49 protein-coding genes and 2 riboswitches (1 of these 51 only partly in view) are annotated in these 56,089 nt (G+C 67.2%); of the genes, 19 read left to right on the top strand and 30 right to left on the bottom strand.

Annotated elements, in window-relative coordinates:
• Positions 1–10: 10 nt before the first annotated feature.
• From B447_RS03405 to B447_RS03375, 7 genes are read right to left on the bottom strand one after another with little or no spacing between them, the layout of a single operon-like run.
• On the bottom strand, positions 11–877 hold the full coding sequence (locus B447_RS03405; RefSeq protein WP_002936446.1) for an enoyl-CoA hydratase/isomerase family protein: 867 nt from the start codon (positions 875–877) through the stop codon (positions 11–13).
• Positions 870–2,699, bottom strand: coding sequence for an AMP-dependent synthetase/ligase (locus B447_RS03400; RefSeq protein ID WP_002936445.1), 1,830 nt, complete (start codon positions 2,697–2,699; stop codon positions 870–872). Before B447_RS03400 ends, B447_RS03405 begins: the two co-directional genes overlap by 8 nt.
• 14 nt (positions 2,700–2,713) lie before the next feature.
• The gene (locus B447_RS03395) at positions 2,714–3,526 is read right to left on the bottom strand and encodes an ABC transporter ATP-binding protein (protein WP_002925937.1); all 813 of its coding nucleotides are present in this window, start codon (positions 3,524–3,526) and stop codon (positions 2,714–2,716) included.
• A gap of 3 nt (positions 3,527–3,529) precedes the next feature.
• Positions 3,530–4,699: an ABC transporter substrate-binding protein gene (locus B447_RS03390; RefSeq protein ID WP_002936444.1), complete on the bottom strand. Its 1,170-nt coding sequence runs from the start codon at positions 4,697–4,699 to the stop codon at positions 3,530–3,532.
• A 49-nt stretch (positions 4,700–4,748) separates the two neighbouring features.
• On the bottom strand, positions 4,749–5,789 hold the full coding sequence (locus B447_RS03385) for a branched-chain amino acid ABC transporter permease (protein WP_002925934.1): 1,041 nt from the start codon (positions 5,787–5,789) through the stop codon (positions 4,749–4,751).
• Positions 5,789–6,673, bottom strand: a complete 885-nt coding sequence (locus tag B447_RS03380) for a branched-chain amino acid ABC transporter permease (protein ID WP_002936443.1) — start codon at positions 6,671–6,673, stop codon at positions 5,789–5,791. Before B447_RS03380 ends, B447_RS03385 begins: the two co-directional genes overlap by 1 nt.
• A gap of 1 nt (position 6,674) precedes the next feature.
• Positions 6,675–7,508: an ABC transporter ATP-binding protein gene (locus B447_RS03375; protein ID WP_002936442.1), complete on the bottom strand. Its 834-nt coding sequence runs from the start codon at positions 7,506–7,508 to the stop codon at positions 6,675–6,677.
• A 222-nt stretch (positions 7,509–7,730) separates the two neighbouring features.
• On the opposite strand from B447_RS03375, the gene B447_RS03370 reads away from it, so the two are divergent.
• Together B447_RS03370 and B447_RS03365 are read left to right on the top strand one after the other, a co-directional pair.
• The gene (locus B447_RS03370) at positions 7,731–8,810 is read left to right on the top strand and encodes an AraC family transcriptional regulator (protein WP_002936441.1); all 1,080 of its coding nucleotides are present in this window, start codon (positions 7,731–7,733) and stop codon (positions 8,808–8,810) included.
• Between the two features lie 127 nt (positions 8,811–8,937).
• Positions 8,938–10,038, top strand: coding sequence for a methyl-accepting chemotaxis protein (locus B447_RS03365; protein ID WP_002936439.1), 1,101 nt, complete (start codon positions 8,938–8,940; stop codon positions 10,036–10,038).
• Here the strand turns inward: B447_RS03365 and fdxA are convergent.
• Both fdxA and B447_RS03355 read right to left on the bottom strand, forming a co-directional pair.
• Entirely contained in the window at positions 10,035–10,394 is a 360-nt protein-coding gene (fdxA, locus tag B447_RS03360) for a ferredoxin FdxA (RefSeq protein ID WP_002936437.1), read from the bottom strand. The genes B447_RS03365 and fdxA overlap by 4 nt on opposite strands.
• The gene (locus B447_RS03355) at positions 10,391–10,747 is read right to left on the bottom strand and encodes a hemerythrin domain-containing protein (protein WP_002936435.1); all 357 of its coding nucleotides are present in this window, start codon (positions 10,745–10,747) and stop codon (positions 10,391–10,393) included. Before B447_RS03355 ends, fdxA begins: the two co-directional genes overlap by 4 nt.
• Before the next feature lie 129 nt (positions 10,748–10,876).
• Between B447_RS03355 and B447_RS03350 the strand changes: the two genes are divergently transcribed.
• Positions 10,877–11,368 carry an RrF2 family transcriptional regulator gene (locus tag B447_RS03350; RefSeq protein ID WP_002936433.1) on the top strand — a complete coding sequence of 164 codons (492 nt, stop codon included), beginning with the start codon at positions 10,877–10,879 and terminating at the stop codon, positions 11,366–11,368.
• Between the two features lie 61 nt (positions 11,369–11,429).
• Here the strand turns inward: B447_RS03350 and B447_RS21705 are convergent, their stop codons facing one another.
• Both B447_RS21705 and B447_RS03340 read right to left on the bottom strand, forming a co-directional pair.
• The gene (locus tag B447_RS21705; protein ID WP_002936431.1) at positions 11,430–12,317 is read right to left on the bottom strand and encodes a toll/interleukin-1 receptor domain-containing protein; all 888 of its coding nucleotides are present in this window, start codon (positions 12,315–12,317) and stop codon (positions 11,430–11,432) included.
• 16 nt (positions 12,318–12,333) lie between these two features.
• Positions 12,334–13,011, bottom strand: a complete 678-nt coding sequence (locus B447_RS03340) for a hypothetical protein (protein WP_232431483.1) — start codon at positions 13,009–13,011, stop codon at positions 12,334–12,336.
• Between the two features lie 442 nt (positions 13,012–13,453).
• Between B447_RS03340 and B447_RS03335 the strand changes: the two genes are divergently transcribed.
• From B447_RS03335 to B447_RS03310, 6 genes are all read left to right on the top strand, one after another.
• A complete protein-coding gene (locus B447_RS03335) occupies positions 13,454–14,287 on the top strand; it encodes a class I SAM-dependent methyltransferase (protein WP_002936428.1) in 834 nt (277 codons plus the stop codon).
• A gap of 30 nt (positions 14,288–14,317) precedes the next feature.
• Positions 14,318–15,535, top strand: a complete 1,218-nt coding sequence (locus B447_RS03330; RefSeq protein WP_002936426.1) for an MFS transporter — start codon at positions 14,318–14,320, stop codon at positions 15,533–15,535.
• Positions 15,536–15,576: 41 nt separating this feature from the next.
• A complete protein-coding gene (gene prpF, locus B447_RS03325) occupies positions 15,577–16,773 on the top strand; it encodes a 2-methylaconitate cis-trans isomerase PrpF (protein WP_002936423.1) in 1,197 nt (398 codons plus the stop codon).
• Positions 16,774–16,856: 83 nt separating this feature from the next.
• A riboswitch (cobalamin riboswitch) is annotated at positions 16,857–17,058 on the top strand.
• Positions 17,059–17,215: 157 nt separating this feature from the next.
• A complete protein-coding gene (locus B447_RS03320; protein WP_002936420.1) occupies positions 17,216–17,779 on the top strand; it encodes a GNAT family N-acetyltransferase in 564 nt (187 codons plus the stop codon).
• Positions 17,780–17,891: 112 nt separating this feature from the next.
• Positions 17,892–20,693 carry a ribonucleoside-diphosphate reductase subunit alpha gene (locus B447_RS03315; RefSeq protein ID WP_002936416.1) on the top strand — a complete coding sequence of 934 codons (2,802 nt, stop codon included), beginning with the start codon at positions 17,892–17,894 and terminating at the stop codon, positions 20,691–20,693.
• A 112-nt stretch (positions 20,694–20,805) separates the two neighbouring features.
• On the top strand, positions 20,806–21,942 hold the full coding sequence (locus tag B447_RS03310) for a ribonucleotide-diphosphate reductase subunit beta (RefSeq protein ID WP_002936415.1): 1,137 nt from the start codon (positions 20,806–20,808) through the stop codon (positions 21,940–21,942).
• A gap of 123 nt (positions 21,943–22,065) precedes the next feature.
• Here the strand turns inward: B447_RS03310 and B447_RS03305 are convergent, their stop codons facing one another.
• The 6 genes from B447_RS03305 to B447_RS03280 form a co-directional block, all read right to left on the bottom strand.
• A complete protein-coding gene (locus B447_RS03305) occupies positions 22,066–24,201 on the bottom strand; it encodes a putative bifunctional diguanylate cyclase/phosphodiesterase (protein WP_002936413.1) in 2,136 nt (711 codons plus the stop codon).
• 73 nt (positions 24,202–24,274) lie between these two features.
• Entirely contained in the window at positions 24,275–24,949 is a 675-nt protein-coding gene (locus B447_RS03300) for a histidine phosphatase family protein (RefSeq protein WP_232431482.1), read from the bottom strand.
• 190 nt (positions 24,950–25,139) lie between these two features.
• The gene (locus tag B447_RS03295) at positions 25,140–25,931 is read right to left on the bottom strand and encodes a hypothetical protein (protein WP_002936406.1); all 792 of its coding nucleotides are present in this window, start codon (positions 25,929–25,931) and stop codon (positions 25,140–25,142) included.
• Positions 25,924–26,505: an ABC transporter ATP-binding protein gene (locus B447_RS03290; RefSeq protein WP_002936404.1), complete on the bottom strand. Its 582-nt coding sequence runs from the start codon at positions 26,503–26,505 to the stop codon at positions 25,924–25,926. The genes B447_RS03295 and B447_RS03290 overlap by 8 nt, the downstream gene beginning before the upstream one ends.
• Positions 26,502–27,395, bottom strand: coding sequence for a metal ABC transporter substrate-binding protein (locus B447_RS03285; RefSeq protein WP_002936402.1), 894 nt, complete (start codon positions 27,393–27,395; stop codon positions 26,502–26,504). The genes B447_RS03290 and B447_RS03285 overlap by 4 nt, the downstream gene beginning before the upstream one ends.
• 17 nt (positions 27,396–27,412) lie before the next feature.
• Complete coding sequence (locus B447_RS03280; protein ID WP_002936399.1) at positions 27,413–28,681, bottom strand: hypothetical protein; 1,269 nt, start codon at positions 28,679–28,681, stop codon at positions 27,413–27,415.
• Between the two features lie 203 nt (positions 28,682–28,884).
• Positions 28,885–29,092: riboswitch (cobalamin riboswitch) on the top strand.
• Positions 29,093–29,249: 157 nt separating this feature from the next.
• Between B447_RS03280 and B447_RS03275 the strand changes: the two genes are divergently transcribed.
• The 3 genes from B447_RS03275 to B447_RS03265 all read left to right on the top strand — a co-directional run bounded on the left by B447_RS03275 (position 29,250) and on the right by B447_RS03265 (position 33,394).
• Positions 29,250–31,346, top strand: coding sequence for a TonB-dependent receptor (locus B447_RS03275; protein WP_002936396.1), 2,097 nt, complete (start codon positions 29,250–29,252; stop codon positions 31,344–31,346).
• 1 nt (position 31,347) lies between these two features.
• Complete coding sequence (locus B447_RS03270; protein WP_002936394.1) at positions 31,348–32,760, top strand: PepSY domain-containing protein; 1,413 nt, start codon at positions 31,348–31,350, stop codon at positions 32,758–32,760.
• Positions 32,761–32,977: 217 nt separating this feature from the next.
• A complete protein-coding gene (locus tag B447_RS03265; RefSeq protein ID WP_002925909.1) occupies positions 32,978–33,394 on the top strand; it encodes a hypothetical protein in 417 nt (138 codons plus the stop codon).
• Between the two features lie 106 nt (positions 33,395–33,500).
• On the opposite strand, the gene petA is transcribed toward B447_RS03265, so the two are convergent.
• Entirely contained in the window at positions 33,501–34,088 is a 588-nt protein-coding gene (gene petA / locus B447_RS03260) for a ubiquinol-cytochrome c reductase iron-sulfur subunit (RefSeq protein WP_002936390.1), read from the bottom strand.
• A 316-nt stretch (positions 34,089–34,404) separates the two neighbouring features.
• Positions 34,405–35,577 (bottom strand): NnrS family protein, encoded by a 1,173-nt coding sequence (locus B447_RS03255; protein ID WP_002936386.1) that lies wholly within the window; start codon positions 35,575–35,577, stop codon positions 34,405–34,407.
• A gap of 172 nt (positions 35,578–35,749) precedes the next feature.
• Between B447_RS03255 and chrA the strand changes: the two genes are divergently transcribed.
• A complete protein-coding gene (chrA, locus tag B447_RS03250) occupies positions 35,750–36,955 on the top strand; it encodes a chromate efflux transporter (protein ID WP_002936384.1) in 1,206 nt (401 codons plus the stop codon).
• 13 nt (positions 36,956–36,968) lie between these two features.
• Here the strand turns inward: chrA and B447_RS03245 are convergent, their stop codons facing one another.
• Complete coding sequence (locus B447_RS03245) at positions 36,969–37,604, bottom strand: cation transporter (RefSeq protein WP_037982258.1); 636 nt, start codon at positions 37,602–37,604, stop codon at positions 36,969–36,971.
• Between the two features lie 99 nt (positions 37,605–37,703).
• Between B447_RS03245 and cadR the strand changes: the two genes are divergently transcribed.
• Positions 37,704–38,138: a Cd(II)/Pb(II)-responsive transcriptional regulator gene (gene cadR, locus B447_RS03240; protein ID WP_002936377.1), complete on the top strand. Its 435-nt coding sequence runs from the start codon at positions 37,704–37,706 to the stop codon at positions 38,136–38,138.
• Between the two features lie 30 nt (positions 38,139–38,168).
• Here cadR and B447_RS03235 read toward each other — a convergent pair whose 3' ends face one another.
• Entirely contained in the window at positions 38,169–39,449 is a 1,281-nt protein-coding gene (locus tag B447_RS03235; protein WP_002936376.1) for a GGDEF domain-containing protein, read from the bottom strand.
• Positions 39,450–39,580: 131 nt separating this feature from the next.
• Positions 39,581–40,504, bottom strand: coding sequence for a LysR family transcriptional regulator (locus B447_RS03230; protein WP_002936375.1), 924 nt, complete (start codon positions 40,502–40,504; stop codon positions 39,581–39,583).
• Positions 40,505–40,610: 106 nt separating this feature from the next.
• On the opposite strand from B447_RS03230, the gene B447_RS03225 reads away from it, so the two are divergent.
• Positions 40,611–41,504 (top strand): MBL fold metallo-hydrolase, encoded by an 894-nt coding sequence (locus tag B447_RS03225; protein ID WP_002936374.1) that lies wholly within the window; start codon positions 40,611–40,613, stop codon positions 41,502–41,504.
• 967 nt (positions 41,505–42,471) lie between these two features.
• Here B447_RS03225 and B447_RS03220 read toward each other — a convergent pair.
• The 4 genes from B447_RS03220 to glmU all read right to left on the bottom strand — a co-directional run bounded on the left by B447_RS03220 (position 42,472) and on the right by glmU (position 46,673).
• The gene (locus tag B447_RS03220; protein WP_002925881.1) at positions 42,472–42,753 is read right to left on the bottom strand and encodes a helix-turn-helix domain-containing protein; all 282 of its coding nucleotides are present in this window, start codon (positions 42,751–42,753) and stop codon (positions 42,472–42,474) included.
• Positions 42,743–43,075, bottom strand: coding sequence for a hypothetical protein (locus tag B447_RS03215; RefSeq protein WP_002936373.1), 333 nt, complete (start codon positions 43,073–43,075; stop codon positions 42,743–42,745). The genes B447_RS03220 and B447_RS03215 overlap by 11 nt, the downstream gene beginning before the upstream one ends.
• Before the next feature lie 364 nt (positions 43,076–43,439).
• Positions 43,440–45,266, bottom strand: coding sequence for a glutamine--fructose-6-phosphate transaminase (isomerizing) (gene glmS, locus B447_RS03210; protein ID WP_002936371.1), 1,827 nt, complete (start codon positions 45,264–45,266; stop codon positions 43,440–43,442).
• 48 nt (positions 45,267–45,314) lie between these two features.
• Positions 45,315–46,673, bottom strand: a complete 1,359-nt coding sequence (glmU, locus tag B447_RS03205; protein ID WP_002936370.1) for a bifunctional UDP-N-acetylglucosamine diphosphorylase/glucosamine-1-phosphate N-acetyltransferase GlmU — start codon at positions 46,671–46,673, stop codon at positions 45,315–45,317.
• 217 nt (positions 46,674–46,890) lie between these two features.
• Between glmU and B447_RS03200 the strand changes: the two genes are divergently transcribed.
• From B447_RS03200 to ggt, 3 genes are all read left to right on the top strand, one after another.
• Positions 46,891–48,294 carry a bifunctional enoyl-CoA hydratase/phosphate acetyltransferase gene (locus B447_RS03200; RefSeq protein WP_002936368.1) on the top strand — a complete coding sequence of 468 codons (1,404 nt, stop codon included), beginning with the start codon at positions 46,891–46,893 and terminating at the stop codon, positions 48,292–48,294.
• Positions 48,291–49,475, top strand: a complete 1,185-nt coding sequence (locus B447_RS03195; protein ID WP_002936366.1) for an acetate/propionate family kinase — start codon at positions 48,291–48,293, stop codon at positions 49,473–49,475. Before B447_RS03200 ends, B447_RS03195 begins: the two co-directional genes overlap by 4 nt.
• 245 nt (positions 49,476–49,720) lie before the next feature.
• Positions 49,721–51,460, top strand: coding sequence for a gamma-glutamyltransferase (gene ggt, locus B447_RS03190; protein ID WP_002936364.1), 1,740 nt, complete (start codon positions 49,721–49,723; stop codon positions 51,458–51,460).
• Positions 51,461–51,462: 2 nt separating this feature from the next.
• On the opposite strand, the gene B447_RS03185 is transcribed toward ggt, so the two are convergent.
• Positions 51,463–52,065, bottom strand: a complete 603-nt coding sequence (locus B447_RS03185; protein WP_002925873.1) for a LysE family translocator — start codon at positions 52,063–52,065, stop codon at positions 51,463–51,465.
• A 134-nt stretch (positions 52,066–52,199) separates the two neighbouring features.
• On the opposite strand from B447_RS03185, the gene B447_RS03180 reads away from it, so the two are divergent.
• The gene (locus B447_RS03180; RefSeq protein WP_002936362.1) at positions 52,200–53,648 is read left to right on the top strand and encodes an aminotransferase-like domain-containing protein; all 1,449 of its coding nucleotides are present in this window, start codon (positions 52,200–52,202) and stop codon (positions 53,646–53,648) included.
• A 19-nt stretch (positions 53,649–53,667) separates the two neighbouring features.
• Here the strand turns inward: B447_RS03180 and B447_RS03175 are convergent, their stop codons facing one another.
• The 3 genes in view from B447_RS03175 to B447_RS03165 are tightly spaced (at most 37 nt apart) and all read right to left on the bottom strand, a layout consistent with a single transcriptional unit that may run on beyond the window.
• Positions 53,668–54,546 carry a cache domain-containing protein gene (locus tag B447_RS03175; RefSeq protein ID WP_002936360.1) on the bottom strand — a complete coding sequence of 293 codons (879 nt, stop codon included), beginning with the start codon at positions 54,544–54,546 and terminating at the stop codon, positions 53,668–53,670.
• A 37-nt stretch (positions 54,547–54,583) separates the two neighbouring features.
• Positions 54,584–55,924, bottom strand: coding sequence for a TRAP transporter large permease (locus tag B447_RS03170; RefSeq protein ID WP_002925862.1), 1,341 nt, complete (start codon positions 55,922–55,924; stop codon positions 54,584–54,586).
• A gap of 25 nt (positions 55,925–55,949) precedes the next feature.
• Positions 55,950–56,089 carry the end of a TRAP transporter small permease gene (locus B447_RS03165; protein ID WP_002925861.1) on the bottom strand. It continues 412 nt past the right edge of the window, so only the last 140 of its 552 coding nucleotides appear in the window; the start codon falls outside the window, past its right edge; the stop codon is at positions 55,950–55,952.

The raw sequence follows: 56,089 nt of genomic DNA, 5'->3' as shown, positions 1-56,089 counted from the left end.
GGCGCCGCTCCTACAGGGGGTGATGAACGCCTTGCGATGCCGTAGGAGCGGCGCCAGCCGCGAGCCTTTCCGGCTGGCCGAAACGTGCCGGCCGCCGCTCACAGAAGGCACGTACGCCCTCGGCGAAGTCCGCCGTCGCCGACATGGCGAGAAAGCTCGCCTTCTCGGCGGCAAGCGCGCTCGCCAGGTCGGTGGCCAGGCCTTCGCGCAACAGGCGCTTGACGCCGGCCTGGGCCGCCGCCGGCCCTTCGGCCAGCCGGCGCGCCAGCGCCCGTCCAGCCTCAGCGAGCTGCGCCGCTGGTACCACCTCGGCCACCAGGCCGATGTCCTTGGCCTGCGCGGCGTCGATCTGCGGGTTGAGCAGCGCGATCGCCAGGGCGCGCTGCAGACCGACGCGGCGCGGCAGGTGCCAGCTCGCACCGCCGTCGGGCGTGGTGCCGATGGCGCCGTAGGCAAGCACGAAGCGCGCATCGTCGGCCGCGACCAGCAGGTCGCAGGCCATCGCCAGCGACATGCCGAAGCCCGCGGCGGAGCCGCATACCAGCCCTAGCACCGGGCAGGGCAGCCGGGTCAGGCCGGTGACGGCCTCGTGCACCGCATCGATGAGCAGACCGATCTCTTCGGTGCAAGCCGCCTGCGACTGGCCGAGCAGGCTGTCGAAGCGGCGCACGTCGCCGCCGACCATGAAGTGCGCGCCGCTGCTGCGCAGCACGACCACCCGCGGTGGCTCGGCCGCCAGCGACCTGACCGCATCGCGCAGCGCGAGCCCCATGGGCAGGTCCAGACTGTTGCGCGCGGCCGGGCGGTCCAGGCTGATGCAGGCAATGCCATCCTCGCGCTCCAGGCGAACGCTGGCGGCTTGATCGTGTTCAGGCATGGGCGGCCTCGCCCCGGTACATGGCCTCGATCACGTCGGCGTAGGTCTTGTAGATGCTGGAACGGCGCACCTTCATCGTCGCCGTCACCTCGCCGTCGTCGTGGTCCAGCTCCTTGGTCAGCAGGTGGAAACGGCGGATGTGCGAAACCTGCGCAAGCTGGGCATTGCCGCGCGCGATCTCGGCGTCGATCAGCGCGCGTACCTCCGGGTGCTCGACCAGCGAGCGGAAGTGGGTGAAGAGGATCTGGCGACCCTCGGCCCACTTCGCCACCGTCTCGTAGTCGATCTGGATCAACGCGGAGACGAACTTGCGCCCGTCGGCGACGACGATGCACTCCTTGATGTAGGGGCTGGCCTTCATCGTCTTCTCGATCTCGGACGGCGTCAGGTTCTTGCCGCCGGCGGTGATCATGATGTCCTTGAGGCGATCGACGATGTAGAGCTGGCCGTCGCGCGCCTCGACCACGTCACCGGTGTGCAGCCAGCCGTCGCGAATGCTGTCGGCGGTCGCCTCCGGGTTCTTGTAGTAGCCGGCGAACACCATCTCGCCACGGACAAGCAGCTCGCCACGCTCGCCGATCCGGTGCTCGACACCGAGGATGGGCGTACCGACCGAGCCGAAGCGGGCAGCATCCAGCGGCTGGCCGGTGATCATGCCGGTCGATTCGGTCAGGCCATAGACCTCCACCAGCGGCACGCCCAGCGTACGGAAGAACTGCACCACCGCGGGCGGGATCGGCGCCGCACCGGTCAGCGCCACTTTCGCCCGGCGCAGGCCGATGAAGTTCTGCAGTGCGCGCAGGATGATCCAGTACCAGAAGGCGTAGGTGATTCGCTCGCCCGCCGTGCGCTGAGTCGCCGCCTTGTGCGCGAAGGGCGCGCAGGCGGCCATTGCACGGGCGAACAGCCAGCGCTGCAGCGCACCACTCTCCTGCATCTTGATGCTGATCGCCGAGTGCAGCTTCTCCCAGATGCGCGGCACGCCCAGGAACATCGTCGGCGCGATCTCGCGCAGGTCTTCCTGCACGGTGCGGATCGACTCGCCGAAGGCGACCGTGGAGCCGAGGTAGATCGGGCAGAAGGTGGTGAGCATCTGCTCGGCGACGTGGCACAGCGGCAGGTAGGACAGGTGGCTGGTATCCGCCGACAGCCCCAGGCGGTCGGCGATGCCGGGCGCCACGCCGCGGATGTTGGCGTAGCTGATCATCGCGCCCTTGGGCTTGCCGGTGGAACCCGAGGTGTAGATCATCAGCGCGATGTCATCGAGCCGCTGCGCCGCCAGCGTCTGCTCGACCAGGTGGCGGTGGGTGGCCTCGTACTCGACGCCGAGCGTTTCCAGGTCGGCGAACGACAGGATGCGGTCGCGCACGCGCTCGTCGGCACTGCGCAGGCCCTTGGTCTCCATCACCACGATGGCGCGCAGGTGAGGCAGCTGGTCGAGCGCCTCGACGACCTTGTCGGTCTGCTCCTGGTCCTCGCACACCACCACCTCGACGTCGGCGTGGTTGAGCACGTAGGCCACCTCGGGCGACGGGCTGGTCGGATAGACGCCGACCGCGATGCCGCCGACCAGGCCGCAGCCCATCTGCGTCAGCACCCATTCGATGCGGTTCTCGGCGATGACGCCGACGTGGCCGCCGGCGGACAGGCCAAGCGCACGCAGCCCCAGGCCGACGTGACTCGAACGGCGGTAGTAGTCGTCCCAGGTGATGCCCTGCCAGATGCCGAAATCCTTCTGGCGGATGGCGATGCGCGCCGGATGTTGCCGAGCCTGCTCGCGCAGCATCTGCGCCAGGGTCAGCATGGGTAGGGTGTTGTTCATGGCCATCCTCCCGATCACGACAACCAGCGCTTGCGGCGCTTGTAGTGCTTGATGTCGCGGAAACTCTTCATCTCGCCGTGCCCGCCCATGCCGAGATAGAACTCGCGCACATCCTGGTCGGCGGCCAGGCGCTCGGCCGGGCCGTCGGTGACGACCTTGCCGTTCTCCATGATGTAGCCGTAGTGCGCCACCGCCAGCGCCACCGAGGCGTTCTGCTCGACCAGCAGCATCGACACCTTCTGCTCGGCATTGATGCGGGCGATGATCTGGAAGATGTTCTCGACCAGCAGCGGCGCCAGGCCCAGCGAGGGCTCGTCGAGCAGGATCAGCCTGGGCCGCGCGATCAGCGCGCGGCCGATCGCCAGCATCTGCTGCTCGCCGCCCGACAGGTAGCCGGCCAGGCCGTTGCGGCGCTCGTACAGGCGCGGAAAGTACTCGTAGACCAGCTCGTAGTCGGCCTTCGCGCCGCTGCGCCCGGTGAGCGCATAGGTGGCGGAGACGAGGTTCTCCTCCACGGTCAGGTCCTCGAACACGCGGCGCCCTTCCATGACGTGGAAGAGCCCCGCGCGCACCAGTTCGTGCGGCTTCGAAGCCGCCAGCGGCTTGCCTTCGAAGCGGATCTCGCCACGCGTCAGCTCACCGTTCTCCAGCCCCAGCAGGCCGGACACGGTCTTGAGCGTAGTGCTCTTGCCCGCGCCGTTGGAGCCGAGCAGCGCGACGATCTGCCCGCGCGGCACCGACAGCGACAGGCCGCGCAGCACCTGGACCGCCTTGTTGTAGATCACCTCGATGTTGTTCACCTCGAGGACGGATTCGGCCGCACTCATCGCTTACTCCAGCACGATCCAGTCGGAGGCCGGCACCATGCGCTTGGCCTGAACGTCGGCACGGTAGATGCGCCCGACCGGAATGGTGTTGCCGCGGATGGAGATCGGCACGCCGATCAGGCCGCCGGTGTCGAAGTTCTCGATCGAGTTCAACGCCGCCTTGAGGTTGGCCGCGCTCATCTCCTGACCGGCGGCCAGCGTGCGGCGAGCGGACTCGGCATACAGCATGGCCGACAGGAAGCCCTGGATGTAGGGCACGTTCTGGTACTCCGTGCGCATCGAGCGGATCTTCTCCAGCATCGGCGCCGGTGCGGAGTCGTCGTAGTAGTAGTTGTACGGCATCACGCCCATGAAGCCCTCGGCGGCTTCGCCCATCTGCATCACGGTGCTGTTGTCCATGGTCCAGAAGGTGCCCATGAACTGGGTCTGCAGACCCAGCTGGCGCGACTGGCTGATGAACTCGGGGATCGGCCCCAGGATGTAGCCATGGAAGATGGTGTAATCGGCGCGCGCGCGACGCAGCTTGGCCATTTCGGTCGACACGTCGACCGCGCCCGGCGGGGTCATGATCTCGATGGCGACGTTGAGCCCCAGGTCCTTGGCCACGCCGCGGCTGCTCTCGATCGGATCGCGGCCGAACTCGGTGTCCGAGTACACGAAAGCCACTTTGGCGCCCGGCTTCTGCTGGGCGATGTAGCGCAGCAGGATGCCGAACTGCTGGGTGTAGTCCGGGCCGGCGATGAACTGATAGGGGAATTTCTGCGGGTCGTTGAGCTCGGTGGCGAAGGATGCCCCCGACATGATCATGCTGCCGGCGCGGTCGAGTTCGGGGTTGATGGTCTTGCTGAAGGCGGTGGAATCGCCGTAGTAGAAGTTCACCTTGTTCTGGCTGGTGATCTTCTTGAACGCGGCCACCGACTGGTCGACCTTGTAGGCGCTGTCCTCGGGCACATAGCGCAGCATGTGGCCCTCGATGCCACCCGCATCGTTGGTCATCTTGACGTAGTCCTGGATGCCGGCATGGATGCCGATGCCGGCGAAGGCGAACACACCGCTCATCGGGATCGAGCCGCCGATGACGATCTCCTTGTCGGCCGCCTGCGCAGCCGGCAGGCCGGCGGTGGCAGCCAGCACGGCAGTGGCCAGCAGGCTCTTGAGTACGGTTCTTCTCATGCTTGTCTCCTTCTCTTTGTATGTGGTGATGCGGTGAGGCGAGGAAAACTCAGGCGCGGAACGGCCAGAGGTGGAAGAAGCGACGGATGCGGCGCCAGATCTCCTGCAGGCCGAGCGGCTCGAACACCAGGAAGCCGACGATCAGCGCACCGAACACGATGGTGCGCACCGGCGACAGGATCAGCGTGGCGTCGGCCGAAAGCGGCAGCCAGCCAACGATGAGCTTGAGCGCCTCGGGCACCATGGTCATGAAGACCGCACCGAGGATGGCGCCGAGGATGGTGCCCATGCCGCCGACGATGACGGCGGCGAGGAAGAAGATCGACATGATCAGCGGGAAGCTCTCCGGCGTGACCACGCGGAAGAAGTAGGCCCACATGCCGCCCGCCACCCCCGCATAAAAGGACGACAGGCCGAAGGACAGCAGCTTGTAGCGCAGCAGCGGGATGCCCAGCACCTCGGCCGAGATGTCGCGGTCGCGGATCGCGATGAAGGCGCGGCCGATACGGGTGCGGAACAGGTTGGCCGCGCCCAGCACCATCAGGGCGGTGATCGGCACGAACAGCCAGTACAGACGGAACGACGTGTCGAAGCTGACGCCAAGGATCTCCGCCGGCGCCACCGTGATGCCGGCGTGGCCGCCGGTAACCGAGTGCCAGTTGGCGAACACGAAGTGCAGCACCACCGAGGCGGCGATGGTGGCGATCGCCAGGTACAGGCCCTTCACCCGCAGCGAGGGCAGGCCCACCACCAACCCGCCGAGCATGGCGACGAAGCCGCCGGCGAGCAGGTTGAGCAGCACCGGCGTGCCGAGCTTCTGCTCCAGCGCCGCCACCGTGTAGGCGCCGATGCCCATGAAGGCAGCCTGCCCCAGGCTCACCAGCCCGGTGTAGCCGGTGAGGATGTTGAGCCCGGTGGTGCTGGCGATGTTGATCGCGACCAGGCAGGCGAGGTACAGCCAGTATTCGTCGGCGAAGAAGGGGAAGCCGAGCAGCGCGACGGCGAGGACGGCCAGCCAGGCGTGCTGGGTGCGGCTGTCGAACAGCGACTCGTCGTGACGATAGCTGGAGCGTGCGGTTCCGATGCGCATTACAACCTCTCGATTTCGTGGGTGCCGAACAGGCCGTAGGGACGGACCAGCAGCACGACGATCAGGATCATGAAGGTGGCGAGCAGCTTGTATTCGCCGCCGAGGAAACCACCGGCGAGCGACTCGACGACGCCGATGAGGAGCCCCGCGACCAGCGCGCCGAGCACGCTGTCCAGGCCGCCGACGATCACCACTACCAGCACCGACAGGCCGAACACGCCCATCGTCGAGGAGATGCCGCCCACCGCGCCGACGATGACACCGGCAATGGCCGCGATCATCGCCGCCACCGTCCAGGACAGCGAGAAGACCCTGGGTACGTTGATGCCCATCGAATAGGCAGCCTGCTGGTCCGAGGCCGTCGCCCGCAGCGCCACGCCGCCGCGCCAGAAGCGGAACACCGCCAGAGCAACCGCAATCAGCGCGGCTGCGACGAGGAAGCCGTAGAACACCTTGGGCGGCACGAAGGCCTCGCCGATCATCACCGGCGCGCTGGGCATGAATTCGGGCAGGCGGCGCGGCTCGGAGGTCCAGATCAGCTCGACCACGCCGACCAGGATGGAAGCCAGCCCCACGGTGACCATGAACACCGAGATCGGCGACTCGCCGAGCATCGGCCGGATCGCTACGCGTTCGAGCAATGCGCCTGCCATGCCACTACCGATCACCGCGACCAGGATCGCCAGCCACATTGGCAGGTTCATCGCCGTGGCGAGGCCGAAGCACAGGTAGGCGCCGATCATCAGCATCTCACCGATGGCCAGGTTCACCACCCGCGTGGCCTTGTAGATCATCACGAAAGCGAGACCGGTCAGCGCGTACAGGCCACCGGCGCCAAGGCCGGCAAACACGATCTCGGTCAGGAAAAGCCAGTCGAAGTCCATCTCAGGCCCCCACTGCAAGAGGTTGATGAAGGCGCTGGCGCAATTCCGAGACGTCACCCGAGCCCAGGTAAGCCTTGATCACTTCCGGATTGGCCTGCACCTCGGCCGGCGTACCGTCGGCGATGACCTGGCCGAAGTTGAGCACCACCACGTGGTCGGACAGGTCCATGACCATGCCCATGTCGTGCTCCACCATCAGCACCGTCACGCCCCACTCCTCGCGCACGTCGAGGATGAAGCGCGCCATGTCCTCGGTCTCTTCGCGGTTCATGCCAGCGACCGGTTCATCGAGCATCAGCACCTTGGGCCGCATCGCCAGCGCGCGCGCCATCTCGACCCGCTTCTGCAGACCGTAGGACAGCACCGATACCGGCATGTGGCGGATGTGGTCGATCTCGAGGAAGTCGATGATGCGTTCCTCGACCTCCTGGCGCAGCTTCATCTCCTCATGCCGGGCGCGGCCGAAGTAGAACAGCGCATCGAGCACATTGGTGCGCAGGTGGGCGTGGCGGCCGAGCTTGATGTTGTCGAGCACGGTCATGCCGCGGAACAGCGCGATGTTCTGGAAGCTGCGCGCCAGGCCCAGCTTGGCGCGCTCGGGCGGCCGGGTGGCGGTGATGTCCTCGCCCTGGAAGCGGATGCGTCCCATAGCGGGCTTGTAGAAACCGGAGATCGTGTTGAACAGCGAGGTCTTGCCTGCGCCGTTCGGACCGATGACGGTGGTGATGGACCCTGGAGCAACTTCGAAGCCCACGTCGGTCAGCGCCTTGATGCCGCCGAACGACAATGTGAGCCCCTCCACCTCGAGGATCGGATTGGCCTTGCCTGGATGCACTTGTCTCCTCCTGCCAGGCGCCTCGGCAGAGACGTCCTGTGCGTGCTGTGCTTGATCTGCCCGCTGGCAGCGCCACACACGGCGCAGCTCAGCATTGGCGGGGCATTAATTTTTTTACTGCCTCGATTTGCAGTCCATACTAGGCAGTACGGGCCAGGTTGTGGATGACAGAACCGGCCTATTGATTGACATTTCCTGCCAACCCCTCGACACACCTTTGCCATGAGCGAACGCCTGAGTGCCCCCTCCGTCACGGTCTCGATCCGCATGGTCAGCCAGCTTCTCGACCGGCTCGGTGCACACCACACGCGCGCGCTCGACTGCATCGCCCGCGCAGGCATCGCCCCGCCGCTGCTGGACCAGGAGTCGGCGCGCGTGACCGTCGAGCAGTTCGCGTTGTTCTATCGCACGCTGGCAATCGAGCTCGACGACGAGACACCGGGCATGTTCTCCAGGCCGCTGCGCGCCGGCACGCTCAAGTTCCTGTGCCTCGGCATGCTCGACGCCGCGAACCTGCGTGTTGCGCTACACCGCTTCTGCTGGTTCTTTCGCCTGGTGCTGGACGACCTGCACTTCGAGATGGGGGAAGAGGACGGACTGACCCGCATCGCGCTGGTGGAGCGCACCGACCTCGGTCACCACCGCATCCTGATCCTCGAGTTGATGCTGATGCTGGTGCAGGGCATCGCGTCCTGGATGATCGAGCGCAAGCTGCTGTTCGCGCGTGTGGACCTCGACTACCCCGCCCCGGCGCATGCAGGCGAGTACATCAACATGTATGCCGGCCCGGCGCGCTTCGACCAGGCGCGGACCGCGCTCTTCATCGAACCGGCCTTCATGGACGCGCCGATCCGCCAGGACAAGGCCTCGCTATCGGGTTTCCTGCGCAAGGCGCCAATGGACTGGATCCACGTCTCGGTCAGCGAACGCCTGTTCACCCACCGCGTACGCGACCTGCTGGAGGCCAGCCTCGGCCAGCCCCAGAGTGTGGAGGACGTCGCGCGCGCCCTGCACGTCTCGCCACGCACGCTGGCACGCCGGCTCGACGCCGAGGGCACGCACTTCCAGGCCGTGAAGGACGCCCTGCGCCGCGACGTGGCGATCGCCCGCATCTCACGCACGGATCAAGCCATCGCGAGCATCGGCGCCGAGCTCGGCTTCGACGACCCGGCAGCCTTCAATCGGGCCTTCAAGCAATGGACCGGAACGCCGCCCGGCAGCTACCGGAGGCTTGCCTCGACCAATCGCAGCACGTCGGCACGAAAGTCCGGGCCGAGCCCCACGGGCGGGGCGTCGCGCTAGTCAAACTGACATCGGCGTCGTCTTCGGGCTTGCCAAGTACGGCCGGCGCGGGCGTGCCGACATGCCTTGACCGCTCAAAAGATTCATTTGATACTCTTCTTTTAATTCTCCCCGGAAAGAGACGGCCATGTTTTTCAACCGACAGAAAGAACGGCTACGCGCCAGCGAAGCCGAGAGCCGGCTTCTCAAGCAGGCCAATGAGGCCTTGCAGGAACGCATCCACACGCTCGAGTCGGAGCAGACCGGGCTGCGTGCGCAGGCCGAGGCTCTGCGTCGAGAGCGCGCCGTGCTCGACGGCGTATTCTCCAGCCTGGGCAGCTTCGGCGACTCGCTCGGCGGCGTGCGCGAATCCTTTCTCGGCCTCGCCACCACCCTCAACGACGAGAAGACATCGGCGCTGGAGGCGGCTGCGCAGTCCGACAGCAGCCGCAGCGCCTTCGAACGCATCGCCGACAACCTCCATGCCATGTTCGAGCGCATGGGCGAGGCGTCGAGGAACGTCGGCGTCCTCAGCCGCCGTGCCGAGGAGATTGGCGGCATCGTGCGCCTGATCAAGGAGATCGCCGACCAGACCAATCTGCTCGCCCTCAATGCCGCGATCGAGGCCGCGCGCGCGGGCGAGGCGGGACGGGGATTCGCGGTGGTGGCTGACGAGGTGCGCAAACTGGCCGAGCGCACCGCCGGTGCGACCACCGAGATCGCCACCCTCGTGGAGAACATCCAGGACGAGACGCGCGCCGCGCGCGAGGTCATGGAACTCGGCGCCACCGACGCCGGCCGGCATTCGGACGACAGCAAGCAGGCCGTGCACAGCATGAAGCATCTGCTCGAACTGTCGCGCCGCATGGAGCAGGCAGTCACCTCGTCCGCGCTGCTCGCCAACGTGGAACTGGCCAACATCGACGAGCTGACGCTGAAGCTCGAGGTCTACAAGGTCTTCCTCGGCGTGTCGTCCCTGCGCCCCGAGGCCTTGCCGGACGAGAAGCATTGCCGGCTCGGACGGTGGTACTACGACGGCGAAGGCCGCGAGCGCTTTGCCGGACTGGCCGGCTACGCCGAACTCGAGGACCCGCATCGCGCAGTGCATGTGCACGCGCGCCGCGCCGTGGAGCTGCACGCACAGGGCAAGCTCGAAGCGGCGCTGGTCGAGCTGCAGGCGATGGAGAAGGCCAACCTCACCGTGATGCGCGGCCTCGAGCGGATGCTGGACAAGGCCGTGGGCCGCTAGCGGCACGCGGCGCAAAGGGGCTCGGGCGCGCCTGCGGTGTCGAGCCAGGCGCGCTTGTCGGCCACCTTCGCCCAATCGTCGGCATCGGGCAGCGGCGAGTGCGCCTCCACGATGCGCGGCCAGGCCTTCGCCAGCACGGCATTGAGCGCGAGGTACTCGCGCTGGTCAGCGCTCAGCTGGTCCTCGGGCAGGATCGCATCGACCGGGCATTCAGCGACGCACAAGGTGCAGTCGATGCATTCCTGGGGATCGATCACCACAAAATTGGGCCCCGCACGGAAGGCGTCGACCGGACACATGCTCACGCAGTCGGTGTACTTGCAGCGAATGCAGGCCTCGGTGACGACGTGGGTCATGGCGGCGTCTCCTCGAGCAAGGTTTCGATGACCGGGAACAGCTCGCGCTCCTCGAAACGGACATGGTCGATCAGTGCCTGTCCGGCCTCGGCCTCGGCCCCGCCGTTCACCGCGGCCTTGAACAGGGACCGCAGGTGCACATGTTCTGCGCGCAGGCGCGTGGCGAGCGCGCCGTGCCCGTGGCGCTCCAGCATCGGCGCCAGTTCGTCCTCCTCCTCGGCGAAGTGGGCGAGGAGCGCGGCATGTTCCGCGCGCAGTTCGGCTGCCGCGCCGCCGGCGAGCAGATGCCTGCCAAGCCGCAGCGCGGCATGGTGTTCGCGCGACAACTGGACGAGATGGGGGTGGCGTTTCATGGAGAGTCCTTCTGGCGATCCCTTTAAGACACATATTAAATGCATCTTTTAAAGAGTCAACAGAAATGAATCTATTGCTGCTACCATGCGCCCGCTGCATCCCGCAGCACCCCCTGGTGCTTCCTCGCGATGAACATCACCCAGCACACCGACTACGCGCTTCGCCTTCTCATGTACCTCGGGGCATGCCCGGAGCGGCGCGTCACCATCAAGGAAGTGGCCGAGCGCTTCGACATCTCGCGCAGCCACCTGATGAAGGTGGTCACCGAACTGGTGACCAAGGGCTTTGTCGACGGTGCGCGCGGCAAGGGCGGCGGGCTCAGGCTGGCACGTGCACCAGCGCAGATCGGCCTCGGCGACGTGGTCCGCCAGATGGAGCCCAGCTTCGAACTGGTCGAGTGCTTCGGATCGGGATCGCAATGCCTGCTGGCCCCGGCCTGCCGGCTCAAGGGCGCCCTCGGCGGTGCCCTGCAGGCCTTCTTCTCGACGCTCGACCGCCTTACGCTTGCCGACCTGATCGGTGAGGACGGCGAGTTGCACGCCTCGCTTGGGCTCGCCCCCTCAGCGGCGCCGAGCGGACGGCCGACGATCACGATCAGGCCTGCAGTTCAGGACAGGTAGTCACCGCGACGGCGGCCACCACCTGGCGCGCCAGTCCGTGCGTGTCATCGAACACCGCCCGTTATCGACCGGGCACCGTGGCCAGCGCTCTCAATGCCTCGACCAGGCGCAGCACGTCGCCGCGAAAGTCCGGATCCGGTCTTACCGGCAGAGCGTTGCGGTAGGCCAATGGGGCCAGTGGTGCAGGCAGTTGTGCGGCGCTCGGCATGCGCGCCCCCTGCACCAGCAGTGGCACCACGTTCTGGCCGCGCGCAAGTGCCATCTCCACCTCCAGCCTGACCATGTCCTCGGTGTCGTCGATGCGCGGCCGGCCATCGGCGCCGGCCAGCGTCAGCCAGGCCGGGCCGATGACGACGAGCACGACCTCGGACTGGTCCAGCGCAGTACCGATCACCTCGCGGTAGTCGGCACCCGCTGACTGACGCTCGACGTCCAGGAAGATGCGCTCGGGCACGAAGGCCTGGCACAAATGGTCGTGTATGCGCCCGACGCTCTCGCGGCTGTCGTCCCGGCGATAGGACAGGAAGATGCCAAGCGAGACCCGCGGCTCGTCGGCAATCTCGCCGCTTGGCCAGAATGCCAGGCGGTGACTGACGAAGGCGGCGTAGGCCGCCAGCACCGCCAGACAGGCGACGAAGTAGCCGCCGGCCTCGGGGCGTGCGAGCGCAAGCAGACCGAACAGCACCGCCGCCGCCAGAGCCATGCCGGCCGCGACGAAGCCGACCCGACGGGCACCGGGTCGGCGCAGGATCACCAGCCGGCCAAAGGCGAAGGCCGCCACGGCCACCGCCCCACCGGCGGCGCCAAGCACCCACTGCCCCGCCGCACCGGCGTAGGGCAGCAGGCTCAGGCCGCCAGCCGTAGCCAGCAGACTGACCAGCGCCGTCAGCATCGACACGATGCCCAACCGCCGCAGCAGGAACCGACCGTCGCCACGCGTCACCGTCATGCCTGCGCCCCCTTTGCTACTGCGCCAGCGCCTGCCACAACCCCCCCTTCTCCAGATGCACGCGCCCGGGTACATCGCTCGGCGCCCGCACTTGCCCAGCCTCGCGCTCGTCGCGGCGCGCGAACTCATAGATCAGCGCGCTGGCGTAATGCTCGGCCGAGTAGGCTTGGGCGGCGATCGATGGCGGCAGGCGCAAGCCGCCGCCGCCCACCCACTCACGCGCCACGGCTTCGGACGGCGGCTGCGGCGTGGCGGCGAAGTCCTGGTCGGTGACGACGAAGACGATGACGCGGTAGCGCCCGGGCGGCGCGTTGAACAGCGCCGTTATGCGCTCCAGAAAGCTGCGTCCGGCGCCTGCCGAATCCGCACTCCAGCGCGCTGGCGGTGCGAAGGGGCTGGCATCCGGGTGGATCTTCTCGGCGCGCGAGGCAAGCGCGAATCCACCTGGTACGCGGTAATAGCTGCGTTCGACGTAGCCCGCAAGATCGAAGGCGTCCTCCAGATGCTGCGCCGCGCGACCCAGTGTGGCGGGCTCCTGTGGCGCAAGCCAGGCACGTTCGAGCAGGGCGAAAGCCGAGTAGCGCGGCGGCGGCCAGGGGAAGGCAGGCAAGACCGTCGGCTCAGGCCGGCTGGCGGTGGGCGGCGAGCCGTTGGCCGCGGCCGGTGGCCGGACAACGGCCGGGCGGTCGATCACGCTGGGCGGTTCGGGCTCAGCTACGGGCGGAGGCGGGGGCGGTGGCGCCGGCTCATCGATGGCCGGCGCCTCATCCCGCGGCTCGCTCCCTGCAGGTGCTTCATCAGGCGGCGCGCTGGTTTGCGGCAATTCGCCGGCAGAACAGGCGGCGAGCAGCAAGGCTGCGCACAGCATACAGATCACCTGCGTCCAGGCCCGCCAAAGGAGTGCCACTGCCGGGCGAGCCTGTCGGCCGTCCGGACGCTTGCCGGGCACTATGGACAACGGCTCCTTCGCTTGCCATGTCGACATGGATCAATCCTCTCGTGGCTCCTGTTTCAATCTAGGCCAGGATGCCGCCCCGCGCGAGGCCATCGCCCCCGACGCCGGCAGTTGCTGCAGCCGGGCACGGTTCGCCGTACACTTGCGAACCCAAGCCCATGCCGAGCCGCGCGCCTGCCCCATGACATCAGAACACCCCGAAATCCGCCCCGGGCAGTCGATCGAGCTGCTCAAGCAGCTCCACATCCTGACCCGCGACGGCAAGCTCAACCAGGACAGCCGGCGCAAGCTCAAGCAGGTCTACCACCTCTACCAGTTCATCGAGCCACTGCTGGCCGAGGCACTCGCTGCGCGCGCTGACATCCAGCTCGTCGACCACGGTGCAGGCAAGTCCTACCTCGGCTTCATCCTGTACGACCTGTTCTTCCGCCACCAGGCGCCTGCAGGCCGCATCCATGGCATCGAAACGCGCGAGGAACTGGTGATGAGCTCGCGCCGGCTCGCCGACAAGCTCGGCTTCTCCGCCGGCATGCGCTTCCAGCACCTGAGCGTGGCCGACTCGATCAGCTCCGAGCGACTGCCCGCGCACATCGATGTGGTGACCGCTCTGCACGCCTGCAACACCGCGACCGACGACGCCATCCACTTCGCACTCGCCCGCCAGGCCCGCTTCATCGTGCTGGTGCCCTGCTGCCAGGCCGAAGTCGCCGCCGCCCTGCGCCGCAACAAGCAACAGGCATTGGCGCAACCGATCGCCGAGCTGTGGCGCCACCCGATCCACACCCGCGAATTCGGCAGCCATGTCACCAACGTGCTGCGCTGCCTGCAGCTGGAGTCGCATGGCTACCAGGTGAGCGTGACCGAACTCGTCGGCTGGGAACACTCGATGAAGAACGAGCTGATCATCGCCAGCCAGAAGGGCGCACCGCGCCGCCAGGCCGCCGAGCGGCTGCGGGTGCTGCTCGAAACGCTTGGCCTGCAAGAGCTCGCGCCACGATTCTTCACTGGCGCCTAAACCCCGCCCCTCCTCTCCGCCCGACCCGCCATGTTCCGCTCCCTGCGCTCGCCCGACGTCCTGATCACCACGCTGGCCGCGGCCGGTATCCTCATGATCACCATGGGCACGCGCCAGTCGCTCGGCCTGTTCGTGAGCCCGATCAACAGCGCCACCGGCCTGGGGATCGCAGCCATCAGCCTGGCGATGGCCATCGGCCAGCTCACCTGGGGCGCCATCCAGCCCCTGGCGGGGGCAGTGGCCGACCGCCATGGGCCGCGCCCGGTGCTGCTCGCCGCAATCGTGCTGCTTGCCTTGGGCACGGCGGCGATTCCCTTGGTGGACTCGGCCTTCGGCCTCACCATCGCGATGGGTCTGGTGATGCAACTCGGCGCGGGTGCGGCGAGCTTTTCGGTGCTGATCGGCGCCGCAGCCCAGCGCCTGCCGGCCGAGGCGCGCGGCTCGGCCTCCGGGGTCATCAACGCAGGCGGCTCCTTCGGCCAGTTCGTGTTCGCACCGCTGCTGCAAAAGCTGATCCAGACCTTCGGCTGGATCAACGCCCTGTGGGCAATGGCGCTCATGAGCCTGGCCGCGCTGCCGCTGGTCGGCAAGCTCACCCGCGCGGCGCCGCGCGCGGAACAGCACGCCGACGACCAGGGTATCGGGCGTGCGATCGGAGACGCGATGCGCGACCGCAGCTACCTGCTGCTGCACCTGGGCTTCTTCACCTGCGGCTTCCACATCGCCTTCCTCGTTACCCACCTGCCGGGCGAGGTGGACCTGTGCGGCCTGCCGCCTGCGGTCGCGAGCTGGTCTCTGGCCATCATCGGCCTGGCCAACATCTTCGGCAGCCTCTACGCCGGCGCCTGCGTATCGCGCTACCGCAGCAAGTACGTGCTGGCGGCCATGTACGGCTCGCGCGTGCTGCTGATCGCGTGGTACCTGGCGATGCCGTCCGCGCCCTGGGTGTTCTACGTATTCGCCGCCGGCCTCGGCTTCACCTGGCTGGCCACGGTGCCACCCACGGCCACGCTGGTGGGCAAGCTGTTCGGCGTGCGCTACCTCGGCACCCTGTTCGGCCTCACCCTGCTGTCGCACCAGGTGGGTGCCTTCTTCGGCGCCTGGCTGGGCGGGCTGGCCCTGGTGGAGTTCGGCGACTACCGCTGGATGTGGTACGCCGACATGGCGCTCGCCGCGGTCGCCGCGGTCATCAACCTGCCGATCCGCGAAGCCCGTATCGCGCAGCCGGCGGCGGGTGCTGCGGGCTGACGCGGCGGCCCGGCTACGACGACCGAACAGGAGCGTTCGATATGCCCCAAGCAGCGCAGATCAGGATCCCCGCCACCTACATGCGCGGCGGCACCAGCAAGGGCGTGTTCTTCCGCCTGCAGGACCTGCCCGAGCGCTGTCAGGAGCCAGGCGAGGCGCGCGACCGCCTGTTCCTGCGCATCATCGGCAGCCCCGACCCCTATGCCGCTCACATCGACGGCATGGGGGGCGCCACCTCCAGCACCAGCAAGTGCGTGATCCTGGCGAAGAGCAGCCGCCCCGACCACGACGTGGATTACCTCTACGGCCAGGTCGCGATCGACAAGGCGCTCGTGGACTGGTCGGGCAACTGCGGCAACCTGTCCACCGCCGCCGGCGCCTTCGCCCTCCACGCCGGCCTGGTCGACCCGGCACGCGTGCCGCGGAACGGCGTGTGCGCGGTACGCATCTGGCAGGCCAACATTGGCAAGACCATCATCGCCCATGTCCCGGTCACCGACGGTCAGGTGCAGGAGACCGGTGACTTCGAACTGGACGGCGTGACCTTCCCGGCCGCCGAAATCGTGCTGGAGTTCCTTGACCCGTCCGAGGACGGCGCTGGCGAGAACGGGGGCGGGTCGATGTTCCCCACCGGCAATCTGGTCGACGAGCTCGAGGTGCCCGACGTCGGCAGCCTGAAGGCGACGCTGATCAGCGCCGGCATCCCCACGGTGTTCGTCAACGCCGAGGACATCGGCTACCGGGGCACCGAGCTGCGCGAAGACATCAACGGCAATCCGGAAGCGCTCGCACGCCTCGAGAAGATCCGGGTGGCCGGCGCGCTGCGCATGGGCCTGATCAAGACCCCTGAAGAGGCCGCCACCCGCCAGCACACGCCAAAGATCGCGTTTGTTGCCCCACCCAGGGACTACCTCGCCGCCAGCGGCAAGGCGATACGGGCCGGGGACGTCGACCTGCTCGTACGCGCGCTGTCGATGGGCAAGCTGCACCACGCCATGATGGGTACCGCCGCAGTGGCCATCGGCACCGCTGCGGCCGTTCCCGGTACGCTGGTCAATCTCGCCGCCGGTGGCGGTGAGCGCGATTCGGTCCGCTTCGGCCACCCCTCAGGCACCCTGCGCGTAGGCGCCCAGGCGCGGCTGGTCGATGGCGAGTGGCAGGTCTCCAGGGCCGTCATGAGCCGCACGGCCCGCGTGCTGATGGAAGGCGCGGTGCGCGTGCCCGGCGACGCTTTCTGACGCGACAAACAACATTTAGTAGAGCAGAACGTAACGAGCACTATATACAGACCGGCAACTTGACACCCCCCGGGCATCCAATTAGAGTCCCCGACGCTTATGGTTCCCCCGCAAGGGGGATTAAAAGGGAATCCGGTGCCGCGCCCCGCGCGCTCAACCCGGAGCTGCCCCCGCAACTGTAATCGGCGAGTCCTGCGCCCTCTCTGCCACTGGAATCTTTCCGGGAAGGCTGGCGCAAGGCGATGACCCGTGAGCCAGGAGACCTGCCATGCACATCACCTTCAACAGTTTGGGGCGGGGTGTCCCTGACAAGAGGCATGGCTCACACCATTTCACTTGCTCGTTTTCCTGACGGCTCGAGTGCAGCGCACGGCGCGTCCGTGCGCATGGCGCCGCACGCCTGTCCGTCGGAGATCCGCCCTGCCCGCACCGGATCTCCGCCATGCCTGCTCCTGCCCGCTCCGCCCAGCAGCTGAAGCCACTCGCCGCCGACCTGCCGGCCACGGCCTTGCGCCCGATGCACCGCTTCGCCGTGCCCGACGCACCACGCATCCTCGCGCACTTGCTCGGCCTCGACGCGGAAGACCGCATGCTGCGCTTCAGCCACGGCATCCGCGACGAGGGTATCGCGGCCTATGTCAGCACACTCGACTTCGCCGGCGACCATATCCATGGCCTGTGCACCGCACAAGGCGCCGTCATCGCCCTCGCACATGCCGGCGTGCGTGACGGAGCCCTCGACTTCGGTCTCAGCGTCAGCCCTGACTACCGTATGCGAGGCCTCGGGCGCGCGCTGTTCGGCCATGTGATTGCGCTGGCCCGCACCCTGCCGGCAACTCGGATCATCTGTCACAGCATCAGCCCGGCCGTTCTGCATATGGCTGCGGCCACCGGCTTCCGCAGGCCCGGCGGCATCTTTGATGCGCCCCTGACGCTGGACCTGCCTGCCAACGGCCGGCCTCTGGCCGCAGTTGCGGCCCAGCCGCAACGCCGCACCGCAGCGTGAGGCGGCAAGTACCGGCCACTCACCCGCAAGCCTCGCCTTTCAGCCACCGGCTGCCATTCGCACTTACTCACAAGAGGACCCCACTGTGGACCGACTTCCCTCCGTGGCACTGATGGACTCAGTGCAACTCAACGCCTTCCAGGTCATCCGCCGCAACGGCACCGTCGTCGCCTTCGACCCCAACAAGATCACCGTCGCCATGACCAAGGCTTTCCTCGCCGTCGAGGGCCGCCAGGGCGCCGCCTCCTCGCGCGTACGCGACATCGTTGCGCGCCTCACCGACACGGTCGTGGGCGCGCTGACACGCCGCCTGCCCGACGGCGGCATGCTGCACATCGAAGACATCCAGGACCAGGTCGAACTGGCCCTGATGCGCTCGGGCGAGCACGACGTCGCCCGCGCCTATGTGCTCTACCGCGAGCGTCGTGCCGCCGAGCGCGCCGCCGAGCAAGGCGCGCACGCGCAGACCGACGGTGCACTCGCCGTGCTGCACGTCGTCGACGGCGAAGCGCGCCGCCCACTCGACCGCAGCGCCCTGCTCGCCGCTTGCCGCGAAGCCTGCGCAGGGCTGGACGGCGTGTCCGCCGACACCGTGCTCGAGCACGCCTTGCACAACCTCTACGACGGCGTACCCATCGCAGCCATGCGCCAGGCGCTGGTGCTGGCGGCACGCACACTGACCGAACGCGAGCCGGATTACGGCCGCGTCGCCGCCCGCCTTCTGCTGGCGACCATCCGCGTGGAGGTGCTCGGGCATGAGGCCTCCCAGGCCGACATGGCCGATCCCGAACTCGGCTATGCCGCCTGCCTGCCGACCCTCATTCGCCGCGGCATCGATGCCGAACTGCTCGACCCGCGCCTGGCCGACTTCGACCTTGCGCGCCTCGCAGCGGCGCTGCGCCCCGAGCGCGACCTGCAGTTCGACTACCTTGGCCTGCAGACGCTGTACGACCGCTACTTCCTGCACGTCAGCGAGCGCCGTATCGAACTGCCGCAGACCTTCTTCATGCGCGTAGCGATGGGTCTCGCGATCAACGAGATCGACCGCGAGGCGCAGGCCATTGCGTTTTATGAGCTGCTGTCGAGCTTCGATTTCATGAGCAGCACGCCGACGCTGTTCAACAGCGGCACCCGGCATTCGCAACTGTCATCGTGCTACCTGACGACGGTGGCCGACAGCCTGGAAGACATCTACCAGTCGATCAAGGAGAACGCCCTGCTGCAGAAGTTCGCAGGTGGCCTGGGCAACGACTGGACGGCCGTGCGTGCGCTCGGCAGCCGCATCAAGGGCACCAACGGCCAGAGCCAGGGCGTGATTCCCTTCCTGAAGGTGGTCAACGACACCGCGGTGGCGGTCAACCAGGGCGGCAAGCGCAAGGGCGCGGTGTGCGCTTACCTCGAGACCTGGCACCTCGACATCGAGGAGTTTCTCGAACTGCGAAAGAACACCGGCGACGAGCGCCGCCGCACGCACGACATGAACACCGCGAACTGGATTCCCGACCTGTTCATGAAGCGCGTGCTGGAGAACGCAGAATGGACGCTGTTCTCGCCTGTCGACGTGCCCGACCTGCACGAGCGCTACGGCCAGGACTTCGAGGCGGCCTACTGCGCCTACGAGGCCAGTGCCGAGCGCGGCGAGATCCGCCTCTTCAAGCGCCTGCCCGCCATCCAGCTGTGGCGCAAGATGCTGACCATGCTGTTCGAGACCGGCCATCCGTGGATCACCTTCAAGGACGCCTGCAACCTGCGCTCGCCGCAGCAGCACGTGGGCGTGGTGCATGGCTCCAACCTGTGCACCGAGATCACGCTCAACACCTCGGCTGACGAGACCGCAGTATGCAATCTGGGCTCAGTGAACCTGCCTGCCCATCTTGTGCGCGACAGTGACGGACGCTGGACGCTGGACCACGACAAACTGCAGCGCACCGTACGCGTCGCCATGCGCCTGCTCGACAACGTCATCGACCTCAACTACTACGCCACGCCCAAGGCGCGCGCTGCCAACCTGCGCCACCGCCCCGTCGGCCTGGGCATCATGGGCTTCGCCGACGCCCTGCACGCGATGGGCCTGGCCTACGCATCGGACGCCGCGGTCGAGTTCGCCGACCGCTCGATGGAAGCCGTCTGCCACGCCGCCTACTGGGCCTCGACGGAACTGGCCGAGGCGCGCGGACCGTACTCCAGCTTCCGCGGTAGCCTGTGGGATCGCGGCATCCTGCCGCAGGACAGCCTGGCGCTGCTGGCCGAGGGTCGCGGACGCAACAGCGCGAGCGCCGCCGAAGGCGATGCCCTGCTCGAAGTAGACCGCAGCGGCACGCTCGACTGGGGCCCCCTGCGCGACCGGATCGCCCGCTACGGCATGCGCAACTCGAACTGCGTCGCCATCGCGCCGACCGCGACCATCTCCAACATCATCGGCGTCTCGGCCAGCATCGAGCCCCCGTACCAGAACCTCTACGTCAAATCCAACCTGTCCGGCGAGTTCACCGTGGTGAACAAGGCACTGGTGCGCGACCTCAAGGCACTCGGCTTGTGGGACGAGGTCATGGTGACCGATCTCAAGTACTTCGACGGCTCGCTCGCCCCCATCGACCGCATTCCGGACACCCTCAAGGCGCGCTACGCCACTGCCTTCGAAATGGACCCCGCCTGGCTCATCGAAGCCGCTGCCCGCCGTCAGAAATGGATCGACCAGGCGCAATCGCTCAACCTGTACCTCGCACTCCCCTCCGGCAGGAAGCTCGACGAGTTGTACAAGCTCGCCTGGAAACGCGGCCTGAAAACCACCTACTACCTGCGCACACTCGGTGCCAGCCAGGCCGAGAAGGCCGGAGGTCGGGACGAGCCCGCAGCCGAGCAGGAGCCGAGGTTCTGCAGCATCGACAACCCGGACTGCGAGGCCTGCCAGTGAGTCGCCGGCTGCCGGCCGAACGGACGCCCGCATCGTCATGCCCTGGCGCCCCCCAGCGCGGGAATGCCATCGCCCATTGAAACCTCACCATCGCCCCGCAAAGGCTCGATACATGAACACCACATATCATTTCGACGACTGGGATACACCCGCCCCCCGCACCGCGCAGGACACCGCCGCGCGCACCACCTCGGCGGTGCCAAGCCCCTGCGATGCCGCCGCCGGTACGCCACCCGGCCTCGCCCTGGCACCGGTCAATGCCGCCGACAAGCGCATCGTCAACGGCAAGGCCGACATCAACCAGCTGGCGCCGTTCAAGTATCCCTGGGCCTGGGAGTTCTTCCTCAAGGCAAACCGCAACCACTGGACGCCGCTGGAAATCTCCATGGCGCAGGACGTGCACGACTACCATCACAAGCTCAGCGCGGCCGAGCGGCATGTTTTCGAGAACGTGCTCGCCTACCTCACCACCTCCGACATCCTGGCCATGCGCAACATCGGCCTGGCAGTCATGGAGAAGATGAGTGCGCCCGAACTGCAGATCTACCAGGCGCGCCAAGTGTATGAAGAAGCGCTGCACACCTGGACCTACCAGCACTGCATCGAAAGCATTGGCCTCGACCAGCAGGAGATCTACAACCGCTATCGCGTCGTGCCCGAGATCCACGGCAAGATCGCGCTCGCAAACAGGCGCCTGGAGCGCGTGATGCGGGCCGACTTCGATCTGACGGACCGCGCCAACCTGCACGAATTCGCGCTGTCCTACTTCTTCTTTGCGGTGATCTTCGAGGGCTGCTGGTTCTACAACGGCTTCACGCCGGTCTTCGCCTTGCAGCGGCGCGGGCTGATGAAGGGCGCCGCCGAACAGTTGCAGTACATCATGCGCGACGAGGTACTGCACTGCGCCTTCGGTATCCGAGTCGTCCGCGAGTTGTTGAAGGAAGAAACACTCACCCTCGACCCCCAGGCCTTGCGCACGCTCTGGGACGAGGCCGAGGCCGCCGAACACGCCTACGCCAGCTTCATCCTGCGCGACCCGATCCTGGGCTACAACGCAGAACTGCATGTCCGCCAGTTCCGCTTCATCGCAAACCGGCGCGCCCGCCAGGTCGGCGTGGAGGAGCCCTTCCCCGGTGCGGAGAACGCGCTACCCTGGCTGGACGAACAGGCCAACCTGCGCAAGGAGAAGAACTTCTTCGAGACACGGGTCACTGAGTATCAGACCGGCGGCGCGCTCGCCTGGGACTGAGCCTGGCGCAGCGGGCATGCGTGAGCCTTGCTCAGTCGAGGCTCGACCCAGCAGCCTTGCTGCCGATGCTGACGCTGATCTTGCCGAGACCGTAATACCCAGATGGAGACAAGGTGGCGCGCGTCAACGCAGCCGCTGTGCCAGTTCGTCGAGCGGGACCGGCTTGCCGAACAGATAGCCCTGGAAGAACCTGCAGCCTTGCTGGCCAAGCAGTTGCTGCTGTTCGCGCGTTTCCACGCCTTCGGCGATCACCTCGAGCCCGAGCGCGTGGCTCATTGCGATGATCGCCTGCACGATGACGGCATCGTCGGCGTCATCGATGATGTCGCGTACAAAGGCCTGGTCGATCTTCAACTGATCGAGCGGGAGGCGCTTGAGATACTGCAGCGAAGAGTAGCCGGTGCCGAAGTCATCCATCGAGAAGCGCACACCGAACGCACGCAGCGCCTTCATCTTGACGATGGTCGACTCGATATCCTCGAGCACGGTGCTTTCGGTCAGCTCCAGCTTGAGCCTGCGCGGCGGGGCACCAGTACGCTCGAGGACGCCGCCGACCTGCTGCACGAAGTCATCCTGGCGGAACTGCCGGGCGCTCACGTTGACCGCGATGCTCAGCTGCGCCGTCCGCGCATCGCCAGCCCAGGCAAGCAGTTGCGCGCAGGCGGTCTCGAGCACCCAATGGCCGATCGGAAGGATCAGCCCGGACTCCTCCGCAAGGCCGATGAAGGCCGCGGGCGGTACCAGGCCACGCACCGGATGGCGCCACCGCAGCAAGGCCTCGACGCCCTGCAGCCGGTCGTTCTCGTCAACCTGTACCTGGTAGAACAGCTCAAGCTGGTCACGCTCGATCGCGAGCCGAAGCTCGGACTCGAGCGCGATGCGCTCCTCGAGTCGCGCCTGGATGACCGGATCGAAGAAGCGCAGGTTGCCCCGGCCTTCGCTCTTGGCCTGGTACATGGCGTTCTCGGCATGCCTGAGGGGGTCATCCAGATTGGCGAGTGGCGTGCCGAAAAGGCTCGCACCCAGACTGGCGGTCGCATACAAGGACTCGCCATCGATCTGGAATGCCCCCGCGAACGCCGCCAGGACCCGCTCTGCGCAGGCTTCGACCTCGCCCACCGCGCTGCCAGCGTCCGCACCGATCGGCCCCAGCAGAATGGCGAACTCATCACCCCCCAGATGCGCGAGGGTATTCCCTTCGCCAACGACCGACTCGAGACGGGCGGCCACTTCGACCAGCAACCTGTCACCGACACCATGTCCGTAGGCGTCGTTGACGCGCTTGAAGTCGTCCAGGTCGAGAACGATGACGCCCGCGTGGCCAAGGTGCTGCTCGCAAGCACGCAACACGCTGCGCATGCGTTCGCTCAACAGCCGCCGATTGGGCAGACGCGTCAGCGGGTCGTAGAAGGCGAGCTGAAAGGCCTGCTCCTCGGCACTGCGCTGGCGTTCGATGGCATTGCGAAAATTGAGCAAGGTGCCCGCGATGCGGGCGAATTCGCCTCGCCCGCCCTCGTACATTGCCTCGATGCGTGGCAGCGGGATCTTTGCTTCGGCACTGCGTGCAAGTGTGCTCAAGGCATCGGCGATATCCACCATGCGCGAGCCGGCACGGCGACCAAGCAGGCTCGCGGTCACGAACAGGCCGATCAGGATGATCAAGCCGGTCAACAGAACACCGCGGAAAGCGTCGTCGAAGCGTGCTACCTGGGCGGCATTGCGGTCGCGCGCCCGCTCGGCGAGCAGGGACACGATCCTGCTCGAGAAGATCGAGAACTCGCGGTGCTCGATCTGCGCCTGGTCGAGAAACTCTGCGGCCACCCGTGGATCGACGGCAATCACATCCGTGGTCATGACGATGAATCGCCTGTACTCGCCGAACGAGTGGATGAGCTGCCGCGCGCTGTTGTGGTTGGCGTCGATGACCAGCTCGGACTCGGCCAGGCGCCGAACACGCTCACCCAGCGCCGCCAGCTCTTCGACGATCCGGGTGTGCATGCGGTAGAGCTGCAGCTCGTCGAGTTGCCCGGACTTCGCACCATCGAGCGCAACCGCCATCTGGCGCTGGATAAGGCCCATGTCGCGCGAGAAGCTCGCAGCCTCCTCGATCACGACCAGATCTTCGTCCTGGGCCGCCGAGGACAAGTCAAACTGCTCGCGCACACTGGAGAGCGCGCCGTAGTTCACCATCAGCGCCACCAGCACGACGATTCCAAGGGGCAAAAGCAGCAGTAGCAGCACGCTGCGGCCGGCTTTCATGACCGCCTCCGGTGCAAGCAGTGCATGCCCACGGACGATCCACCAATGCGGACACCGCCATGCCACCTCATCGTCACGGCTCCAGCCCAAGCGCCTGCAGCAGGCCTACCCAGTGCCCAGGCTCGATGCTTGCCACGTACTCGAAAGCACCTCCGTCGGCAGCGCCCAGTGGCCTGAAGATCACCATGGTCGCCTCGCGCGGCAGGTAATCCATGATCTCGGCGATATTGGGTCCATGTGCGACCACGACACGGTTGTCGCCGCTCACATCGACCGGCGTAGACAGCCACTCCCGCGTCCGCGCGACGGCAGGCGCCTTCTCCGCCTCGGACATGGTCGCGGTATACATCAGACGCGGGTCTACCTCGACGGCTGCCTGAAAAACCCGACGGGCACTCTCCCTGGCGCGGCAGAACGGGCTGCTGATCACCTTCGAGTACGGCACTCCGAGCCGCGCGAAGTTGGTGCCGATACGGTCCAGAGCGGCACGCCCGGCGTCGGAGAGCGGTCGCTGGCTGGCGCAATCGTCTATCTGCACCGGAATGCGGTCGGGGAAGCGGGCATCGGTCGCGCCATGGCGCATGTAGATCACGAACCCACCGCCGCGCAGGGCCTCGATATGGGCGGGAGACGCCGGTACGACCTCGAAGGACGAGCGTGCAGGAGGCGCGTCGGCAGCGACGGCCGGCAAACCGAGCGCCGCCAGGCACCCGAATACAAGCACAAAACAGGAACGGACGAACGACATGTCGGCATGCATCTTGGGTCATGGATCGGCTGCAGGCCGCATCCGGCGCAGAGCCACTCGTTTGCCCGCAGGCCTGCCGATTATGCCGCCTCAAGATGGGTTGCAGGCAAAAATAGTCACAAGCAGCTCATGGTTTTTAGGCTGCATCACGGTGCGAGGTCGCACACCGCCTCACACAGGCGGATCCAGACTAGCGGCCGAGGGTTTTTCGGCGCAGCGACGCGGCGGCCGCCATGAGTGCAAGCACCACGATCATCACCGCCGGATAGACCTGATCGAGCACGAGCGCGAGGCCGAAGGCCAGCACATGAGCGCTCGCGCCGAATATGGCGGCCTGCAGCACTGCGGCGCGCAAACCTCTGGCACTTGCCCACCCCGACCAGGCCGGGATGAGCACGAGCGCCAAGGTGACGAAGATGCCGCTGGCCAGGGCGCCGGTGGCGAGGATCGCTACCACGGCGAGCTCGCGCGCGAGCGCATGCGCACGTCCGGGAGCGCCGGGCAGCCAGGGCAGCAGCTGATGAGCCAGCAAGGCCTTGGACACGCCGCCGAGCACGGCGGCACCAAGCGCACCGACGACACCATGGGCGACGACGTCCCGCCATTGCACGAGCAGCAACTGCCCCTCGACCGCGGAGGCCGACAACAGCCGTGCCTGGGCGTGGTTGTCAGCGAGCAGCAGACAAGCACTCCATGCCAGCAGCAGGACGAGGAGATGACGCGAACTCGCCACGGCCGCGACTGGCTTGATGAGCCACAGCCCCACAACGGCCACCAGCATCGCCAGCCCCCAGGCACCGATGAGTAGCGGCCAGCCGGCGATGGCGGCGAGCATTGCGCCAAGCACTGCGACCTGGGCGTGGCTGAACGCCGACAGCGCCTCGTCGCGCAGGCGCAGGATTACGCCGAGCGCCGCGAGCACGGCAGACATGAACAGGCCGAGCACGAAGCCGGGCGCAAAGAGCAGTAGCTGTTCAAGCATCGGTGATGGCCTGGAGGCGGACGTGATGTGCGGACTCGACGGTCTCGGCGTCGTGCGTGACGACCACGATCGCAGGGCCGCCGGCACGCGCCGAGGCGGTCGTCAGCCAAGCCACGAAGACATGGCGGCTCGCTGCATCGAGATACTGGGTCGGCTCATCGAGGAGCAGCAGGTCACAGGGCGTGGCGAGTGCCATTGCGAGCAGCAGACGCTGGCGCTGGCCGCCGCTGAGCCGGTCAACACGCTGGCCACGGTCGTCCGGCACCCACGCGTGCGCGAGTCCGGGCATGCCCGCCAGGGCAAGCAGGTCGGCAACGCTGAACGGCCCCGCCGGCAGCTGCGCAGCGTGCTGGCTGAAATGGCAGACGCGCAGGGCGTGCGCACGCTGCACCGTGCCGGCGAAGGGCGCCTGCTCCCCGGCCAAGGTGCGCATCAGGCTGCTCTTGCCAACCCCGTTGTCCCCGCTCACGAGGGTGACGGAACCCGCCTGCAGCGCGAGGTCGAGCGGCGCGAACAGGGGCGCAGCGAGCCCCGCCTGCAGGCCGCGCGCCTGGAGCAGCGCCGCCGCACTCATTGCGCGAGGCTGTCCACCCAGTGCTCGATGAGAGCGAAGTAGCTCTCGGCGTCGGCCGTCGCAGGCTCGAGTGCAAGCGCATGCAGCGGCCAGCCGAGTTCATCGGCAACCCGTCGTGCCGGCGCCTGCGGCTGGTAGTTGGCGAGCACGATCGTGCCGGCCTGGCCGCGTTGCTGCTCGATCAAACGCGCCAGATGCGCGGGTCCGGGCGGCACACCGGGCTTCTCCTCGACGAAGCCGACCAGCTCGACCGGCAGCCATTCGGCGAAATAGTCGAACTCCTCGTGATGCGCGACCAGGCGCAGCGGCGCACCGAACCGCGCCCGCAGCGCGGGCAGGCGGCTGCGCAACGCATCCTCGAAAGCGGCCGCAGCGGCCTCGAAAGCGGGCGCAGACTCGGGCGCCAGCGCCGCGAGGCGGTCGGCGAAGGCATGAGCAACAGTGATCATGCGCGGCGGCGACAGGTTCAGGTGCGGGTTGCCCTCGCCATGCACATGGCCGCCCAGCGCCGGGTCGAAGCGGGTCGGGCGCAGGTGAAGCGGCTCGGCGGCAGCGAAATACCCGGGCTGCCCCTTGCGCAGGCGGGGGTTGGCCGCTGCGTCGAGCGCTGCCGGCAACCAGCCCTCCTCGAGCTGGGCGCCGACCGCCAGCACGAGGTCGGCCCGCCGCAAGTGCGCGATCATGCTCGGACGCGCATTGAGCGTGTGCGCATCGCGGTCGGGCGCGACCAGCACCTGCACATCGACACGATCGCCGCCGACCGTGCGCGCGATGACGCCCATCGACGGCGTGGTGGCGACCACGAGCAGGCGTGGCGCCTCAGCCAGCGCGGCCGAAGGCGCCAGCGCGATACCGAAGGCCACGGCCACGGCAGCGAGGAAGGCTTTCATCAGGACGCCTCGCCAGCTCAGAAGCGGTGCGCCGGATGGCTACCGAACAACGCGTTGAGCTGGAGCATGAACATCCAGCTGCCGTCCTGCGCCACCGCCGCCTCGCTGCCGTGGGCACGCTGACCGGCGAAGTCCTCGCGGGTGAGCTGAGCACGCACGAAAACCGTTTCGCGCGCGCGCCAGGTGACTTGTGCGCTGTAACGGTAGGAGCTGTCCTCTTCGCCGAGTGCGCGCGGATGGAACTTGACGACCTTGTTGTTCAGGCCAAGCGCTTCGGCGCGCACGCCCGCCTCCCAGCGCGGCGCAAAGCCATACACAGCCTCGATGTAGGCGCCGTCCTGCTTCTCGGTGTAGTTCAGCCAGCGCGCACGGTTGCCGCCGCCGGCACCGACATCGCGCTCGACGTAGTAGTACTCGCCGCCGATACGCCAGTTGCCTTCGCCATGCGAGCGGCCGGCGTCGTAGCGGTACATCAGGTCGGCGCCGGCGAACCAGGCATCGCCGTCGATGTAGTGGGTGTGGTCGCCGTGGGCATCGACGCGCACGTTCTGGCGTGACGTACCGCCAGACACCCCCGCCTGCAGCGCATGGCGGTCGCCAAGATCTGGACCGAACTTGGCGAATGCGGTCAGCAGCCGCGGGCCGCTCTTGCGCGCGGACAGGGCGCCGTCGTCGTAGCGGTCCAGGCCTTCACCGTTGCCCTGCAGCACTTCGACCCCGAGCATCGCGAAGCTGCGCGTGGGCAGCGTGTAGCTGAGCTGTACACCGCGCTCGAGCAGCCCGTGGTCACCGAACAGGTACTGGTTGACCAAAGGACGCTCGACGAAGGACCAGTCGTGCGGATGGCGGCTGTTGACGTAGCCGATGTCGGACAGGAACTTGCCTGCCTTGACGCGCAGGCCGGCCGGCAGTGCGCGGGTGACGAGATAGGCCTCCTCGACCTTCACATCCTCGTCGTCGAAGCCGATGGTGAGCACGCCGTCGAACAGGTCGGTGCGCGCACGCAGACCGATCTCGGAATGTCCGGCGTTGAAGCCGTTCTCGAGTGCGTGCGAATGGCCGTGGTGGTGGTCATGGTCCTCGTCGCCGTGGGCATGGCCGAACCCTGCCGGCGCACCCTCCTTGCCGGAGTAACGGCGGGCGAAGATCCCGTCGAGCGTGAGCGATGCGTCGAGCTCGACCTCGCCGAGCTTGAGCGAGGACTGTGCCTGCACAGGCAAGGGTGCGGCGGCGAAAAGCGCCAGGGCAAGGGGTGCCAGCGCAGCAGGACGAAGGATGTTGTGCATGTTCAACCTCGGATGGAAGTCAGGGCCGTGAGCCGATGAGGCCGCGATGGTAGGGGCCTGCCTTTGTTTTTGCAAGTCTGTTGCAATAAACTGATAGCATCGATGGCGTGCCCCCCGGGCGACACCATCGGGATGCACAAGCACGGCAACACCCTGCAGGCTGCACGAGCGCGCAGGTTTGACAGCCCGTCGACCGGCACGCTAACCTGCGCGCCGTTCATGGTTGTCTGCCCTAACCAGCAGACATGAAAAGGGAATCCGGTGCCGCGCCCCGCGCGCTCAACCCGGAGCTGCCCCCGCAACTGTAATCGGCGAGTCCTGCGCCCTCTCTGCCACTGGAATCTTTCCGGGAAGGCTGGCGCAAGGCGATGACCCGTGAGCCAGGAGACCTGCCATGCACATCACCTTCAACAGTTTGGGGCGGGGTGTCCCTGACAAGAGGCATGGCTCACACCATTTCACTTGCTCGTTTTCCTGACGGCTCGAGTGCAGCGCACGGCGCGTCCGTGCGCATGGCGCCGCACGCCTGTCCGTCGGAGATCCGCCCTGCCCGCACCGGACCTCCAACATGGCAAAACGATTCCGCTTTCCCCCCACCCGTCTTGCGGCAGCCATTGCGCTTGCCGTTCATGCCCCGGTCTTCGCGCAGGTGACGCTGTCACCGGTCGAGGTCAGCGCCAACCGCGACGCACCCAGCCTGTACCTGGACGAACCGAGCACCACCGGTAGCCGCACGGGCGTCGCCGCGCGCGAACTGCCGGCCACGACAAGCAGCGTGGACAGCACACAGATGCAGGAGCGCGGCGACTTCCAGGTGCGCGAGGCCATCACGCGCGCCACCGGCATCACGGACATCGGCTCAGGCGGCACCGGCGGCCTGTCGTTCTCGGCACGCGGCTACACGGGCACCAACTCGGTCGGCATCGCCGAAGACGGCATACGCATTCAGACCGGGGCAGGCACCCAGAACTATCCAGGCAGCGCCTGGGGCTATGAACGCGTCGAAGTGCTGCACGGCCCGGCATCGGTGGTGTTCGGCAGCGGCACCGTGGGGGCGACCATCAACGCCGTACGCAAGGAGCCCAGCCGCGTTGCTGCGCAGGAGCTCATGGTCGCCGCCGGCAGCGATGGCGTGAAACGGCTCGGCCTTGGTGCCACCGGCGCACTCGGCGAAATCGCCTCCTACCGCGTCGATGCCTACGGGACCCACATCGACGGCTACCGCGACCTCGGCAACTCGCACGGCGGCAAGATCATGAACCGCCTGCGCCTGCAGCCCCGCAGCGACCTGCGCATCGACCTGACCGCAGACCACAGCGTGCAGCACCCCGAGCGCTACTGGGGCACGCCGCATGACAACGGCCGCATCCTGCCCGAGCTCAGGCGCGAGAACTACAACGCCGCAGATGCCGTGATCCGCTATGAGGACACCCGCCTGCGTGCGCGTGCCGACTGGCAGCTCGACGAGCGGATCGCGCTGAGCAACGAGATCTACCGCCTGGAGTCGCAGCGGCGCTGGATGAACATCGAGAACTACAGGCTCAACCTCGCCGCCGACCGGGTGGAGCGCAGCGACTACCTGCATATCCAGCACGAACTGGTACAGACCGGCAACCGGCTCGAGGCAGCACTGAAGCACGGCGCACACCGCGCGGTGGTCGGCTGGGAGGCTGCCCGCGTGGACTTCCGCCACATCAACAACTCACCCTACAGCGGGTCGTCGAACGTCAGCATCCGCGATCCGCAACACGGCAACTGGCTCAGCCCCGACCCGACGCTGGCCAAATTCGATACCGCATCGACCCTGCACGGCTTCTATGCCGAGGACGCTTGGCAGCTCGGCGAGCGCTGGCTCGTGCTCGCCGGCTTCCGCCACGACCGCGCCCGCGTGGACCGCGACGAACTGGTGGCAGGCACCGACTTCAGCCGCACGCTCAAGGGCAACGCCTGGCGTGTCGGCCTCACCCACTTCCTGAGCCACGACACCAGCCTGTATGCGAACTACGCGACCGGCCATGACCCGGTCACATCGATGATCTCGCTCAACCTGGCCAACGCCGACTTCAAGCTAACCCGCGGCAAGCAGGTCGAAGTTGGCGTCAAGCAAAGGCTGGCCGACGGGCGCGGCGAGTGGACGGCCGCGTTCTACCGCATCGACAAGGACGACATCATCACCCGCGACCCCGACAACTCGGCCCTTTCGATCCAGGGCGGCAGCCAGTACTCGCAAGGCGTTGAGCTGGCGGCTGCGATCACGCCGTGGAAGAACCTGCGCCTGGAGGGCAACATCACCCGCTTGCAGGCCGAGTTCACCGAGTTCAACGAACGCGTCGGCGGTGTTGCGGTCTCGCGGGCCGGCAAGGTGCCCGCCAACGTACCCACCCTGGTCGCCAACCTTTGGGGCCACTATCGCATCGGCGCGGTACAGACCTCTGTCGGGCTCCGCCACGTCGGCAAGAGCTACGCCAACAATGCCAACTCGCTGGCAATTGGAGCCTATACGGTCGCGGACGCGAGCATCGCCTGGCAGATGGATGCGCGCACCACGCTGCGCCTGCTCGGCCGCAACCTCGCCGACAAGGTGTACGCGACACGCACCTACAACAACCAGTTCATCCTCGGCGAACCGCGGCGCTTCGAGCTGGTCGCCGAGCTGAAGTTCTGACATGACCCAAGGCAGACTTGCGCGCTGGCTGCATCTGGCCCACCGCTGGCTGGGCGTCGGGCTCGGCCTGATGGCGCTGCTCTGGTTCGTCTCCGGCCTGGTCATGCTGTTCGTGGCCCGGCCGCAGCTTGACCAGACGGAGCGCCTGGCCGCGCTGCCTGTGCTCGACCCAGCAGGCGTGCGCGTCACCCCTGCCGCCGCCTGGCAGGCCCTGGGCCTGCCAGGCCAGCCACAGGCGATCCGGCTGAACGCAGCCGACGGCCGCCCGGCCTACCGCATCCTCGCCGGGCAGCACTGGCATGCGGTCGATGCGGCCACGGGGGCGGTGCTGCCGGCGCCCGACGCCGAGGCCGCACGCCGCCTGGTGCAGGCTTTGGCGGACGGGCACGAAGTCGCCCGCGTCGCCGCGGTGGAGGTCGATCAGTGGACCGTCTACCGCCGCTTCGACGCCCTGCGTCCGTTCTGGCGCGTCGAGCTTGGCGACGGACGCCACTTCTATGTGTCCACCCGCTCGGGCGAGATCGCACTCGACACCAGCACCGCCGAACGCGCGTGGAACTGGCTCGGCAGCGTGACGCACTGGATCTATGTCACGCCTTTGCGGCAGAACACCCCGCTGTGGCGCAACGTGGTGCTGTGGGCGAGCTTCCTGGCCCTGGCGCTGACGGCCACCGGCTTCTGGCTTGGCTGGCAGCGCCTGCGCATCAAGCGCCGTTACAGCGGCGGCCGGATGACACCGTACCGCGATCCCTGGAAGCGATGGCACCTCCTGGCGGGCATGGCAAGCACGCTCATCCTGCTCGGCTGGCTGCTCAGTGGCTGGCTGTCGATGGCGCCGTTCGGCCTGGCATCCGGCCCACAGCGGATCGTCGGCAACACGCTACCGGCCATCGCCACGCTGGGCGCACTGCCGCAGCCGGCGCCCGACAGCCGTGAGCTGGAATGGAGCGGTCTGGGAGGCCATGCGCTGCGCGTCGACCGCCAGGCGCAGGGTTCGCGCATCGTCATCGACGGCCAGTCCGCGCAGGACAGCCTCACGCTGGCCGACATCGATCAGGCGCTACAAGCCATTCCGGGCATCACCATCGCCCGCATCGCATGGCAAGCGGAGGCGGACAGCCGCTACTACGCCCTGCGCCACCACCCGCGCACCTTCCCCGTGGTACGCGTCGAACTCGGGGACGAAGCCGCCACGGTGCTCTACATCTCGCCACGCAGCGGCCACGTTGCACACACCAGCAACCGCCACGACTTCGCCCAGCGCTGGCTGTACCAGGGCCTGCATCGCCTTGACTTCCCCTACCTCGCCGCCCGTCCCCTGCTCCGGGATGCACTGATCATCGTGCTCTCGCTGCTGGGCATCGGTTTCTGTCTCACCGGCTGCCGTCTCGCCTGGAGCCGGCTCGTTCGCTGACACAGCTGCTGCCAGCCGTGACACCGGCCGCCCCCCTGGGGGCGCCGGAGCGGCTCTCCTCACCCCTCTCCTGCGCTGCTGCATGTCATCCGCGCGCCCGTTGCGCGCGCCTTTCATGGCGTTCGAGCCATCGCATCCGTCATACAAAAACCTGGCCCATTAATTAGTATTGGCTTATATTAATGAGCGCTTAACCACCCAGCAAAGGAGTTTCACCATGAAGAAGACCCTCGTCGCCCTCACCATTGCGCTTGCTTCCAGTGCTGCCCTCGCCGACAAGCAGCCGGTCACCGTGGTACTCACCGCCCAAAGCACCATGACCCAGGGCATGGCCATGGTGCTCACCAACCAGATGCAGGAGCAGGGTGCGCAGGTCCATGTGCTGCTCTGCGACCATGCCGGCGACCTGGCGCTCAAGGACGCGGGCGGCGAAGCACTGAAGCCCAACAACGTGACGCCGGCGCAACTGCTCGACGCCGCGCTCAAGAAAGGCGCCACCGCATCGGTGTGCGCGCTCTACCTGCCCAACAGCGGCAAGACCGCGGAAGACCTCAAGGACGGCATCAAGGCGGCCAAGCCTGCAGAGATGGGCGCGGCCCTGCTGGAACCGAACCGCAAGGTAATCGGTTTCTAAAGGCCCTTTCGTACCAAGCGGCCGTGCCAGCGCGCAGCTGGCCCGGCCTTCGACGCCACCGCGGCCTGGCTGTTGCCGGCGCTGTCGAGTGGCGTGGTCGCACTGCTCAGGCCGTCGCGTCATCCTCGCCGATCAGCACCAGGCTGGCCGACAACCATTTGTGCGGCGGGATCTCGAGGTTGGTCGGCGCCGGCTGACTGCGGAAGACCCGCCCGGCGAGGTCGAAGATCGAGCCGTGGCAAGGGCAGAAGAAGCCCCCCGGCCAGTCGGCGGCGATGCCGCTCGCTGCGCCCGTCGTGAACTTGTCCGACGGCGAGCAGCCGAGATGGGTGCAGATGCCGATCACCACCAGGTATTCCGGGTTGATCGAGCGATGGCGGTTGGCGGCATAGTCGGGCTGCTGCGCCTCACCTGACGCGGGATCTGCGAGACGGTCCTCATGGGCCTCGAGGCCCGCGACCATCTCGGGCGTGCGTCGCACGATCCACACCGGCTTGCCGCGCCACTCCACGGTCATCATCTCGCCGGGTGCGAGCTTGCCGACGTCGGCCTCGACGGGCGCGCCGGCCGCGCGTGCGCGCTCGGATGGGGTCAGGCTGGCGATGAAGGGCACGGCGGTGGCAGCAGCGGCCACCGCACCGGCGCTGGAGGTGGCAATGAGGAGTCGACGGCGCTCCTTGAGGGTATCGGACATGGTCTGCGTCTCCTGGGGTCGGTGTAGTGGCGCAGGCTTGCGCGCTTGAAAAGGAAGCGGGGCCGGAGGACAGCGCCGGCCGTCACCACGGGGGGTGATCGCAGAGGGGAACGATCCTTTTGGTGAGCACGACTCGACCCCGCCTCTATCACTATATAAGCAAACACTGTGCCTATCCGCATCGTCTCCATACAGGCGGGCGTTCGCCGCATGCGGGTGCATCTCCGGGTTCCATGGCGTCATGGCACCCCGTCACCGATGGCAGATCTACGCCACCCATGCTGCCATTTCGCCCCTCATGGCAGTCTGTAAAACCTCAGCTGTGAGCGACCTCGGCCGGAGGGCGCAGGCCACTCAGCACCGGATGCACGACCGGGCCGCGCATGGCGGGCCACATGGCGAACACGAAGAGCCCCCAGCCCAAGCACCAGCACACCGCGGGCTGGCGCAAGGCATCGCCCAGCATGGACAGGGGCTGAAGACGCAGCACGGGCGAGACCAGCACCAGGGCCGCAGCCAGCATCTGCATGCCGGTCGGCTGAAGCCCGCTGCGCGTGCGCAGCATTGCTGCGCGCAGCATGATACCGAGGCACATCCCGCCCATCGCCCCCATGGTCAAGGCATGCAGGGCCGTCCCCGGCCCCAGGCCCCCCGGCCAAGCCCAGCCAAGCAGTGCCGCCCCCTGCAGCACCAGCCCAAGCGCCAGCCAGACCCAGGCGCCATGCAACATCCACACGGCAGGCAGGCCGCCGAGCCGCCACGGCCGCCAGCCCAGCCAGCGCATGAACTGCAGGACGCCGGTACAAAGCAGCAGCACCCCCGCCCATCCAGCCGCACCCTTGCCAAGCGCCATGGCAAGACTCGCCGACAGCAGGCCGAGCGATACCCATTGCGGCCAGTCCGGCGCACGCACGCTATCGGCACGGCCGAGATGGCGCAGCCCTGCCTGGGTGAACGCGGGCACCGCGCGCCCTCCGATCGCGACCATCAGGAGAGCGAAGACGAGTACCCCGAGCAGGCCGGCATCGCCCACCCCGCCCCCCGCCCGCTGGCTCGCGAGCAGATACTGTTCAGCCATGCCGGGGCCAAGCGGCGCGAGCGCAAGCGGCACACGCCGCCACATGCCGGCACCGGCTACGCCATGTACCAGCCAGGCCGCGAGCAGGACGTGGAACGCAGCGCCCGGCAGCACCTGCGCCACCACCGGCAGATGCCCCGCCAGGGGCACGACGGCGCGCCCCAGCCCCCACAGGCCCACCAAGACCCACAGCACGGCCGCCGGCAGGTGGTGCCGGCCGGTCCAGCTCGGCAGCGCCGTCAGCAGGTAGCCCGCCATCGCCGCACCGCCCATGCCGAAGAGCAGGAGGTGAACGTGGACGAACACGGCATCCTCGCCAGGCGCCAGCCACGACAACCCACCGGCCACGGCGGCGACGCCGGCCAGCAGGAAGAACGGACGAAACGCTGCCTGGCTCAGATCATTGAACATGGATGATTCCCGCTGCTCGTTCCGGCCTCAAGGCCGGCAGGCGGCAAGCATAGCCGGACTTTCGCCCGCGCCGCCGATGGCGCCGCACGGCTGGCGACGTCGAGTGTCACATTCACGCGGCAGCATCGCGCTTATGATTGCGCGTTCCCGGCATGTACCAAGAGGCGTAACGATGCGCGAGATGGCAGGGCCCGATCGCGGCCCCTGGGCGGTATTCCTGGTGTTCCTGCGCCTGGGCCTGACCTCGTTCGGTGGCCCGGTGGCACACATCGGCTACTTCCGCGACGAGTTCGTGACCCGGCGCCAGTGGCTGAGCGAGCGCAGCTATGCGGATCTGGTCGCGCTCTGCCAGTTCCTGCCCGGCCCGGCCAGCAGCCAGGTCGGCATCGCGCTCGGTCTCAGCCGTGCGGGCTATGGCGGGGCACTGGCAGCCTGGGCGGGCTTCACCCTGCCGTCGGCGATCGCGCTGACGCTGTTCGCAATAGGCATCGCCACCCATGCCGAGGCCATCCCGCCTGGTGTGCTGCAGGGGCTCAAGATTGCCGCAGTGGCGGTGGTGGCGCAGGCAGTGTGGGGCATGGCACGCAGCCTGTGCCCCGACACGGCGCGCGTCTCCATGATGGCGGCGGCCACGTGTTGCGTGCTGCTGCTGCCCTCGGCGTGGGTGCAGGTCGGCGTGATCGCTGCGGCCGCTGCCATCGGCCTGGTCGCGCTGCCGGCGCGCGAGGCTGCGCATCAGGACGCCTTGCCGATCACGGTGGGGCGCCGGGCGGGCGTGCTTGCGCTCGGCCTCTTCGCCGCCTTGCTCATCGGCCTGCCGATGCTGAGCGCACTGTTTCCGACGCAGACGATGGCGATGGTCGACGCCTTCTACCGCGCGGGCGCGCTCGTGTTCGGTGGTGGCCATGTCGTCCTGCCCCTGCTGCAGAGCGCGGTGGTGCCCAACGGCTGGGTTGCGAGCGACAGCTTCCTGGCCGGCTACGGCGCGGCGCAAGCCGTCCCCGGCCCCTTGTTCACCTTCGCGGCCTTCCTGGGCGCCTCGATGAACGACGCCCCGAGCGGCTGGCTGGGGGCGTTCATCTGCCTGCTCGCAATCTTCGCGCCGTCCTTCCTGCTCGTGGTCGGCGCCTTGCCGTTCTGGGAGCGCCTGCGCCGGAACACCCGCACCCAGACGGCCCTCGCGGGCATCAACGCGGCCGTGGTCGGGCTCCTCCTTGCCGCGCTCTACGACCCGGTGTGGACGAGCGCGATCCACGGCCCGGCCGACTTCGGGCTGGCGCTGCTGGCCCTGGTGGCGCTGCTGTTCTGGAAGCTGCCGCCCTGGCTGGTCGTGACCGCCAGCGGCCTTGCCGGCTGGGCGGCGAGCGCGCTGCTCTGATACCGCCTCGACCTCAACCCGCCGGTTGCCCCTGGCGCGCATGAGCCATGTCCCGCCTTGCATGCCTGATGATGTCCAGTCCCGACCACAGCGCGAGGCTGGACATCACCAGCGCCACGACCAGATCCGGAAGGCCGCTGCCGGTGCCGAACACCCCTGCGGCGGCAAGGATGACCGCCAGGTTGCCGATCGCGTCGTTGCGACTGCACAGCCACACCGAGCGCATGTTCGCATCGCCGCCGCGAAAACGGTACAGCAGCAGCGCCACACCTGCATTCGCGAGCAACGCGAGCACACCCACCGCCCCCATGGTCAGCGGCTCGGGCACCAGGCCGTGCTGGAACGCCCACAGGGCGCGCACGACGACCGCTGCGCCGAACAGGGTCATCACCACCCCCTTAAGCAGGGCCGCGCGCGCCCGCCACAGCAACCCCCACGACAGCACCATCAGCGACAGCGCGTAGTTTGCTGCATCGCCGGCAAAGTCGAGGGCGTCGGCCCACAGGGCAACCGACCCCACAGCAAGACCTGCGACGAATTCGACCACGAACATCACCGCATTGACGCCCAGCGCAATCCACAATGCCTGGCGGAAACGCGGGCTTGCCGCACCCGCATCGCAGGTGGAATGAGAACAACAACCAGCCACGGCGCGCTCCTGTTTGTATACGATAGGCGCATCAAACACCCTGTAGCCGCTACAGGGTCAAGCGATCGGATGCGATGTCGCGACGAGGAGAGGCAAGCGATGAAGATCGGCGAACTGGCCAAGGCGGCCCATGTCGAGGTCGAGACCGTCCGCTACTACGAGCGCATCGGGCTGTTGCCAGCACCGGCTCGCAGCGACAACGGCTATCGGGTGTATGCGGGCACACACCTCGAGCGCCTGGCCTTCATCCGCCACTGCAGGGCGCTGGACATCACGCTGGCCGACGTCGCACGCCTGCTGCGCTTCGTCGATGACCCGGCAGCGGAATGTGCCGAGGTCAATACGCTGATCGACACCCAGCTCGCCCGTGTCCGCGCCCGCCTCGACAGCCTGCGCACGCTCGAACGCCAGCTCACCACCCTGCGCAGCCAATGCGGCACGCCCAACCGCGCGGCGCACTGCGGCATCCTGCACGAACTGGAAGCCCCCGCACTCGGTGACGCGTGCGTATGCCACGGCGGGCATACGGACTGAAACACGCTGCCAGGGCGCCCGCCACCGGCCTCAGAAAAGGCTGTCGGCGCTGACGACGCAGTTTCGGCCGCTGCGCTTGGCCTCGTAGAGCGCCTCATCGGCACGGGAGAACAACTGATCGAAGGTCTCGCCAGGGCGCAGCGTGGCGAGGCCAAAGCTGGCCGTCACCTCGATGCCGGCCGGGTAGGCAGAGGCAATGCGCTCGCGCAAGCGATCGGCATCGTCTTCGGCCTGCGCGGGCGTAGCGCCCAGCAGCACACACACGAACTCTTCACCGCCATAGCGCACGAGCAACTGCTCGTCGGACGCGGCCTCGGCCAGGAGTCGAGCCACGGCCACAAGCACCTCATCGCCGCGGGTATGACCATGGTGGTCATTGATGCGCTTGAAATGATCGACATCGATGACCACCAGCGTGAGCGGCTGCTCGTTCTCGCGCGCCGCCAGCAGCAGGCGCGGCATCTCGGCCATGAGGTGATGGCGGTTGTGCAGCGAGGTCAAGGCATCGCGCACCGCCATCTCCTTGACCAGTTCATGCTGCGCCGCCAGCTGCTCGAACAGCATGCGCAACGTCAGCAGGTTGCCCAGGCGGGCCGCCAGCTCCTCCGCCACCACTGGCTTGGTGACGAAATCGTTGGCGCCCGCGCGCAGGATCTCCACACGGCGCGCGACATTGTCCAGCGCGGACAAGGCCAGGATCGGCAACTCGGCCTTGCGCCCCGGGAGCGCACGCACGGCGCGGATCACCGAGAGCCCGGTCTGCAGTCCCTCGAGCACGAAGTCGGTGACAACGATCCTGTAGTCCTCGTGGGGCAAGGTCGCAATCGCCTCCTCTGCGGTGCGATAGCGCGACACTTCCAGCCCGAGCCTCTCCATGACTTCGCTGCAGAACTGGGCGGCGGTGTCGCTGTCCTCGACCAGCAGCACGCGGCCGGACAGGCGCCGGTTCGAACGGCGCTCCCACTGCCCGATGTACTGCTCGAGTTCATCGAGCCGTGCCTTGGGAAAACACTCCGTCACCCCGGCAGCAATCGCATCGTCAAACACCCGCTTGTCCGGCGTTGCCGCCAGCATCAGCGCGGGCACCCCTTCTGCCAGCCGACGCCTGCGGACTTCGCGGTAGAACTCGGGGCCGCGCATGTCACCCAGTTCGAGCGAGAAGCACAGGATGTTGTAGCCCCCTTGGGCCAGCGCCTGCAGGCCGGCAACCGCACCGTCGGCCATGTCTACCTCGACATCCCGGCGACGAAAAATCGACTCGATCACCGAGCGCTGGAAGCGCGACGGATCAATGAGCAAGGCCTTGAGCATGGGGTCCTTGGAAGGCGATCACGGCGGCGGGGAACCCCGCCGCAACGGAGTCGAAAGTATGGCTGCGCGCTTCGCCGCATGTCAAACGCACGCAGGACGACGGCAGGCGTTCGCCGACCGCGTACGCTCGCTCAGGAGCACTCACCGAGCAGCCGGTCCCACGGGGCCGTTTCCCCGGCGAAGCGGGCCACCAGAAAATCCACCAGCATGCGCAGGGCCAAGGGCTGATGCTGGCGTGACAGATAGATCGCATGGATGCCCAGAGACTCCGGCTCATGGTCCGGTAACAGATGCACCAGGCGGCCGCTGCGCAGGTCGTCACCCAGATAGTAGGTCGGCAGCATCGCGATGCCGGCGCCAGACAGCGCCGCACGGCGCAGCAAGGCGGTCTCGTTGGTGTGGAAGCTCCAATTGACCGGCACGGTAATGGTCTCGCCGTCCTTGCGCGTCAGCCGGTACTGCTTGCCGATGCCGAAGGCATGCGCAATGCATCGGTGCCGGCGCAAGTCATCGGCACTGCGCGGCAGACCGTGGCGCTGCAGGTAGTCGGGTGAGGCGCAGAGCAGCGAGCGACAGCGCGCCAGTTGCCGGGTGATCATCGTCGGGTCCAGCGTGTTGGTGATGCGTACTGCCAGATCAAAGCGCTCGGCCACCAGATCGGTCGCCTTGTCAGCCACCGACAGCACGATCTCGACCCGCGGGTACTGCTGCTGATACTCGATCAAAGCCGCCGTCAGTTGCGCATCGGCAAACGAACCCGCGGTCGTCACCCGCAGCACACCCGCGGGCTCGCGATTGCGCTGCGCCGCGATGTGGCGCGCCTCCTCCGCGATGTCGAGCATCTGCCGGCAGGAAGGCAATGCAGCCAGGCCCGCATCGGTGAGGCTGACCTTGCGCGTCGTCCGGTGAAGCAAACGGGCATCGAACCACCCCTCCACCGCGGCGAGATAGCGGCTGACCATGGCCGCGGACATGTCCAGATGCTCGGCCGCCTGCGTCAGGCTGCCCCGATCGGCCACCTCCACAAACACGCGCACCGCCGTCAGGCGATCCATTCCATCGATCCTTGCAATAAACAATCAACCAAAACGAACTTTATCAACCACATTGCAAAACATAAAGTGCGCCCCGCAGTCATTGCCAACCCCCAAGGAGACCCGCATGTCCTACAGCCGCCCCCTTAGCAGCTTCGTCGTGCCCACCCTGTTCGCGCTGGGCGTCGTCACCTCATCCGCTGCCGGCGCCCAAGGCGCAGCCCCGCTCACCATCACGACCTACAACGGCGGCGCCAACAGCTTCCACGTCAATGCCGTCGTCGTCAGCGGCAAGAGCGAAGCCGTCGTCATCGACAGCGGCTTCACCCGCGCCGACGCGCTGCGCATTGCCGCCCACGTGCTCGACAGCGGCAGGACGCTGAAAGCGATCCTCATCAGCAATGCCGACCCCGACTTCTACTTCGGTGCCGAAGTGCTGAAGGAGCACTTCCCGCAAGCGCAAGTCCTGACCACCCCGGCCGTACGCGAGAAGATCCAGACCAAGCTGCCCGCCAAAGTCGCCTTCTGGGCCCCCAAGATGGGCCCCAACGCCCCGCGGCAACCCATCGTGCCGGATCTGCTGCCGGGCACCACCCTGAGCGTCGATGGCGAGACCATCGAGGTGCGCGGCACGACCGGCGACCTGGCCCATCGCCCCTATGTGTGGATTCCGTCGATCAGGACCATCGCCGGCAACATTGCGATCTTCGGCAATCTGCATGTATGGACCGCCGACACCCAGAAGCCCGCCGAACGCCAAGCCTGGCTCGCCCAGCTCGACGAGATCGAAGCGCTCGCCCCCGTCACGGTCGTCCCTGGCCACATGACCGCCGGCAGCACACTCGACGCCAGTGCCATCCGCTACACCCGCGAGTACCTGCAACGCTTCGACGCGGAAGCCACCAAGGCTGCAAACGCAGCCGAGCTGATCGAAGCGATGACGACAGCCTATCCGCAGGCCGGCCTGGGTATCGCGCTGGACATCGGCGCCAAGGTCAACAAAGGCGAAATGCAGTGGTAATCGGCTGACACCGTGCCCGTTCCGCTCGAATCGGGCACGGGACAGCTCTGCCATCATGTCTCCCTCACACTGATACCTTCTCCCCACACCCCATGAACTCGACCACGCACTTCGACCAAAGCGCCGCCACCTGGGATGCCGACCCGATGAAGGTCGCGCGGGTAGAGGCTGTTGCACACGGCATCCGAAGCGAGGTTCCGCTCAGCTCGGCGATGCGCGCCCTCGAGTATGGCTGCGGTACCGGCCTGCTGAGCTTTGCCTTGCGGGCCGAGCTCGGGGAGATCGCGCTGGCGGAGCGGCTGCGGTTTGCGCTGAATGCGGCCAGGGCGTTGTCATCCAGCACAAGGCCCAGCGCAGTCAGGAATCGGATGAGGGTGTTTCCACGGGCGCCGACAGTTCACGCCAGCGCAACCACTGCCCACAGGCAGAACGCACGCCACGCAGGCTGCGGTGCCACGGCCCCTCGATGCAGACGCCGCGTACCGTCGGGGAGGCGACCTCGACCGTGTCCGGTGCGTCGCCGGGCCGCCGCCGACCATGCCAGCGATCACAGCTGATGCACCGGCGCTCGCTCGAGGGTTGGATCAGGGGCATGGGCATGGGCATGGGCACTCGATTTTCAGGTGGGTGGCACCGGTCGATGCCGAGGCGCGACGCTTCTACCAAGACAAGGCCGTACAAAAGGTGAGCGCACGGAAGGCGCATGAAAGCCCCCCGCGAGTTGCAACTTCGACCGACGACCTGTCTTCGACCTCAGCTACCGGTGGCTTGATGGCGTAATCAGGCAGCAATGTGCTGGTCACCCGCCGTTCGAGCGTCAGGCGACGGCGAACGGCGGCTTCTCCGTCCTGCCAACTGGAACTACCGACCCTGAGCCGCCTGATGACGTTATCAAGCTAAACGGCAACATGCCGGTTACCAAGCTGCCGTCCGTGCGGCTCTTTGAAAATACCCGATGTGAATTTACTTACATACGTAACTCTTGCAAGACTTCAGGGTGAGAAACGGCAACACGGAGCAACGTCTTGGCCGCACCCGTAGGCGAGCGACGCCCCTGCTCCCACTCCTGCAGCGTTCTGGCTGACACTCCGAGCAGATCCGCAAAAGCTTGCTGAGACAAGCCCATCTTTGCACGAGCCTCAGCTGCTTCGGACAACTCGACACGCGTGGTGCGTACGGCCTCGCCACGCCTCATTTGCTTGACGGACTCAAGCAAATCCTGCTGGAACTTTTCGATTTCAGAGGGCATCTTCGACTCCTTGCTTTAACTCCGCCAAGAAGGACGTGGGGAGATTGTCGAACTTGGCTTTCTTGTAGGCGATCAAGAGCCAAATGGTTTCGGTGTTCGCGTTGAAGTAGATGACCCTGGCGCCACCGCGTTTTCCTTGTCCCGCAGATGTCCAACGGACCTTGCGGCAGCCACCACTTCCCCGGATGACGTCACCGGCTTCTGGATTGGCTGCAATCCAGTTGATGAACTCAGCGCGCTCGGCCTCCGACCAGATTTCACTGGCATAGCGCTGGAAGATCGCGGTTTCAGCAACTGTTCTCACATGCGGAATATACGTCATTGACGTATATCCCGCAAGCAGCGGCGCAGACACAGTTTTTGACCGAGGCCGATAACAAGCAGACGGCAAGTCCCTGATCGGCTATCCGTCGTTCGCGTTGGCGGAAATTTCCCAGTCGCTACGTCTCGTGATGGCCGAATGTGTGAGGTCGGGCTGAGTGCTCAGTAGCTGCCGTTGGTGATCAGGCCGACCACTCGCCGACCACCGATGTCACCCACAGTCAGAGAACACCCCCGCCCGGTGAGGCACGCGCCGTTCGGTGACCAGGAGGCTGATCACCCGCGCAAGCAAAAACGCCCGGACGTCATCCAGGCGTTTTCGACTTTATTTGCGCAGAACAAAAGCACACGCCCCCGCCGCCGGCTTACTCCACCGTCACCGACTTCGCCAGGTTCCGGGGCTTGTCCACATCCGTACCCTTGACCAATGCGGCGTGGTAGGACAGCAGCTGCAGCGGGATCACGTGCAGCACGGGCGACAGCATGCCGTAGTGCTCGGGCATGTGCAGGATGTGCACGCCTTCGGATTCCGGGATCTCGCTGCCGGCGTCGGCAAACACGTAGAGCTCACCGCCGCGGGCGCGGACTTCCTGCAGGTTGGACTTGAGCTTCTCGAGCAGTTCGTCCGCGGGCGATACGGCGATCACCGGCATGTCCTTGTCCACCAGCGCGAGCGGGCCGTGCTTGAGCTCGCCGGCGGCGTAGGCTTCGGCGTGGATGTAGGAGATCTCCTTGAGCTTGAGCGCACCTTCCATGGCGATCGGCCAGTGGCTGCCGCGGCCGAGGAAGAGCGCGTGCTCCTTGCCGGCGAAGCGCTGGGCCCACTTTTCGATCTCGGGCTCGAGCTCCAGCACCTTCTGCACGGCGACGGGCAGGTGGCGCAAGGCGGCCAGGCGGCGCTCTTCGTCTTCGGCGCTGAGGCGGCCGTTGAGCTTGGCCAGCGCCAGGGTAAGCAGCGCAAAGGCGGCGAGCTGGGTGGTGAAGGCCTTGGTGGAGGCGACGCCGATCTCGGGGCCGGCGCGGGTGATGAAGCGCAGCGCGGTCTCGCGCACGATGGCCGACTCGGGTACGTTGCAGATCGCCAGCGTGCGCTGCATGCCGAGCGCCTTGGCGTGCTTGAGCGCGGCCAGGGTGTCGGCGGTCTCGCCCGACTGCGAGATGACCACGACCAGGGTGTCGGCGTCGGGCACGGATTCGCGGTAGCGGTATTCGCTGGCGATCTCGACGGTGACCGGCAGCTTGGCGATGGCCTCGATCCAGTAGCGTGCGACCAGACCGGCGTGGTAGCTGGTACCGCAGGCCAGGATGAGCACGCGACGCACGCCGTCGAAGACCTCGGCCGCGCGCGCGCCGAAGTGCTGCGGCGTGATGCCGGCGCCGCCGCCGATCAGCTCGAGCGTGTTGGCCAGGGCCTGGGGCTGCTCGAAGATTTCCTTCTGCATGTAGTGGCGGTACTGGCCGAGCTCGACGGCGTCGGCCGACAAACTCGACAGATGCACCGCGCGCTCGACCGGGGTGCCGTCGGCGAGCACGATGCGGTAGCTGTCGCGGCGCAGCTCGGCGAGATCGCCGTCTTCCAGGTACACCACCTTGCGTGTGACCTGGAGCAGTGCAGCGGTGTCGGAGGCGGCGTACATGCCGTCTTCGCCCACGCCCAGCAGCAGCGGCGAACCGCGGCGGGCGACGATGGCACGCCCGGTCTCGGCCTCGGCCAGCACGCCGATGGCGTAGGCGCCGACGAGCTCATTGGTGGCCGCACGCACGGCGTCGAAGAGGTCGGGCGTGGTCTGCAGCTTGCTGTGGATGAGGTGGGCGATGGCCTCGGTGTCGGTCTCGGATTCGAAGACGTAGCCCTTGCCCTGCAGGTCGGACTTGATGGCCTCGAAGTTCTCGATGATGCCGTTGTGCACCACCGCCAGGCCGCCCGAGATGTGCGGGTGGGCGTTGCGCTCGGAAGGCACGCCGTGGGTGGCCCAACGCGTGTGGGCGATACCGATGTTGGCGGAGAGCTGGCGCGCATCGGCCAGCGCAGCGAGCTCGGCGACGCGGCCGCAGGCGCGCAGGCGGGTGAGTTCGCCCGCGAGCACGGCCAGGCCGGCCGAGTCATAGCCGCGGTATTCGAGCTTGCGCAGGCCTTCGAGCAGGACAGGGACGACGTTGTTCGACGCGATCGCAGTGACGATGCCACACATGGAAGGGCTTCCTTGAAGAGGTGTTCGTTTTGGTTTTTTGGGGCGGATTCAGCGCGGTTGCTTGACCGGGCGCTTCCACTCCAGGCTGATCTGCTTGACGCGGGTCACGGTGAGTTGCCCTGCAGGTGCATCCTTGGTCAGCGTGGTGCCGGCGCCCAGGGTGGCGCCGCGACCCACGCGTACCGGCGCGACGAGCTGGGTGTCGGAGCCGATGAAGACCTCGTCCTCGATGATGGTGCGGTGCTTGTTGGCGCCATCGTAGTTGCAGGTGATGGTGCCAGCGCCGATGTTGACCTTGCTGCCGACGTCGGCGTCACCGACGTACGCCAGGTGGTTGGCCTTGGAGTGGTCGGCGATGACGCTGTTCTTGACCTCGACGAAGTTGCCCAGATGCACGTCACTGCCGAGCACGGTGCCCGGGCGGGTACGGGCGTAGGGCCCGATCACGCAGGCCTGGCCCATGGTGGTGCTGTCGACGTGGCTGAAGGGTTCGAGCCGGGTGCCGGCGCCGATGCGGGCGTTGCGCACCACGCAGTTGGGGCCGATGCGCACGCCGTCGCCGAGTTCGACCGTGCCTTCGAAGACACAATTGACGTCGATCTCGACGTCCCGCCCGACCGTAAGCGTGCCGCGCACGTCGATGCGTGCGGGGTCGATCAGGGTGGCGCCTTCTTCCATCAGGCGGCGGGCAATGTTGCCCTGGTGGATGCGCTCGAGCTCGGCGAGCTGCACCTTGTTATTGACGCCGAGCGTCTCGGCGAAGGCGTCGGGCTGCACCGTGGCGACATCCACGCCATCGGCCACGGCCAGGCCGATGATGTCGGTGAGGTAGTACTCGCCCTGGGCGTTGTCGTTGCCGATGCGGCCGAGCCAGTCGCGCAGGCGGGCGACGGGGGCGACCAGGATGCCGGTATTGACCTCGCGCACACGGCGCTGCTCGGCGCTGGCGTCCTTCTCCTCGACGATGCGGGTGACGCGGCCGTCGGTGTCGCGCAGGATGCGGCCGTAGCCGGTGGGGTCGTCCATCTCGACCGTGAGCAGGGCGAGACGGGCATCGCCTGCGGCCTCGACCAGGCGGCGCAGCGTGGGTACGCCGATGAGGGGGACGTCGCCGTACAGCACCAGCGCCATGTCGCCATCGGTCAGGTGCGGCAGCGCTTGCTGCACCGCATGACCGGTGCCCAGCTGCGGGGCCTGCCGCGCCCAGGCGAGGTCGGGGGCATCGAGACGCTCTCGCACCACTTCTCCGCCATGCCCATAGACCACGCAGATGCGTTGGGCATCGAGTGTGCGTGCTGCATCGAGCACATGCGCCAGCATCGGCTTGCCGGCAATGGGTTGCAGGACTTTGGGCAGGACCGAGCGCATGCGCTTGCCTTGGCCGGCAGCGAGAACGACGACTTCCATAGAAGATTCCACGGTGGCAAATTGGCGCGGAGTTTAGCATGTGCGCGGCAACGCAACCTGTGAGCAAATGCATGGAGCATCAGCAAAAAATACCACTTTGGGAACAAAACCACGTTTTGATTGCCGCATTGCACAATTTGATCGTTTTTTGTCTTATTCCCGCCGCACACAGCCCCTAGAATTGCGCGTTGTAACGCACACGATACCGAGAACCGACATGCAAGCTCCCGCCCCCGAGTTCATCCAGAACCGCACCTTCGACGAGATCCAGGTCGGCGACGTCGCCACCCTGGTGCGCACGCTCCGCCCCGAGGACATCCACCTGTTCGCGGCCATGTCGGGCGACGTCAACCCGACCCACGTCGACCTCGAATACGCCCGCTCCAGCCAGTTCCGCGAAGTCGTCGGCCACAGCATGTGGGGCAGTACGCTGATCTCCACCATCCTCGGCACCGAGTTCCCCGGCCCAGGCACCGTCTATGTGTCGCAGGGGCTCAACTTCTGGCGCCCGATCACCATTGGCGACACGCTTACGATCAGCGTCACCTGCAAGGAAAAGTTCGAGCACAACCACCACATCGTCTTCGACTGCCTGGCGGTGAACCAGGACGGCTTGAAGGTGATCGACGGCGTGGCCGAGGTGATGGCGCCGACCGAGAAGATCCGCCGCCCGCGCGTGGTGCTGCCCGAGGTCACGGTGTCCGACCGCGAGCTGCGCTACCGCCACCTGCTGTCGGTGTCGTCCGGGCTGGCGCCGATCCCGATCGCCGTCGCCCACCCCTGCGACCGCGAGTCCCTGCTCGGCCCGGTGCAGGCAGCCCAGGCCGGCCTGGTCGACCCGATCCTGGTCGGACCCGAGTCGCGCATCCGCAGCGTGGCCGAAGAGCACGGCATCGACCTCAAGGGCCTTCGCATCGTCGATACCGCGCACAGCCACGCCTCCGCCGAGACGGCCGTGGCCCTGTGCCGCGACGGGGGCGCCGAAGCCCTGATGAAGGGTTCGCTGCACACCGACGAGATGATGAGCCAGGTCATCAAGCACCTGCGCACCGGCCGCCGCATCAGCCACGTCTTCCTCGCCGACGTGCCGACCTACCCGCATCCGCTGATGATCACCGACGCCGCAATCATGATCGAGCCCACGCTCGAGGATAAGGTCGACATCATCCAGAACGCGATCGAGCTCGCCCACATCCTCGGCCTGCCCGAACCCAAGGTGGCGATCCTGTCGGCGGTCGAGACCGTGACCTCGAAGATCCGCTCGACCATCGACGCCGCCGCGCTGTGCAAGATGGCCGACCGCGGCCAGATCAAGGGCGGCCTGCTCGACGGCCCGCTCGCCTTCGACAACGCCGTTTCGCTGGTCGCTGCCAAGACCAAGGGCATCAAGTCGCTCGTCGCCGGCAACGCCGACATCCTGGTCGTGCCCGACCTCGAATCCGGCAACATGGTGGCCAAGCAGCTCGAGTACCTGGCCAATGCGCTGATGGCCGGCGTAGTGCTCGGCGCACGCGTGCCCATCGTGCTGACCAGCCGCGCCGACACCGCCGAGACGCGTACCGCGTCGTGCGCGGTCGTGCAGCTGATGGCACACAGGAAGCGTGAGGCGCTGGCACGATGAAAGCCGTCCTCGTTCTCAATGCAGGCTCGTCGAGCCTCAAGTTCGCGCTCTATCCGGTCAACGGCGAGGTCGCACTCGCACCTGCGGTGTCGGGGCAGGTCGAAGGCATCGGCGCCACGCCCGAGGTCACGCTCAAGACGGCCGCCGGCGAGCGCATCCAGGAACCGGTCGCCACTGCCGGCAGCCAGGGCGAACAGCACCGCGACGCGCTCGAGCACGTCTTCGGCTTGCTCAACCGCCACAATCCGGCGCTCGACATCGTCGCTGCCGGTCATCGCATCGTGCATGGCGGCGAGCGCTACAGCGCGCCGGTCGTCCTCGACGCGCGCCTGCTCGAAGAGCTGGAAGACTTCGTCCCCCTCGCTCCGCTGCACCAGCCGCACAACCTGCGCGCGGTCCACGCGGTCGCGGCGCTGCTGCCGTCGATCCCCCAGGTCGGCTGCTTCGACACCGCCTTCCATCGCACCCAGCCCGCGCTCGCGCAGGCCTTCGCCTTGCCGCGCCGCCTGACCAAGGGCGGTATCAAGCGCTACGGCTTCCACGGCCTGTCCTACGACTACGTGGCACGCCAGCTGCCCGAAGTGATCGGCGAGCGCGCCCAAGGCGCGGTGGTGATCGCCCACCTGGGTAACGGCGCCTCGATGTGCGCCCTGCGCGACGGCAAGAGCGTGGCTTCGACGATGGGCTTCACCGCGGTCGAGGGCCTGATGATGGGCACCCGAAGCGGCAGCATCGACCCCGGCGTGCTCCTCTACCTCATGGAGGAAAAGGGCATGGACGCGCGCGCGCTGACCCGCTTGCTCTACAAGGAATCAGGCCTGCTCGGCGTATCGGGCATCAGCCAGGACATGCGCACCCTGCTCGCCTCCGAAGCCCCCGAGGCCCAGGAAGCGGTGGATCTGTTCTGCTACCGCATCGCGCGTGAACTCGGCTCGCTGGCTGCGGCCGCAGGCGGGCTGGATGCGCTGGTGTTCACCGGCGGCATCGGCGAACACGCCGCCGCAGTGCGCGAGAAGGTGTGCGCCATGGCTGCCTGGATGGGTGTGGAGATCGATTCCGCCGCCAACACCGACCATGCCCGTCGCATCGACACCGCCACCAGCCGCGTCGCCGTCGCCGTGGTGCCGACCAACGAAGAGCGCATGATCGCGCGCTACACCGCGCAGGCGCTGGGCCTGTAACCCCACAGCCCCCCCTGTAGGAGCGGCGCAAGCCGCGAGCTCTTCGGGCAGCCCCCATCGTCTTCGCCTTCAACCCCTCGCGGCTGGCGCCGCTCCTACAGGGGGGCGACGCGCGCTGGGTTGGCTGTAGGAGCGACGCGAGTCGCGAGCCTTTGAGGGGCCGATGCGCGGCCAGGGTATTCCCGCCTTGGGCAAGCCGGGCACATAGTGCTAACGTCATGAACCCCAGCACGACGGAGCGCACCATGAGAGCACGTACCCTTCTCGCCACCGCGGTCATGATGGCCGCCTTCGGCGCCCTGGCCAGGCAGCCGGTCGACACCGGCCACGGCGGCGCTGTCGCCACCATCTCCCACCACGCCAGCCTGGCGGCGATGGAGATCCTCAACGCCGGCGGCAATGCGATCGACGCGGCCGTGGCCGCTGCGGCAACGCTCGGCGTCACCGACCCCTTCAGCTGCGGCATCGGTGGCGGCGGCTTCATGCTCATCTACTCGGCCAAGGACCGCCGGGTAATCGCCGTCGACCACCGCGAGGTCGCCCCCGCCAGCTTTCACCCCGGGGTGTTCCTGAATGCCGACGGCAGCGCAATGGACTGGAAGGCCGCCGTGCCCAACGGCCTGTCGGTGGGCGTGCCCGGAACGGTGCGTGGCTGGCATGAGGCGCTGACGCGCTACGGCACGATGGGCTTCGAGCAGGTGCTGGCGCCGGCGATCCGCGTCGCCGAGGAAGGCTTCGAGGTCGGGCCCAACTTCCATCGCATCAACACCGCCAACGAAGCCAAGTTCGCGCGCTTCTCCACCGCATCGGCGCTTTACCTGCAGGACGGCAAGGCGCTACCGGTGGGCAGCCTGCATCGCAACCCCGAGCTGGCGCAGACCTACCGCGACATCGCGCGCGGCGGCGTGAAGGCCTTCTACGAGGGGCCGATCGCCGCCAGCATGGTGGCGGCGGTGAACCACCCGCCCGCCAACCCGGGCGTCGAGGTCATCCCCGGCAGCCTGACGATGGCCGACCTCAAGGACTACGAGGCGCGGCTACGCCAGCCGATCCGCTCGAGCTACCGCGGCTACGAGATCCTCGGCATGCCGACGCCCTCGAGCGGCGGCATCGCCATCGCCCAGGCCCTGAACATCATGGAAAGCTTCGACCTCAGCGGCAAGTCGCGCGCCGAGATCGAGCACCTGTACCTGGAAGCCTCGCGACTCGCCTTCGCCGACCGCAATGCCTATGTGGCTGACGAGGCCTTCACCGACGTGCCCTTCGAAGGCTTGTTGTCGAAGGACTACGCGCGCGAGCGCGCCCGCCTGATCAGCGCCACGGCGGCGCCCGGCAAGGTGGAACAGGGCGACCCCTACGCCTTCCAGAACGACCTGTCGGTGCCGCTGCGCCCGACGCCGCGGCCGCTGGCACAGGAGTCGATGCACACCACGCACCTGGCGGTGTCGGACCGCGAGGGCAACATCGTCGCCTACACCTTCACCATCGAGGACTGGGGCGGCAGCGGCATCGTCGTGCCGGGGCGCGGCTTCCTGCTCAACAACGAGCTCACAGACTTCGACTTCAGCGCCCCCCACCCCAATGTCCCAGAGGCCTTCAAGCGCCCGCGCTCGAGCATGAGCCCGACCATCGTATTGAAGGACGGCGCGCCCGCCTTCACCATCGGCTCGCCGGGCGGCTCCACCATCATCACCACCGCGCTGCAGACCATCGTCAACCACATCGACCTCGGCATGAGCCTGGCCGATGCGCTCGCCGCCCCGCGCATGAGCCAGCGCAATGGCGACACCACCCTGGTCGAGACGCTGCTGCAGTTCCCCGGCAGCGAACAGGCCAGGGCGCTCGAGGCGATGGGTCACCAGTGGCGCGAGACCGAGCAGATCGGCGCCGCCAACGGCATCCGCTTCAATGCCGATGGCACGGTCACCGCAGTCAGCGAACCACTGCGCCACGGCGGTGGCAGCGCGATCGTGCAGAAGCACTAGGCCTAGAGCAGCGTCCTTGCCTCGTCCGCGCCGATCCACAGCGCGGTCGCGGCGAGCAGCGCTGCCATCGTGTAGTTGAAGACCATCAGCGCAGCCGGCTGCTGCAGCCAGGCCCGCAGACGCGCACCGGCAACCGCCCACACGGTGATGCAGGGCAGGTTCACCGACATGCACACCAGAGCCAGGCCTGCCGCCGTTTTCCAGTCGGCATCGCGCGGCAGGAACAGGATGGCGATGTTGAGCACCATCATCCACGCCTTCGGGTTCACCCACTGGAACAGCGCCGCGGCCACGAAGCCGAGCGGCGCGACACGCCCGCCACGCCCCGGCTGGCCCGCGCGCGCCTGGCGCAGCGCCAGCCATAGCAGATAGGTGCAGCCCACCACCACCAGCGGCAGGCGCAGGGCGTCGAGCCAGGCCATCACCCAGGCCAGGCCGCTGGCGACGATCAGCACCTGGACACTGTTGCCGACGCTGACGCCAAGCAGGTGCGGCAGCGTGCGGCGGAAACCGAAATTGACCCCCGATGCGGCGAGCATGATGTTGTTGGGTCCCGGGGTAACGGACATCGTGGCGACGTAGGTCATCAGCGGCAGGTCGATCATGGCGTTCTCCTCGGGGGCTTCGGGAGATCACTATACGAACGACAGCACTAAGGTTACAGGCCCAGATAAATAGTTTTATAGTGGTTACAGATCGAAGAAAGAACGCACTGTAACCATCAAAGGACCAACCTACTGTGCCCCCTCCCGCCGCCATTGCCACCCCGCTCTATCAGACGCTGACCGAAGAGTTGCGCGAAGCGATTCGCGACGGCCGCCTGGTCGCTGGCGCCCGCCTGCCTTCGGTGCGCGAGGCGGCAAACAGCCGCGGCATCAGCATCAACACGGTACTGGCCGCCTACCGCCAGCTCGAGGCCAACGGCCTGGTCGACGCGCGTCCGCAATCAGGCTACTTCGTGCGCTCGCAGCTTGCCGTACCGCCCGCCCCGCAGGCCGCCGCCGCCGAGCCGAGCTCGGCGATCGCCGCCGAAAGCACGGTGCTGAGCCGGATCGCCAGCGTGCTCGCCGCACAGACCCGCCCCGACACCATCGACCTGTCGCTCGCCTGCCCCAAGGGCAGCGACTTCTATCCCGGCGAGAAGCTGGGCCGCATCGTCGCCGACCTCACCCGCCGCCACCCCGAGCTGCTCACCGACTATTCGCTGCCACCGGGCCCGCTGTTGCTGCGGCGCGAGATCTGCCGCCACGCCACCGAGCTCGGCATGCAGCTGCAGCCCGACGCCATCCTGCTCACCAACGGCTGCATGGAAGCCCTGCAGCTGGCGCTGCACGCCACCACCCGGGCAGGCGACACGGTGGGCCTGGAGTCGCCGACCTATTTCAACCTGATCCCACTGCTCGACCGCCTGGGCCTTAAGGCGATCGAGATCCCCACCCATCCCGAGGGCGGGCTGTCCCTCGACGCGCTGGAATTGCTGCTTTCGGAAGGACGATTGAAGGTGGTGGTGACCATGCCCACCGTGCACAACCCGCTGGGCACCAGCATGAGCCCGGCCAACAAGCGCCGGCTCGCCAACCTGGCGCGCACCTACAAGGTGCCGGTGATCGAGGACGCGCTCTACGCCGAGCTGCAGTTCAGCACGCCGCTGCAGCCGACCGCGAAGGCCTTCGACCGCGACGGCTGGATCATCGTGTGCGCGTCCTACACCAAGACGCTGGCGCCCGGCATGCGCGTGGGCTGGATGGAAGGCGGACGCTTCAGCCGCGAGCTGGCCGAGCTCAAGTTCTGCTCGTCGGTGGCCCAGCCCGCCCTGCTCGGCGAAGCGATCGGGCGCTTCCTGGAGAGCGGCGGCTACGCCCAGCACATCCGCCGTCTGCGCCGCACCTATGCCGCGCAGACCGAGCGCCTGCGCGGCCTGATCCACGACGCCTTTCCCGCCGGCACGCGCGCCACCCAGCCCAGCGGCGGCTTCCTGGTGTGGGTGGAGCTGCCCGAGGGCTGCGACACCAACCGCCTGTTCGACCTCGCCCTGCGCCGCGGCATCGGCATGACGCCCGGCAAGCTGTACTCGCCCTCGGGCCGCTACACCCGCCACCTGCGCCTGTCGGGCTGCTACCCCTTCAGCGACCGCCACGTGCACGCGCTGATGACGCTGGGGGAGCTGGCGCGGGCGCAGCTACGCTGAGTGCCCGTCATACAAGCGTTCAGCGGTTGTAACTGCCTACCCCGATCAACATGCCGTTGTGGGTACGGAAGAAGGTGTGCTTGCTTTCGATCCGGCCGGTGGTGGGATTGCGCCAGAAGTAGTCGTACTCGCCTGCGCCATCGTCCTTAGCGATCTGGGCCATCTGCAGCACGATCAATTCTCCGCGCGGGTCGCGCAGCTGCATTGCATCGGTCCCGACCAGGGCGGGTGTGGCGCCGTGGGCGAGGAACAGACCACTTTCGAGATCGACGACGAACACGTAGAGGTCGTTGCGGATGAAGCGCCCCCCAAGATGCTGGAACTCGGCCAGGGTCGCTGCGCGGTCAGCGGCCAACGCCTTGACCGCATCACGCAGCATCGCCTTGGCCTCCACCGGCGTTGCGCGCGCCGGGTAATAGCCGACCGCCACGATCACGTCGCCAACGCGCTGGAACAGCGTCACCTTCGGCTCGCCACGACTGTCGGCGGGGTTGAACCAGCGGTATTCGATCCGACCCCGCCCTTCGCTGCGCGCCGTCTCGATCATCTCGCGGAAGAATGGCTTGCCTTCCGAGTCCGCGTAGTCGATGACGTTGTCGCCGACGAGTGCGGCCGATGAGCCGCCGCTGGCCAGAAACACGCCATCGGTGCGCACCGCATACGCGTACAGATCGCGATCCACGAAGGCCGACTGGCGCGCGAAGTCGCGCACGCCGGCCTCGCCCTTGTCCTCGATGTGCTTTACGGCGATCGCAAGCAAGGCCTCTGCACGCATCTCGAGCGCGGTCTTGATGACCGCCCCCTCCTCTTCCGCGGCAGCGGCGGATTGAGGCAGGCTGCCGAAGACAAGCGTCGCGCCAATCGCAAGACCGCCCAGGAAGATGACGAAGGTTTTCATGAGGGATCTCCTGAAACGCATGAGGATGAGGTCGCGCTCAGTAGCCGACCATCTTGGGTAGCCACAGGGAGAGCGCGGGGAAGAAGGCGATCACGAACAGCGCCACCACAGACGCGATGACGAACGGATGGATGCGGGCAACGATCTCCTCCACCGTCGAGCCACCGATACCCGAGGCAACGAACAGGTTCTCGCCCAGCGGCGGCGTCATGAAGCCGACCGACAGCGCGCAGATGAGGACGATGCCGACATGGGTGGGATCGGCGCCGAGCATGTACATCACCGGCAGCAGTACCGGCACCAGGATCATGATGGCCGCCAGCGTCTCCATGAACATGCCGATGAAGAGCAGGAACACGATCAGGATCGTCCAGATCAGGTACATGTTGTCGGTCAGGCTGAGCAGCGATGCCGCGACCGTTGCCGGGATCTGCTGCTCGACCAGCAGGCGGCCAAACACCGTGGCGGCGAACAGGATCAGCAGCACGCGGCCCGTGATCCAGGTCGTGGTGCGCAGCGAGTTCAGCAGCGCGGCGAACTTCAGTTCGCGGTGCAGGAAGATGCCCACGAACAAGGTGTAGAAGATCGCCACGATGGCCGACTCGGTCGGCGTGAACATGCCGGTGTAGATGCCGCCAAGGATGATCACCGGCGCGAGCAGCGACCACACGCCGCGGCGCAACGCCGCACCGATGTCGCCGACCGACCAGTTCTCGGTGAGCCCCCGATAGCCGCGCTTCTTCGAGATCAGGTAGTTGATGACAAGCAGGCTGCTGGCCATCACCAGGCCGGGCACGACGCCGGCCACGAACAGCTTGGGGATGGATACGGAGTCGAACTGGCCGAACTTCGCGATCGCCTCGGCAGGCGGTGCCATTCCGAGCGCGGAGATGCCGAAGATGACCATCGGAATCGAGGGCGGGATGATGATGCCCAGGCCGCCGGCCGAAGCCGTCACTGCAGAAGCATAGCTCTTCTCGTAGTGGCGCTTGGCCATCGCCGGGATCATCAGCATGCCGACGGCCGCCGTGGTGGCGGGCCCCGACCCCGAGATCGCGCCAAAGAACAGGCAGGCCAGCACCGTTGCGGCCCCCAGGCCGCCGGTGATCGGCCCGGCCATGGTCTCGGCGACATCTACCAGGCGCTTTGAAATGCCCGCCGCCTCCATCAGCGCCCCGGCCAGCACGAACGCAGGCAGCGCCATGAGCGGGAAGCTGCCGACCGACGTAAACGCAATCTGTACGAAGGCGATCGGATTCTTCTCGAGCACCAGGAAGGCGAGCATCGCCGAGCCGGCAAGCGACACGGTGATCGGTGCGCCCAGCAGGAGCAGGGCGAAGAAGCCGCCGAACAGGATCAGTACCAGATATTCTTCCATTGCTGTATCTCCAGGCCCCCGCGCCTCAGGCCTTCGGGGCGGCCGCAGCCGTGCGCTTGATCTTCTCGATCTCCTCTGCTTCGGGATCGAGCAGGTCGACACCCCTGAAGAGCTTCAGGTAGTTGTTCCAGAGGATGCGGATCGACATCAGCAGGAATGCGATCG

Origin of the sequence: Thauera sp. 27 (assembly GCF_000310125.2) — a bacterium.
Classification (GTDB): domain Bacteria; phylum Pseudomonadota; class Gammaproteobacteria; order Burkholderiales; family Rhodocyclaceae; genus Thauera; species Thauera mechernichensis.
The sequence above is the reverse complement of the archived record's forward strand: the minus strand, read 5'-3'. Positions and strand labels throughout refer to the sequence as shown.

Bases quoted from the DNA above. Each gene is read 5' to 3' on its own strand.
- B447_RS03405 (WP_002936446.1), bottom strand. From the start codon at position 877: ATGCCTGAACACGATCAAGCCGCCAGCGTTCGCCTGGAGCGCGAGGAT.
- B447_RS03400 (WP_002936445.1), bottom strand. From the start codon at position 2,699: ATGAACAACACCCTACCCATGCTGACCCTGGCGCAGATGCTGCGCGAG.
- B447_RS03395 (WP_002925937.1), bottom strand. From the start codon at position 3,526: ATGAGTGCGGCCGAATCCGTCCTCGAGGTGAACAACATCGAGGTGATC.
- B447_RS03390 (WP_002936444.1), bottom strand. From the start codon at position 4,699: ATGAGAAGAACCGTACTCAAGAGCCTGCTGGCCACTGCCGTGCTGGCT.
- B447_RS03385 (WP_002925934.1), bottom strand. From the start codon at position 5,789: ATGCGCATCGGAACCGCACGCTCCAGCTATCGTCACGACGAGTCGCTG.
- B447_RS03380 (WP_002936443.1), bottom strand. From the start codon at position 6,673: ATGGACTTCGACTGGCTTTTCCTGACCGAGATCGTGTTTGCCGGCCTT.
- B447_RS03370 (WP_002936441.1), top strand. From the start codon at position 7,731: ATGAGCGAACGCCTGAGTGCCCCCTCCGTCACGGTCTCGATCCGCATG.
- B447_RS03365 (WP_002936439.1), top strand. From the start codon at position 8,938: ATGTTTTTCAACCGACAGAAAGAACGGCTACGCGCCAGCGAAGCCGAG.
- fdxA (WP_002936437.1), bottom strand. From the start codon at position 10,394: ATGACCCACGTCGTCACCGAGGCCTGCATTCGCTGCAAGTACACCGAC.
- B447_RS03355 (WP_002936435.1), bottom strand. From the start codon at position 10,747: ATGAAACGCCACCCCCATCTCGTCCAGTTGTCGCGCGAACACCATGCC.
- B447_RS03350 (WP_002936433.1), top strand. From the start codon at position 10,877: ATGAACATCACCCAGCACACCGACTACGCGCTTCGCCTTCTCATGTAC.
- B447_RS21705 (WP_002936431.1), bottom strand. From the start codon at position 12,317: ATGACGGTGACGCGTGGCGACGGTCGGTTCCTGCTGCGGCGGTTGGGC.
- B447_RS03335 (WP_002936428.1), top strand. From the start codon at position 13,454: ATGACATCAGAACACCCCGAAATCCGCCCCGGGCAGTCGATCGAGCTG.
- B447_RS03330 (WP_002936426.1), top strand. From the start codon at position 14,318: ATGTTCCGCTCCCTGCGCTCGCCCGACGTCCTGATCACCACGCTGGCC.
- prpF (WP_002936423.1), top strand. From the start codon at position 15,577: ATGCCCCAAGCAGCGCAGATCAGGATCCCCGCCACCTACATGCGCGGC.
- B447_RS03320 (WP_002936420.1), top strand. From the start codon at position 17,216: ATGCCTGCTCCTGCCCGCTCCGCCCAGCAGCTGAAGCCACTCGCCGCC.
- B447_RS03315 (WP_002936416.1), top strand. From the start codon at position 17,892: ATGGACTCAGTGCAACTCAACGCCTTCCAGGTCATCCGCCGCAACGGC.
- B447_RS03310 (WP_002936415.1), top strand. From the start codon at position 20,806: ATGAACACCACATATCATTTCGACGACTGGGATACACCCGCCCCCCGC.
- B447_RS03305 (WP_002936413.1), bottom strand. From the start codon at position 24,201: ATGAAAGCCGGCCGCAGCGTGCTGCTACTGCTGCTTTTGCCCCTTGGA.
- B447_RS03300 (WP_232431482.1), bottom strand. From the start codon at position 24,949: ATGTCGTTCGTCCGTTCCTGTTTTGTGCTTGTATTCGGGTGCCTGGCG.
- B447_RS03295 (WP_002936406.1), bottom strand. From the start codon at position 25,931: ATGCTTGAACAGCTACTGCTCTTTGCGCCCGGCTTCGTGCTCGGCCTG.
- B447_RS03290 (WP_002936404.1), bottom strand. From the start codon at position 26,505: ATGAGTGCGGCGGCGCTGCTCCAGGCGCGCGGCCTGCAGGCGGGGCTC.
- B447_RS03285 (WP_002936402.1), bottom strand. From the start codon at position 27,395: ATGAAAGCCTTCCTCGCTGCCGTGGCCGTGGCCTTCGGTATCGCGCTG.
- B447_RS03280 (WP_002936399.1), bottom strand. From the start codon at position 28,681: ATGCACAACATCCTTCGTCCTGCTGCGCTGGCACCCCTTGCCCTGGCG.
- B447_RS03275 (WP_002936396.1), top strand. From the start codon at position 29,250: ATGGCAAAACGATTCCGCTTTCCCCCCACCCGTCTTGCGGCAGCCATT.
- B447_RS03270 (WP_002936394.1), top strand. From the start codon at position 31,348: ATGACCCAAGGCAGACTTGCGCGCTGGCTGCATCTGGCCCACCGCTGG.
- B447_RS03265 (WP_002925909.1), top strand. From the start codon at position 32,978: ATGAAGAAGACCCTCGTCGCCCTCACCATTGCGCTTGCTTCCAGTGCT.
- petA (WP_002936390.1), bottom strand. From the start codon at position 34,088: ATGTCCGATACCCTCAAGGAGCGCCGTCGACTCCTCATTGCCACCTCC.
- B447_RS03255 (WP_002936386.1), bottom strand. From the start codon at position 35,577: ATGTTCAATGATCTGAGCCAGGCAGCGTTTCGTCCGTTCTTCCTGCTG.
- chrA (WP_002936384.1), top strand. From the start codon at position 35,750: ATGCGCGAGATGGCAGGGCCCGATCGCGGCCCCTGGGCGGTATTCCTG.
- cadR (WP_002936377.1), top strand. From the start codon at position 37,704: ATGAAGATCGGCGAACTGGCCAAGGCGGCCCATGTCGAGGTCGAGACC.
- B447_RS03235 (WP_002936376.1), bottom strand. From the start codon at position 39,449: ATGCTCAAGGCCTTGCTCATTGATCCGTCGCGCTTCCAGCGCTCGGTG.
- B447_RS03230 (WP_002936375.1), bottom strand. From the start codon at position 40,504: ATGGATCGCCTGACGGCGGTGCGCGTGTTTGTGGAGGTGGCCGATCGG.
- B447_RS03225 (WP_002936374.1), top strand. From the start codon at position 40,611: ATGTCCTACAGCCGCCCCCTTAGCAGCTTCGTCGTGCCCACCCTGTTC.
- B447_RS03220 (WP_002925881.1), bottom strand. From the start codon at position 42,753: ATGCCCTCTGAAATCGAAAAGTTCCAGCAGGATTTGCTTGAGTCCGTC.
- B447_RS03215 (WP_002936373.1), bottom strand. From the start codon at position 43,075: ATGACGTATATTCCGCATGTGAGAACAGTTGCTGAAACCGCGATCTTC.
- glmS (WP_002936371.1), bottom strand. From the start codon at position 45,266: ATGTGTGGCATCGTCACTGCGATCGCGTCGAACAACGTCGTCCCTGTC.
- glmU (WP_002936370.1), bottom strand. From the start codon at position 46,673: ATGGAAGTCGTCGTTCTCGCTGCCGGCCAAGGCAAGCGCATGCGCTCG.
- B447_RS03200 (WP_002936368.1), top strand. From the start codon at position 46,891: ATGCAAGCTCCCGCCCCCGAGTTCATCCAGAACCGCACCTTCGACGAG.
- B447_RS03195 (WP_002936366.1), top strand. From the start codon at position 48,291: ATGAAAGCCGTCCTCGTTCTCAATGCAGGCTCGTCGAGCCTCAAGTTC.
- ggt (WP_002936364.1), top strand. From the start codon at position 49,721: ATGAGAGCACGTACCCTTCTCGCCACCGCGGTCATGATGGCCGCCTTC.
- B447_RS03185 (WP_002925873.1), bottom strand. From the start codon at position 52,065: ATGATCGACCTGCCGCTGATGACCTACGTCGCCACGATGTCCGTTACC.
- B447_RS03175 (WP_002936360.1), bottom strand. From the start codon at position 54,546: ATGAAAACCTTCGTCATCTTCCTGGGCGGTCTTGCGATTGGCGCGACG.
- B447_RS03170 (WP_002925862.1), bottom strand. From the start codon at position 55,924: ATGGAAGAATATCTGGTACTGATCCTGTTCGGCGGCTTCTTCGCCCTG.